This window comes from Streptomyces sp. NPDC058525, assembly GCF_042719495.1.
GTDB lineage: Bacteria > Actinomycetota > Actinomycetes > Streptomycetales > Streptomycetaceae > Streptomyces.
Genome location: NZ_JBHXNP010000019.1, coordinates 1 through 57,671 on the forward strand (window position 1 = coordinate 1; position 57,671 = coordinate 57,671).

Sequence of the window (57,671 nt, forward strand, 5' to 3'; positions counted from 1 at the left end):
GTCCTCGACCGCATGCTGTGTTTTTGGGGGGGGAGCCCCCCCCCCCCCCCACGGGTCGGTACTCAGCCCAGGAGCGTGCCCAGGTAGTTACGGTTCTTCTGCACCTTGATCTTCTTCATGACAGTCACCTCCTGTTTGAATCGGATTCTGTTGCATTCACCCCGAACGGTCCGATGGTCGAAAGCCGCTAATCCGCGGTGACGACCCTCTCCACCGTGGGGTGGTCCGGGTGGCCGATCAGCGCCAGTCCATTGCTCGTGAGGACGCGCGTGTCGGGCGAAATGATGTCCAGGTGGTATTGGGTGTACGGGGTGAGGCCGAGGCCGTAGTGCAGGCAGCCTTCCGTGCCGCCGTACACCTCGTTCATGGCGTGGTTGCCGGGGAGGATGTCGAGCGAGGTGTTCAGCGCGTGGCCGATCTCCCACACGATCCGGTAGCGGGAGTCCACCGCGAACATCTGCTCCAGCATCGCCACGGCCGGCGCGGCTCCCGGGTCCAGCGCCTCCAGGCGCGTGATCCTGCCGTCCTCGACCTTGGCCTTGATGGCGTTGTCGCGCATCGACCAGAGCTGGGAGTGGATGCGGGCCTGGTCGGTCCGGGAGAAGGACGGGGTGCCGTTGTGGAGGATCGGGTAGCCGCGCAGCGTGATCTCGCCCTCCAGCGGCAGTTTCAGGGCCTCGTCGAACTCCCTGATCTCCACCGGCAGCACGCTGATCTCGCCCGACGGCACGATCTGCTGGTCACCCCACTCGAGCGGGCCGGCCTGCTGGTTCCACACCAGGCCGTCGCGCAGGTGGTCGAGTACGGCCCGGGTGCCGTGCACGGGGTCGGCGTACACCAGGTGGTCGGCCTCTTCGGCGAGCTCGAAGAACGTGTCGCAGAACGCCGCCTGGTCGGCCGACGAGGTCCGCTCCATGATCCCGAGGAAGTGCCGGATCTCCTCGAGGGTGGTGGGCGTCGAGTTGCACGCCATGCCCATGATCTTCCGCTGCCCCACCAGATCGGGGTCCGGGGACTCGAAGAACCGGTGCGGTGAGACCACCAGAATGTGGGCGGGTTCCGGGATCCGCTTTTCGAGGATGTCCTCGAAACGGTCGCCCGTGCCCATCGGGATCGTGAGATAGCCCTTGTAGGCGGCGGATTCGACGATCTCGAACTGATCGATCAATTCGGGGTTCGTGACCAGGCAGAAAGTGCTTCCGGTGGCCTCGCCGAACTGGCTGAAGCGTCCGGGATCTATCGATATCCGAGTCATCATCACTCCCTCGTGGCCTGTGCCGCTCGCCCTCGCCGTGGTCACTACTGTGGCCGCCGCGGGCCACCGCTCGCTATAGGACCAATGTCCCGGGGGTCTTCCGTACCCGGTCAGGGCGGTGTGGCGCGGTGCGGGCGGGCGGGCTTTTATCCGACCTTTAGGGGCGTGTCAAGCCCCGACTTTCCGGAACATGACCCCGGTGTACCCGCCGGGGCTTACTTGTGGTGCGGGCCTCACCGGAAACGAAATGAGGCAACAGACAACCGCACCGCCCCGAATCACCGGGGAATTCGAATACTCACTTTGAATAGCTGGGAGAAAATCATGAACCGCAAGATGCGTATCGCCACGCTGGTCGCTTCCGCCGCTGTGATCGGTGGAGGGGTCCTCCTCCCCGCCTCTACGGCGATGGCGGCTCCGGTGCCCAACCACGTCGTCTCGTTCGTGGAGGACGGTGGGGCCGGAGGCAAGGGCGGCAAGGGCGGTGGCGGCGGCCTCGTCGGTGGCGGCGGCGGCTCCGGCGGCGCCGGTGGCGGCAGCGTCAACGGCACCGGCGGTGAGGGTGGCGACGGCGGCGCCGGCGGCGACGGGCTCCTGGTCGGCGGTGGCGGCGGTGGCGGCGGCGGTGGCGGCGAGGGCCGCATCGGCGGCGCCGGCGGTGACGGCGGCGACGGCGGCTTCGGAATCATCGAGGGCGGCGAAGGCGGCGGTGGCGGCGGCGGTGGCGACGGCCGGCTGGTCGGCGGCGCCGGCGGCGACGGCGGTGACGGCGGCTTCAGCTTCTTCAACGGCGGTGACGGCGGGGACGCGGGCGACGGCGGCTTCGGCGGCGTGATCGGCGGCATCGGCGGCGACGCCGGAAACGGAGGCGGCTCCCTCTTCTGACAGCCACTCCCGGCCCCACGGGTGGAGGCCTCCGGGCCTCCACCCCGCCCCGCCCCACCCCCGATTCCCCTCCTCCACCCCCTCTTCTTGCCTCTTCTTGACCACAGCTCTGGAGAACCCCATGTTCACGAATTCCTGGCAGCGCCCGCTCATCCTGGCCGCGACCACGTTCGCACTGGTCACCGGTACCGCCGTCGCCGCGCAGGCTTCGGTGCACCACACCCCGGCAGGCGTCACCACGGCTGTCGTGGCCGACCTGCCCACCACCTGCGTCGGGGGCGGCGAAGGCGGCAAGGGGGGCAAGGGCGGCGAGGGCGGCAAGGGCGGTCAGCCCGGTCAGCCGGGCGAGCCCGGCAAGCCCGGCAGCGTGGGCTGCCTCCTCGGGTTCGAGGACCTGCCCGACAAGAAGAAGTCGGATCTGACGGTGGTGGACAAGGTGCGCATCGTGCTGACCCTGCTGGCCGACGACTCGGACGAGACGAAGGAGAAGATCTCCAAGAAGTACGACATCCCGGAGGAGCAGCTCGACACCTGGAAGCGGCAGTACGTGGACGGCGACTGGTTCGCCCTGATGGGAGACAGCCTCGCCTGACCGAGGGCCGACGGGCCGGCGGACGAACCGCCGGCCCGTTTCTCGAAACCGATGTCCAGACAAGGAGAAGCTCATGCGCAAGCGACGTTCTTGGAAGTTCCGTCTCGGTCTCGTCGTCTCGGCGACCCTGCTCGGCGCCGGTGCCGTGACCCCCGCCGCCATGGCGGCCCCGGCAGCGCCCTCGGTCCAGCCCGTCCAGCAGGTCGAGGCCCTCGGCAGCCAGCAGTACGCCGCCACGTTCGGCAGCGGTGACAGCGGGTCCGGCGGCGGCCGCTTCGGCAGCGGCTCGTTCGGCGACGTCCAGGTGGGCAACGGCAGCGTCCGCGTCGGGGACAAGGTCTGCGCGGGCAAGTGCAGCGGATCGGTGAACGGCACCAACGGCAGCGCGGGCGGGGTCTGCGCCGGGGTGTGCGACGGCAGCGGCAACGGCGGATCCGGCGCCAACGGCGGGACGGGCGGCAACGGCCAGAACGGCGGCAGGGGCGGAGTCTGCGTCGGCGTCTGCAACGGCAGCGTCAACGGGGGCAACGGCGGCAACGGCGGGGCCGCGCGCCCCGGCGGCGACGGCGGTACCGGTGGCCTCGGCGGCGACGGCGGGTTCTGCGTCGGCGTCGGCTGCCAGACCAGCGGCCAGGGCGGCCGCGGCGGCGACGGTGGCGAAGGCTGACTCCCGCCGCGGCCGGCGGACCACCCGCCACCCTCCCCGTGCCCGTCACCCGCTCCGGCGGGTGGCGGGCACTCGTGTGGATCACTCGATAGACTTCTGGGTACGGCTGGTCACGGACGAGCGAGGACGGGGTCGGCATGACGGCACCGAACCTGAGCAGCTACACGGGCCGGCCCTCCGCCCTGATCGGGAAGCAGATCGCGGGCTACCGGGTCGAGCGCATGCTCGGCCGCGGCGGCATGGCCGTCGTCTACTGCGCCAAGGACCTGCGCCTGGACCGTACGGTCGCCCTCAAGCTGATCGCCCCGGAGCGGGCTCGCGACGACACCTTCCGGCGCCGCTTCACCCACGAATCACGGGTGGCCGCCTCGATCGACCACCCGCACATCGTGCCCATCTTCGAAGCCGGCGAGACCCACGGCGTCCTGTACATCGCCATGCGCTACGTCTCCGGCCTGGACCTGCGCGTCCTGCTGGACCGGGAGGGCCCGCTCCCCGTCCAGACCGCGCTGCGCATCGCCGCCCAGGTGGCCTCCGCCCTCGACGCGGCCCACGAGCACGATCTGGTGCACCGGGACGTCAAGCCCGGCAACATCCTGGTGGCCGCGGGAACCGACAGCGAGCACCCCGAACACATCTACCTGACGGACTTCGGCCTGACGAAGAAGGCGCTCTCGCTGACCGGGTTCACCACCACGGGCGAGTTCGTCGGCACGCTCGACTATATGGCGCCGGAACAGATCTCCGGGCGGCCGGTGGACGGCAGGTGCGACCTCTACAGCCTGGCGTGCGTCGTCTACGAGACCCTCGCCGGCGGGCCGCCCTTCGAGCGCGACGACGCCGCGGCCCTGCTCTGGGCGCACCAGTACGACCAGCCCCCTCTCCTGACGGAGAGGAGGCCGGACGTCGCACGCGCCGCCGATGAGGTCATGGCACGGGCCCTGGCGAAGGTGCCCGAGGACCGCTACGGGTCCTGCCTGGAGTTCGTGGCCGCGCTGCGGGCCGCCACCGGGAACGGGGCCGGACAGCGCAGCGGCACCCCGCCCCCCGGGAGTACGGAGGACGAGGTGCCGCTGCCGGAGCCTCCGGCCTGGGCCGGGCCGGTCTTCCGCGGCCCGGTGTGAGGGCCGCTGCGCCGAGGAACGGGGCCTTGAGTGCCGCGGCCTTCCGGGCCGTGGGCCGGGCGGCTCACATCCCCAGGGAGATCGCCAGCCGGGTCAGTTCCGCCGTGGTGTTGGCGCCCAGCTTGGCGCGGATCCGGCGGAGGTAGGCGTCGACCGTGTGCTTGGAGAGCCCCATGTTGCGGGCCGTCTGCAGATAGGTGCACCCTGCGGCGATGTGGCGCAGCGCCTCCTGCTCACGCGGGGCCAGCGCGGGTGCGGTGGCTTCGGTCTGCGGCGCGACGAGTGTGAGGCTCATGATTTCCTCCGGCGGAGCGGTTCGGTCATCACTGCTCACGTCCTCGGAAGCAGGGGACTTGTCAGCGAATGTCGCCGTATGTCCCTGATAAAGAGATTCCTCCCGCGAGTTCATGACGCTGTCCGCCGACTGTCACAGGCGCGTCACAGGCACTCCCGCACCCGGCGCGCCACCCGCGCCTAGTACCTAGTACCCGACGAGGGTCTGCTCGGCCCAGATGGTCTTGCCGATGGGCGCGTGCCGGGTGCCCCAGCGCTGGGCGAGCTGCGCGACCAGCAGCAGCCCCCGCCCGCCCTCGTCGAAGGTCCGGGCCCGCCGCAGGTGCGGGGCGGTGTTGCTGGAGTCGGACACCTCGCAGATCAAGGTGTCGTTCTCGTGGATCAGCCGCAGCTGGATCGGCGGCTGGCCGTAGCGGATGGCGTTGGTGACCAGCTCGCTGACCACGAGCTCGGCGACGAACGCGGCCTCGTCCAGCCCCCAGGCCGTCAGCTGCTCGGTGGTGTACCGGCGGGCGCCGGCGACCACGGAGGGGTCCGAGGGCAGGTCCCAGACGACCACCTTGTCGGCGTGCAGGGCCCGGGTACGGGCCACGAGCAGGGCGACGTCGTCCTCGGGAGGGTGGGTCAGCATCGCCGTCAGCACGCGGTCGCAGATCGTGTCCAGGGTGGCGGCGGGACGGGCGAGGGCCGCGAACATGCCGTCCAGGGCCTCGTCGATGTCGTGCTCGCGCGCCTGCAGCAGACCGTCCGTGTACAGGGCGATGACGCTGCCCTCGGGAAGCTCGACGTCGACGGGCTCGAAGGGCAGCCCGCCCAGGCCCAGCGGCGGTCCGGCCGGCACGTCGAGGAGGTACACCGAGCCCTCGGGGGAGACCACCACGGGCGGCGGGTGGCCGGCCCGGGCGACGGTGCAGTGCCGGGTGACCGGGTCGTAGACCACGTACAGACAGGTGGTCCCGATGCCCCCGGCGGCCTCCCCGGCCGCGTCCCGGTCGGCCTCGTCCGCGGCCAGGTGGATGATCAGGTCGTCGAGGTGGGTGAGCAGCTCGTCGGGCGGCAGGTCGACATCGGCCAGCGTGCGTACCGCCGTGCGCAGCCGGCCCATGGTGGCGGCGGCCCGCATGCCGTGGCCGACGACATCGCCCACGACCAGCGCCACCCGCGCGCCCGACAGCGGGATCACGTCGAACCAGTCGCCGCCCACGCCCGCGTCGGTGCCGGCGGGCAGGTAGCGGGAGGCGGTCTCCAGCGCCGCGTGCGCGGGCAGCGTCTGCGGGAGCAGGCTGCGCTGGAGGGTCATCGTGCTGGTGTGCTCCCGGCTGAACCGGCGCGCCTTGTGCATGCTGACGGCGGCCCGGCCCGCGAGCTCCTGGGCCAGCCACAGGTCCTCCGGCTGGAACGGCTCCCGGCGCCGGTGCCGGCCGAACAGCGCGAGGCCGACCGCGGTGCCGCCGGCCCGCAGCGGCACCACCATCATCGAGTGCGTCCCCGACTCCCCGATCCAGGCGGCCCCGGGATCCTCGGCGGCCCACCGGGCGACCGCCGCGTCGGCCGTCGCGTACACGGCGCCGCGGCCCGCCGCCAGGCACTCCACCGGGGGTGACAGCGGCGGGTAGACGGTCGTCCCGCCGACCGCGACCGGCGACTCGGGAGTTCCCTCCAGGACCGACCGCGCGGCGGTGCGCGACACCGTGACCGGCCCCGCGACCTGGCCGTCGGCGGGCTCCTCGCCGCGCGCGGGGGGCTCCAGCAGGTCTACCAGCGCGAAGTCCGCGAACCGGGGCACGGCGGCCTCGGCCAGTTCCTGCGCGGTGCGGGTGCTGTCCATGGTGGTGCCGATGCGCGCGCCGCCGTCGTCCGGCAGCAGCATCAGCTGCCGCTCACCCTCGATCCCGGTCCTGTCGTGCGCGGCCAGGAACACCCCCTGCACCCGCCCGTCCCGGTCCCGCAGGGGCGCCAGCGAGGTCGCCCAACCGTGTTCCGTACTCGCCCCCGCGGGACGGACGAAGGCGTGCACGTGCTGCGGCTCACCGGTCTCCAGCACCAGGCGCATCCTGCGCTCGGTCTCGTCGCCGACCGGATCCGGCGCGATCTCCGGCAGCCGCAGCCCGCGCATCTCGGCCTCGCTCAGCGCCAGCGTGCGCTCCATGCCGGCATTGGCCCGCACCAGCCGCAGGTCCGCGTCGAAGACCGCCAGGAAGCAGGGGGACTGGGTGAACGCCGACTCCTCGAGCCGGTCGCCCCACGACGCGCGGATCCCGCCCGGCACCGCGGAGACCACGAACCACTTGGCCGTCCCGCCGGTGGACGTCCAGCGGTGCGCGAGCAGCCCCGTCTCCAGCCGCCGACCGTCCCGGTGCCGCAGCGCCACCGTGCCGCTCCACCGCTCCTGCCCGGGCGGCATCCGCCACGCCGTGTCACCGGGGCCGTCGGCGAGCAGGCTGGCCGCGGACAGGCCCACCACCTCGGAGGCCGCGTAGCCCAGCAGCCGACCGGCCTCCTCGCTCCACTCGGTCACGACGCCCTGCTCGCTGAGGGTGGCCGTGGCGGTGTAGGCCGGCTCATGGGAGGCGTCGGTCATCTCACCCTCGCTATTCCTCTGCCGCTGATCCGCGGCAACCTGCACGGCCAGGGGCTCCACTGACAAGCATGATCCGGCCGGGCGAGGAGCACCAACGCAGTGCCGTCACGGCCGCGCGGCCCCGGGTGCGAGGACGAGGGCGAGGACCGCGCCGTCCGCCCGCCACACCATCGCGCGGCGCCGTCCGCCGAGTACGGGCGGGCACAGGCCCAGGATCGCGATGCGGCGCGGAGCGGCGCCGAAGACGCCGCTCCGGTCCGCCTTGACCGCGGCTTCCTTCAGGGCCCAGGCGCCGGCCAGGGCCTCGGGCCGGTCCGTGCCGATCAGGGAGAGCTCCCGGGGGGACAGGGCGTGGTCCGCGACCCGGAGTACCGCCTCGGCCGAGGAGGTCTCGCACAGGTCCACGCCGACCGGTTCCGGCGCGAGGGCCGCCGCGACGTGGTCGCGGGTGTGGCTGAGGGAGAGGTGCACGCCGGGCACCGGGCTGCCGCCCACCAGCACGTACGGGCTGCCGTCGGCGCGCGCCAGGACCTCCACGCCGTCCTGCGCCACCGCGAGCAGCTCGCCGGCCAGGCGCTTGGCGAGCAGCCGGCCGGCCACCCACTCGGCTCGTCGCCGCGGCGGCAGCGCGTCGGCCGCGCGCCGTTCGGCGGCCGACAGGGCCGACAGGGCCGACAGGGCCGGCATCCCGCGGAGGCCGCCGCGCCGGGCCACGGCGAGGAGGGCCCCGCCCCACCGGTGCGGGGCGCCCGGTGTGATCGGCCGGAAGAGGCCGGGCGCGGTGTCCATGACGGGGGTCAGGCCGTGGCGGGGGCGGGGGCGGTGGCGGTGGCCAGGCTCCGCAGCTCGCGCTCCAGCGCGGTCACGGCCTGCCGGATCTGGTCGGGCGTGTGGTCACGGGTGACGAAGAAGCGCAGTCGGGCCATCTCCTCGGGCACGGCCGGGTAGAGGATCGGATTGACGCTGATGCCGTGCTCGAACAGGGCCTCGGCGAGGCGCAGGGTCTTCAGCGAGTCCCCGACGATGCACGGGACGATCGCCGTGTCGTGGCTGTCCCCGATGTCGATGCCCGCGTCCCGCGCGAGGCGGACGAACAGCGCGGCGTTCTCCGCGAGGCGCGCGACGCGCTCCGGCTCGGCCCGCAGCACGCGCAGGGCCGTCAGGGAGGCGGCGGTGTCGGCCGGGGTCATCCCGGCGCTGAAGATGAAACCGGGGACGGTGTAGCGCAGGTACTCGACGACCGCGCGGCTGCCCGCCACGTAGCCGCCGCAGCTCGCCATGGCCTTGGACAGCGTGCCCGACCACAGCTCCACCGCCGAGCGGTCGATGCCGAAGTACTCGCCGATGCCGCGCCCCGTCGCACCGATCGTCCCGATGCTGTGCGCCTCGTCGATCATCAGCAGCGCACCGTGCCGGTCCTTGACCTCGACGAGGGCGGGCAGGTCGGCGATGTCGCCGTCCATGCTGTACACGCCCTCGATGACGACGAGCACCCGCCGGTACTGGTGGCGGACCTGCGTGAGGACGGCGTCGAGGGCGGCCGCGTCGTTGTGCGGGAACGGCCGCCGGGTCGCGCCGGAGAGCCGGCACCCCTGGAGGATGCTGTCGTGGGCCAGGGAGTCGTGGACGACCAGGTCTCCGGGCCCGACGAGGTGGCCGATCACGGTCACGTTGGTGGCGTGGCCGTTGGCGAGGGTGACCGCGGCCTCGCAGCCGAGCAGGCCGGCGAGTTCGGCGTCGAGTTCCAGGTGCAGCGGACGGCTGCCGGACAGCAGCCGGCTGGCGGACGCCGACGTGCCGTAGCGCTCGATGGCCTCCTTGGCCGCCTGGTTCACCCGGGGGTGCGTGGCCATGCCCAGGTAGTTGTAACCGGAGAACGAGAGGAGCTCCCGGCCGCCGACGACGGTCGTGTCCGTCATACCGCCCTCGTGGACGAGGAAGTACGGGTTCGCCAGCCCCAGGCCGGTGAGCGAGGCGATGCGCTCGCCGTGCGCGGCGACCTCCGGGAAGCACTCGATCCGCGTGTGCTCCTCGGGCAGCGCGGCGGGGGCGGGAGCCGGCTCGGGCTCCCGCGCGCGGACGTCCTCCGGCGCCTCGCCGGCGTGGTGGTCGGCGCGCTGTACGGGGACGGCCGCCGGGGCGGGGTCCTGGACGGCGCCCGCGATCAGGGCGGCGATCCTGCCGGGCGTCGGCCGGTCGGCGGTCGAGTCGTCGAACGTCCACGACGGCCACTGCCGCTTGAGCGCGGTGAACAGGTCGGTCAGCATCAGCGAGTCGAACCCGAGCTCGTCGACCAGGAGCTGGTCCGCGCGCAGCCGGTCCACCGGGAACGCACTGATCCGGGCCACGTGCCCGAGCACCGCGGCGGTCACCTCGCCGAGGTCCCCGGCCGGCGCCGGCCCGGGCGCCGTCGCCACGTGGGCGGCGGGCGGCACCAGGGCCACGGGGGTGACGGGAGCCGGAGTGACGGGGGCCGGAGTGGCGGGGGCCGGGGTGACGTGGGTCGGGGTGACGGGGGTCGGGGTGACGTGGGTCGGAGTGGCGGGGGCCGGGGTGGCGGGGGTCGGGGCGGTCGGGGTGGCCTCTGCGGCGGGGCCGGTCGGCGCCGGGGCGGCGGCCGGGGTCGGGAGCGCCGTGGTGAGGCGCGTCAGCAGGGTCACCTGCTGCCGGGCCAGTTCGAGCAGTTCGCCCACCGGAAGGTCCGCGGGCTGGTCCATCGGGTTCTCCTCGGACGGTGCGGGCCGGACCGGGACCGGGCCGGCGGGGGCGTCCTGTCGCGCGGGGCCCCGGGCGGACACCCAGTAGGACTGGTTGTCGAGTCGTGCCACCGGCAGGTCCAGCAGCAGGCGCTCCTCCCGGGGGACCAGGGCGCGCGGGTCGACCGGGGCGCCGAGGACCGCGAGCCGGGCGAGGGCCAGCACGAAGCCGCGTCCCCCGTCGGGGGCCGTGCCCGCGGCCGGGACGACGTGCACGTCGCCGTGGCCCGCGAGGTCGCGCCGGACCGAGGCGAGCAGCGAGCTGCCGCCGCTGACCTGGACGAACACGCGGGCTCCCTGGTCGTAGGCGGTGGCGACGGCGTCGCCGAAGCGGACCGGCGCGGACGCGTGCCCGGCCCACAGCTCGCGCAGCCGCTCGGGGTCGGCGCAGACCGCCGCGTCCACCGAGGACACGAACGGCAGGACGGGACCGCCGATCGGGCGGCCGGCGAGGCCCGCGCGCATCGTCTCGTCGGCCCCGGCCATCAGCGGCGAGTGGAAGGGGTGGGACACGTCGAGCGCGGCGGTGGCGATCCCCGCTTCGGCGCAGGCCCGCCGCATCGCGGCGAGCCCGGCCGGGGTGCCGCTGACCACGACCTGCCGCCGCTGGTTGAAGCAGGCGGGCCACACGCCGTCGATGCCGTGCAGCAGCCGGCGGCAGGTCTCCTCGTCGCTCTGCACGGCGAGCATTCCGCCCCCGAGGCCGGCCCCGGCGTCCCGCAGGGCCGCGCCCCGGTGCACCAGGAGCCGGACGGCGCCCTCGTCGGTGAGGGCCCCGGCCGCCGCGGCCGCCGCGAACTCGCCGACGCTGTGGCCGAGTACGAGATCGGGGCTGACGCCGCAGTCGGCGAGGAGGCGGGTGGCCGCGAGCTGGACGGTACCGAGCAGCGGCTGGCACACCTCGGTGGCGGCGAGCCGCCGCCCGAGCTCCTCGGGGTCGCCGTGGCCGCCGCCGTACAGCAGGTCGGCGAGGTCGAAGCCGCCGTCCCGGCGGGCCACGGCGGAGAGGGCGTCGACGGCCGAACGGAAGCCGGTGAAGCGCTCGTACAGGTCCCGCATCATGCCCGGCCGCTGACTGCCCTGGCCGGGGAAGAGGAAGGCGATGCGGCGCCGCTCGGCCGGCAGCGGGGCGTCGGCGGCGAAGGCGCCCTCGCCGAGGTCGCCCCCGGTTCCGTCGCCCCGGCCGCGGCCGGCCCCGTCGGCGAGCTGCCCGCGGGCCCGCCGCAGCCGCTCGGTGAACTCCTCCGTGCCGCGGGCCACGATCGCGAGCCGGGCCGTCAGCGGCCCGCGCCCGCCCAGGGTGTGCGCCACCGCCGGGAGCGGGGCGCGCGGGGAGCGGTCCAGGGCGTCGAGGACCTCGCCGATGTGCCGGTCCAGCAGCTCACGGCTGCCGGCCGACAGCAGCACGAGGTGCGGTACGGAGGCTTCGGTGCGCACCGAGAGGCGGCGCAGGGCCGGGGGCGGCTGCTCCTCCAGCACCACGTGCACGTTCGTGCCGCCGAATCCGAACGAGCTGACGGCCGCCCGCCGCGGGGCGCCCGCGCCCGGCCAGGGCCGTGCGCTGTCGGCGATGCGCAGGCCCGCGGCGGAGATGCCCAGGTCCGGGTGGGGCGTGGTGCGCGGCTGCGGCACGATCGTCCCGTGGTGCACGACCAGGGCCGTCTTGATCAGCCCGGCGATGCCCGCCGCGGACAGCCCGTGCCCGATCAGGGCCTTGCCCGAGGCGAGGTAGCACAGGGCGGGGTCGTCGTCGGGGTACTCGGTGCGCAGCCGGCGCAGCGCCTCGACCTCGGCGCGGTCGCCGACCGCGGTGCCGGTGCCGTGGGCCTCGATGAAACCGACCGAGGAGGGGGCGACCGCCGCGTCCTCGTAGGCCCGGCGCATGGCGCGCAGCTGCCCGTCGGACGTGGGCACCAGCGGCCCGGGGGAGGCGCCGTCGTTGGCCGAGCCGATGCCCTTGACCACGGCGTAGATCCGGTCGCCGGCGGCGAGCGCGTCGGCCAGCGGCCGTATGACGACGGCCCCGGCGCCCTCGCCGAGGACGAACCCGTCGGCCTCCTCGTCGAAGGGCCGGCACACCCCCGTGGCCGACAGGGCGCGGAGCCGGGAGAAGCCGACCAGGCTGTCGGGGGTGAGGTTGAGGTAGACGCCGCCGACGACGGCGATCCGGCAGGTGCCCTGGCGTACGTGGGCCATCGCCTGGTCCAGGGCGACCAGCGAGCCGGAGCAGGCGGCGTCCACGGCGAAGCTGGGGCCGCCGAGGTCGAACTGCCGGCTGATGGTGCCGGACGCCATGTTGAGCAGGCTGCCGGGCAGCGTGAAGCTCTGGATGGTGCCGAGCCGGCCCGCCCGCTCCCGGACGGCGTCGCGGCCGTCGCGGTCGTCCTCGGCGAGGGACTCCTCGGCCAGGCTGATGGCCCGGATCGGGGCCGACATCAGGTCCTTGTACTCGGACACCGACAGCCCGAGGAACACCCCGGTGTTCTCCCGGTCGAAGTCCCCGCGGCCCATCCCGGCGTCGTCGAGGGCCTCGCGGGCCACGTCGAGCATCAGCCGGTGCTGCGGGTCCATGGCCCGGGCGCGCGCGGGCGGCACCCCGTAGTGCAGGGCGTCGAAGCGGTCCACGTCCTCCAGGAAGGCGACCCGGTCGGTGTAGGCGGCGTTGGGCGCGGACCGGTTGCCGGGCTCGTGGAAGGTCTCGTGGTTCCAGCGCTCCTTCGGCACTCCGGCGAACTGCCGCTCCCCGCTCAGCAGGAGCTCCCAGTAGGCGCGGATGTCGGGGGCTCCGGGGAAGCGGCAGCCGAGTCCGGTGATGGCGATGTCAGACATGACGGTTCTTCCTTGTCGGGAGTGGCGGGAGAGTCGGGAGTGGCCTGAGTGGCGGGCAGGGCGAAAGTGGCAGGAGTGAGGGGTGAGGTGTTCTTCACGTGCGGCGAGCGGGCGGTCAGCGGCGCGCCGGGGCGCAGCGGCGCGGCGGTACGTGCGCGCAGAGGGGGGTGCGGACCGGGGTCCGGCCGAGCGCCGCGGGGCACCTCCCCTGGACGCCGGGCGGCGGACGGGGCGCGAGCGGCGCCTTGGGCCTCAGCAGCCGCGGCGCCCACCAGTTCAGGTCACCGGCCAGGCGCATGAGCGCCGGTACGAGGACGCCCCGCACGAGCGTGGCGTCGAGGAGCACGCCGAGGCCCGCGCCGATCCCGAAGAACTGCAGCAGGGAGACCCGGGAGGTGCCGAAGCTCAGCAGGGTGAACGCGAGCAGCGCGCCGGCGGTCGTGACGATCCCGCCCGTGTGGGCGATGCCCGAGACGATCGAGGCGGCGTTGTCCTGCCCGGCGTCGTGGGCCTCCTTGATGCGCGCGAGGACGAACACCTCGTAGTCCACCGACAGCCCGAAGACGATGCAGAACAGCAGCACCGGCATGGTCGTGCTGAGCGGTCCGGGCGTGAAGCCGAGCAGGTGGCTCAGATGGCCCGACTGGAAGATCCAGACCATGGCACCGAGGACGGCCGCGAGGCTCAGCGCGTTCAGCGCGATGGCCTTCAGCGGCAGCAGCAGACTGCGCGTGAAGCCGAGGAGCAGCAGGAACGTGGTGACGGTGATCACGGACAGGGCCAGCGGCAGCCGGTCGCCGACCGTCGCCTTCGCGTCGACCAGCACCGCGCTGGGCCCTCCGACCAGCACCTCGGTGCCTTCCGGGGCGGGAGCCTCGCGGATCTCGCGCACCAGCCGCTGCGCGGCGCTCGACTGGGGGTCGACCCGCGGCACCACGGAGAGCCGCACCGGGCCGCCGCCGGCCGGCGCCGTGACCGGCGAGACCTGTGCGACGTGCGGGAGCGCGGACAGCCGGCGGGCGTACTCCTCGCGAGCCGACGCGGAGGCCTCGCCCGTCATGAGGACCGTGAGCGCACTGGAGCCCTTCATGTCGAACGCGCCGCGCACCAGGTCCCCGGTCTGCCGGCTGGACGCGCTCACCGGCAGCGCCCGGTCGTCGGGAGTGGCGAAACCGGCGTGGGCGAACGGCGCGGCGAGCAGCACCAGCAGGCCGACCACCGGCAGCGCCGCGATCAGCGGGCGGCGTACGACGATCCGCGCCAGCCCCTCCCAGAAGCGGGACCCCGAGCCGTCGCGGGCCCGGCGGCGCCAGGGCACGGCCCAGGCGTTCACCCGCGGTCCCAGCAGCGCGAGCAGGGCGGGCAGCACGGTCACGGCGCTCACCGCCGCGATGGCCACCACGGCGATTCCCGCGTAGGCGAAGGAGCGCAGGAAGTACGGCGGGAACACCAGCAGCGTCGCGAGCGCGGCCGAGACCGTGGCGGCGCTGAAGCCGATGGTGTGGCCGGCCGTGCGCACGGTCCGGATCGCGGCGTTGCGCGGCCGGTATCCGGCGGCGAGCTCCTCGCGGAACCGCGAGACGACCAGCAGTCCGTAGTCGATGCCCAGCCCGAGGCCGAGGGCCGTGGTGAGGTTCAGCGCGAACACGGACACGTCGGTGACGGCGCCGAGCACGCTCAGCACCAGCAGCGTCCCGGCGATGGCCAGCACGCCGATCAGCAGCGGCAGCGCGGCGGCCACCACACTGCCGAAGACCAGGACCAGCAGGATCAGGGTTCCGGGCAGGACGACGGCCTCGGCCCGCTTCAGGTCGGACTCGGCGAGGTCCTGGAGCTCGGCGTCGACGAGCGCCGACCCGCCGACCCGCACCGTCAGGGGCGTCCGGGAGGCGGCGTCGGCCGGGGTGGCCAGCTCGTCGCGCAGCTGTTTGATCCGCGCCGAGAGCCGTTCGCCCTCTCCGTCGACGTGCGCGAGCAGCATGGCCGCCCCGCCGTCCCGGCTGCGCAGCTCCGCCGCGCGGCCGGTCCAGTACGAGCTCACGGAGCCCACCCCGGCCTGGGCGGTCAGGCGCCTGGTCAGCGCCTCGCCCTCGCTCCGGGCCGCCGGGTCGTCGACCGACCCGGCGCGGGTCTGGGCGACGAGGACCAGGTTGGGCGAGGCCCCCAGGTGCTCGGCCGCCGCCTGGGCGGCGCGGCTGGACTCGGAGCGCGGATCGTCGTACCCCTGGCTCTTCAGCCGGCCGGTCGCCCCGGCCCCGAACACGACGGACAGCACGAGGAACGCGAGCGCGGCCAGGAGGACGAGCCGGGGACGACGGGTCACGAAGACCCCTGCGCGACGGTCCATCGAGGCACTCCGTTCCAGGTGGCGGGGCCGTCCCGCCGTGGCGCGGGACGATCGGCTTCCACCGTGCCGGGCGCGGGGACGGAGCCGTAGCCCCGGCTGTTCGTCACTTGACAGGCGGTTGTCCACAGGTACGGGCGGACGGACCGGGGGTGTCGGCGGGAGCCGTTAGGCTTCGTGAATGGCCCTTCCGGACGCGTCCCCCGAGACCACCGACGCGCTGCAGGTACTGCACCGCGTCTTCGGTTACAGCTCCTTCCGCGGTGAGCAGCAGGAGATCATCGAGCAGGTGGTCGGCGGCGGTGACGCCCTCGTGCTGATGCCGACCGGCGGCGGCAAGTCGCTCTGCTACCAGATCCCGGCGCTCGTCAGAGAAGGCACCGGCGTCGTGATCTCCCCGCTGATCGCGCTGATGCAGGACCAGGTCAACGCGCTCACCGCCCTCGGGGTCCGGGCCGGATTCCTCAACTCCACGCAGGACCCGTACGAGCGGCAGGCCGTCGAGCAGGCCTTCCTCGCGGACGAGCTGGACCTGCTGTACCTGGCCCCCGAGCGGCTGCGCACCGAGAGCGCGCAGCGGCTGCTCGACCGGGGCAGGGTGTCGCTGTTCGCGATCGACGAGGCGCACTGCGTCGCCCAGTGGGGCCACGACTTCCGGCCCGACTACCTGGCGCTGTCGATGCTGCACGAGCGGTGGCCGAAGGTGCCGCGGATCGCGCTGACCGCCACGGCCACCGAGGCCACCCACGCCGAGATCGTGGCGCGGCTCGGTCTGGAGGACGCCCGGCACTTCGTCGCCAGTTTCGACCGGCCGAACATCCAGTACCGCATCGTCGGGAAGAACAACCCGCTCAAGCAGCTGCTGGAGCTGATCCGGACCGAGCACGAGGGGGACGCGGGAGTCGTCTACTGCCTCTCGCGGGCCTCGGTGGAGAAGACCGCGGCCTCCCTGGTGGAGAACGGCATCGATGCCGTGGCCTACCACGCCGGCATGGACGCCCGTACGCGCGCCGCGAACCAGGCGCGCTTCCTGCGGGAGGACGGGGTCGTGGTGGTGGCCACGATCGCCTTCGGCATGGGCATCGACAAGCCGGACGTGCGCTTCGTCGCGCACCTGGACCTGCCCAAGTCGGTCGAGGGCTACTACCAGGAGACCGGCCGCGCCGGGCGCGACGGCGAACCGGCCACGGCCTGGCTCGCGTACGGCCTGCAGGACGTGGTGCAGCAGCGCAAGCTCATCGACGGCTCCGAGGGAGACGACGCGCACCGCCGCTCCCTGGGCATGCACCTGGACGCGATGCTCGCGCTGTGCGAGACGGTCGACTGCCGCCGGACCCGGCTGCTGGAGTACTTCGGGCAGTCCGGCGAGCCGTGCGGCAACTGCGACACGTGTCTGACGCCGGCCGAGTCCTGGGACGGGACGGTGGCCGCGCAGAAGCTGCTGTCCACGGTGTGGCGGCTGGCGAAGGAACGGCGCCAGAAGTTCGGCGCCGGGCAGATTATCGACATCCTGCAGGGCAAGAAGACCGCGAAGGTCATCCAGTTCGACCACGACGCCCTGTCGGTGTTCGGCGTCGGTGCGGACCTGGGCACCGCGGAGTGGCGGAGCGTCGTGCGCCAGCTGCTGGCGCTGCGGCTGCTGGCGGTGGAGGGCGACTACGGCACGCTCGTGCTGACGGACGACAGCGGCGAGGTGCTGGGCGGACGCCGCAGCGTCCCGATGCGCAAGGAGAAGGCGGTCGCCGCCCCGGCCCGGAAGGACTCCGCGTCGGGCAAGGGGAAGGGCTCCCGCATCCCGGCCGACCTGCCCGCGGCCGCCGTACCGGTCTTCGAGGCGCTGCGCGCCTGGCGGGCCGCGACCGCGCGCGAGCAGGGCGTGCCCGCGTACGTGGTCTTCCACGACGCGACGCTGCGGGAGATCGCGACGCGGCTGCCCGGCAGCGTGGAGGAGCTGGGCACGATCGGCGGGGTCGGCGAGGCCAAGCTCGCCAAGTACGGCGAGGGCGTCCTCGACACCCTCGCCGAGTCCCACGCCGCGGTCCCGGCCCCCGCGGGCCCGCCCGCGGCGGAGTCCGTCCCGGCCGCAGCACCCGCAGCCGCGGAACGCGCAGCCGCAGAACCCGCACCCGCAGCACCCGCACCCGCAGCACCCGCGGCGCCGGCGTCCGGCCGGGCGGCCTCTTACGACGAGGAGCCGCCCTTCGACCTGGACGAGATGGACCCGCCGTGGGACGACTGGCAGTAGCGGCCCTGCCGGGTCGTGCCCGTAGCGGCCGCGGCGGGCACGACCCGGCAGGCGGGCTCATTTCGCCGGCTGCTCCGGGGCGAAGCGCACCGGTGCCTGGAAGCGGGCCTTGCGGGCCGCCCGCCGGAAGACGGTGAGGACGGCGGGCCCGGCCAGGGTGATGCAGATCAGGTTGGTGACCGCCCGGCCGGTGTCCCAGCCCAGCGAGGTGGCCAGGTCGAAGGCGAGGTAGCGCTGGAACTGCTCGGTGAAGGGCAGGCCGGGCAGGTAGGCGATGGAACTGTTCGGGTCCAGGGAGAACGGCCAGAAGGACAGGTTGAGCAGGAAGCCGAAGAGGTAGCCGGAGACCGAGCCGTAGACGGCCAGCATCGCGACCTCGCGGCGGCCGGTCGCCCTCGGGAGGAAGCCGGCGAGCATGCCGACGAAGGCGCAGCCGAACATCTGGTACGGCATCCACGGCCCGACCCCGCCCGTGATGAGCGCGGAGGCGAACAGCGAGGTGCAGCCCAGGGTGAAGCCGAAGCCCGGGCCGTAGACCCGCCCGGCCAGGACCAGGATGAAGAAGACCGTCTCGATCCCGGCGGTGCCCGCGCCGAGCGGGCGGATCGCCGCGTTGACGGCGGACAGCACCCCCAGCATGGCCAGGGCCTTGGAGTTGATCCCGCCCTCGGCGATCTCGGAGATCACCACGCAGAGCACGATCACGAGCAGGACGCCGAAGATCAGCGGCGGGGCGTAGTTCGAGCCGAACTTCCCCGGCGCGACGAGGAACGGCCAGAAGAACGCGACGACTCCGAGGAAGGCCGCCATCGCGATGACGATCCCGGCGCGGGCGCGGATGCGGATGGCCGCGGTGTACGTGCTCACGCCTGCGGGTCCGTTCCGTCGGCGGGCAGTACGAGGGCCAGCTGGTCCACGGTGAGGAAGGGCAGCGGGGCCAGGATCTTCGCGGTCTGGGGGGCGAAGACGGGGGAGGCGACGATGACCTCGGTGGTGGGGCCGTCGGCGACGACGTCCCCCTCGGCCATGACCACGACCCGGTCGGCGGCCCGGGCGACGAACTCCACGTCGTGGGTGGAGATCACGATCGCCCGCCCCTCCGCGGCCAGGTCGTCGACGATGCGGATCAGCTCGCTCTTGGCGCGGTAGTCCAGCCCGCGCGTGGGCTCGTCCAGCAGCAGCACCCGGGGCGCCGCGGCCAGCTGGATCGCGAGGACCAGGGCGAGCTTCTGGCCCTCGGACAGGTCGCGGGGGTGGGTGGTCCCGGGGATGCCGGGCGCCAGCCGGTCCAGGATGGCGCGGGCCCGTATCCCGTCCGGGGCGACCCCCGACTCCACGTCGGCCTGGTCGAGTTCCTGCTTGACCGATTCGAGGTAGAGGAGGTCGGTGGGGGTCTGGGGGACCAGGCCGACCAGCTGCCGGGCCTCCGCGGCGGAGAGCTTCTGCGGATCCCGCGGCTTCAGACCGTCCGGAGCCCCGACGGCCACCGATCCGGCCTTGCGGGGCCCGGAGCCCTGGAGGGCCCACAGCAGCGAGGACTTCCCGGAGCCGTTGCGGCCCATCAGTGCGGTGACCTCGCCGCCGTGCAGGGTGAGGTCGACCTCGCGGACGGCCGGTACACCGTGGTAGGCGACGGTGACGCCGCGCGCCGCGAGCAGCTCCGGCCGGTCCGCGGCGCCCGCGGGCCGGACCGGCGGGGGAGCCGTGTCGGCCAGCCGGGTGCGCAGCGGCGCCGCCGCGCGCCGGGCGTCGCGGATCGACAGGGCCAGCGGGGTCCAGCCCGCGCTGCGGCCGAGTTCCACGATCGGCGGGGCGATGGACGAGGTACGGAAGATCTCGGCGGGCGGCCCCGACACGACACGGCCGTTGCCGGGCAGGTGGATGACGCGGTCGGCGTACTGGACCACGCGCTCCAGGCGGTGTTCGGCGAGCAGCACGGTGACGCCGAGGTCGTGGACGAGGCGGGTGACCGCCGCGAGGACCTCCTCGGCGGCCGTGGGGTCGAGGGCCGAGGTGGGCTCGTCCAGGACGAGGATCCGCGGGTGCGCGGTCAGCACGGAGCCGATCGCGACGCGCTGCTGCTGGCCGCCGGAGAGCTCGTGGAGGGCGCGGTGGCGCAGGTCGGCGAGCCCGAGGAGGTCGAGGGTCTCCTCGACGCGCTTGCGCATGGTGGCCGGGGCGATGGCCAGCTGCTCCATGGCGTAGGCGAGTTCCTCCTCGACGGTGTCGGTGACGAACCCGTCGAGCGGGTCCTGCCCCACCACGCCCACGATGTCGGCGAGTTCGCGGGGCGGATGGTCCGCGGTGTCGCGGCCGTCGACCAGGACCCGGCCGTGGAGCGTGCCCCCGGTGAAATGCGGGACGAGGCCGTTGACGGCGCCGAGGAGCGTGGACTTGCCGACGCCGGTGTGGCCGACGACGAGGCAGAGCTCGCCCTCCTCGACGGTCAGGTCCACGTCCCGCAGGACCGGTTCGGCCGTGTCCTCGTACTGGACGGTGACCTGGTCGAAGGTGATCACTTGGATTCCTCGGTGCGCTGTGCGGGGACGGCCGGCCGGGCGGGCGGGCTCGGGGGCGGGGCCAGGAAGCCGGCGGCTCCGGCGAGCAGGATCGCGGCGGCCGGGACGAGGGGCAGGGTCGGCCAGCTGAGCGGATAGATGGACGGGTTGAGCTCGGCGGCGTTGAATCCGGCGTTCGAGAAGAGCAGCGCGGCGGACAGGACGCCGCAGCCGGCGACGGCCCATTCGGCGAAGCGCCACGGATCGGGCCGGTAGGTGGTGCGGGTGATCCGGCGGCCGCCCAGGCGCAGCCCGGCGAAGCAGAGCAGCGCGCCCGCGCCCATCGCGGGCAGCCCCAGCAGCCGCGGCGCGGTGGCGTCGAGGAGCCCGTAGGCGCCCGCGCACAGCCCGCACATGCCGAGCAGCATCAGCGCCCCGGTCAGCCGGCGCGAGCGGCGGGTGGCGGTGCCGGCACGCCCGTAGCCGCGCGAGTCCATGGCGGCGGCCAGCCGCAGCGAGCGTTCCAGGGCGTCTTCCAGCACCGGGACGACGATGCCGCGCAGCGCCCGCAGGCCCTTGGTGCGTCCGGCCCGCAGCCGGCGGGCCCGGTGCACCCGCTGGACGCTCTGGACCAGTTGGGGGGCGACGCTGATGGACACGGTGACGGCGACGCCGAGTTCGTACAGGGCGCCGGGCAGGACGCGCAGGGCCCGCTTGGGGTTGGCGAGGGTGTTGGCCGCGCCGATGCAGCACAGCATGCACGCCAGCCGCAGCCCGTCGGTGGCCGCGGACAGCAGGGCCTCCAGCGAGACCGGGCCGCCGAGCTGGATGCCCGCGTACCAGTCGGGGGTCGGGATGTGGGGGAGCGAGAAGAGGAAGTGGTCGCGGGGCGTGATGCCGGTGGCGAAGACGGCCCGGAACACCACCCGGATCGCGACGACGGTGAGCGCCAGGTACAGGTAGTACTTGAACCCCCGCGCCCAGGGGGCCTCGGTGCGCCGCATGGTGATGACGTAGCCGAGGACGGCGAGGACGAGGAAGAGCAGCAGCGGGTTGTTGGTGCGGCTGACGGCGGTGGCCAGGGCGAGTGCCCAGATCCACCAGGCGACGGGGTGCAGGATCCGGGGCAGGCGGCGCGGCCGGGGCCGCCGTGGTGGTGCGCGGCACGCGGCTACTCCGTACGACGGCGGCGTCGGGCCGCGAACACGGCGGCGGCGCCGATCAGCAGCACCAGCGCCCCGGTGGCCACGGCGGGCAGATACGAGCCCGCGTCATGGGCGGCGTCGGCGGCGGGCGCCGCCTCCACCACCTCGGGACCGGAAGCGGGCGCCGCCACCGCCGGAGCGGTGGCGGACGCCGACGCCGAGGGTGTCGGGGACGCGCTCGCGGAGGGGCTCGCCGACGGGCTGGGCGGCGGTGTCGTCGCGGGAGGCGCCTCGGCCGGGGGCGGGTTCTCCGGCTTGGGACCGGTGTTGACGTTCGGGGGCAGGGGAGCCGCCGTACGGGTGTCCTTGGGCGCCGGCTGGCCTCCGCCGGTCGGCTGGGCGTTCTTGGCGCGCAGCTGGTCGGGGGTGACGGTGGGCTTGCCCTCGGTGCCCTCGATGTTGGTGCCCCCGAAGATCCACAGGTCGACGCTGCCGGGCTTCGGCTTGTAGAGCATCGCCCCGAGCTGGCTGTACTCCCACGTGTTCTGGCCCGGGCCCGCGTGCCAGTACGACCAGTAGGCGGAGGCCGGCGGGGTCAGGACGCAGTCGTCCTGCTGCGGGGTCGGGTACTGCCTGCCGCCCTGGTGGCCGCTGTAGCCGATGCGGCAGATGAAGGCGGGGCCGTCGTGGCCGGTGCCGGTGGTGGCCCAGCCGCCCTGGTTGAGGAGTTCGTAGCCGGTGGTGGGCGTGGTCCCGCAGGAGCGGTACACCGGACCGCCCCAGTGGCTGAAGTCCACGGCGAGGACGACTCCGGACGAGGTGGTGCACTGGCCCATCGGCTGCGGGGCCGCCCCGGCCGGGGCCGCGGTGGCGGCGAGCGCCGCCACCGTCAGCCCGAGCGCGGCGGCCGAGCGGGTCAGGGCGCGCAGGAGGCGGCCGGTCATCGTTCGCCTCCTGCGGCGGTACGGCGCCTGCGCGCGGCCCGGGTGGCGCCCCAGCCGCCGAGGACCAGGGCCAGGGCCGCGGCGGCGAGGCCGCCGGCCTGGACGCCGGTGGCGGCGAGGCCGCCGCCCGAACCGGAGCCGGTCCCGCCGGTGTCCTCGCCCGGGGTCACGATGACGGGCGCGGAGGGCGAGCCGGAGGGCTGGACCGAACTGCTGGGGACGGGCTGCGGGGTGGTGCCGTCCAGGCTGCGCCGGAGGGTGCCGAAGGAGATCCCGGTGGCCCCGCCCACGGCCTGCGTGGAGGCGCGGACGTCGGAGCCGGGCTGGCCGCCCTTGGCGACGTTGAACCCGCCGTCGGTGTTCTGCTGCGCTGCGAGGAACGCGCGGGCCTTGGCGATGCGCTCCGTGTACTTCGCGCGGTCCAGGGACATGCCCTGTACGGCCAGCGCGGCCGAGTTGACCGAGTTGCCGGAGGCGCCGGGGAAGCCGCCGTCCTCCTTCTGCCGGCTCGCCAGCCAGGCGAGCGCCTTGTCCACCGCGGCCTGCGAGGCGGCGTCCGGCAGCAGGTCCAGGGCCATCGCGGCCATGGCGGTGGAGTCCACCTCGGCCTGGCTGGGCTCGCCGATCAGGCTGGGCCAGGCACCCGAGGGCTCCTGGAGGCTCTTCAGGTAGGCGATCGGCTCTCCCGCGGCGGCCGTCTCGCCCGCGCGGACCTGGGCGATGACGCCGAGGGACTGGGAGAAGACGGACGTGGCGTTGGTGTAGGCGCCCTTGTCGGCGCAGGAGCGGTCCGGCTTCGGGGACTTGGCCGGGCAGACGGCCTTGGCGAGTTCGGCGATCAGGTTCTGGCCGCCGAAGTTCCGGGGGTCGCGGCCCACGGCCTCCGCGAGGACGGCCGTCTTGCCGATGGAGCCGCCGCCCGCGTACTTCGTACCGATCCGGGTCCAGTCGTGGACGCCGCGGCCCTTGCCGTCCTTGCCGCCCTTGTCGAGGAAGTCGACGATGTTGCGCAGGGCGGTGTTGTCCTCGCCGGTGGCGGCGAGCGCGTAGGCGCCGTCGATGGTCAGGCCGTAGTCGGCGAAGCCGCTGCCGGGGCTGTTCTCGTAGTACCGGCCCAGGACCAGGCGGGTCCGGTCGGTGAGGTAGGCCGAGCCCTTCTTCAGGTCGGGCCCCTCACCGGGCACGGGCTGTGTGGGGTCCGGGGACGGCTGCGTCGGGTCCGGGGACGGCTTCGGCGGGACGGGCTTCTTCGTGGTGAGCGCCACGAGGTCCGTCTTGGCGCCGGCGATGGTGGCCGCGGTGGTGGCCATCAGCACCGGGTTGGTCTCCGGCTCCTCGAACGGGAAGGGGCCGTCGGGCATCAGCTGCTCCCTGGACAGCCAGGAGACGGCGGCGTCGGCGAACAGCGGGTCACCGAGCGCGCGCATGGCCTGGGCGCCCACGCCGGTGGCGAAGGCGCTGCCGACCGTGGTGTACGAGGCGGCCGGCAGGGACCCGGTCGGGAACTGGGCCGTCTTCAGGTACGCGCGGCCCTTGGCCACGGCCGCGTCGTGGCCGCCGGCCCGCTTGAGGGCCAGGGACATCAGCCCGGTGGAGGCCGCGTCGCTGTCGCACCATTCCCCGGCGCGCAGCAGCATGCCGCTGAAGCCGCCGTCCTCGCACTGGAAGGCGGTCAGCCGGTTCACGGCGTCCGCGGGCGGTGTCACCCCGCCGTTCAGCAGGGCGATCACGGCCAGGGCCTGGCCCTCGGCCTGGTACGGGGTGCGGAAGTCGCCCTTGGTGAGGCAGCCGGGGACCGGCTCGGGGGCGTCGGCTCCGCTGGTGCAGACGTACTTCACGAGGTCGCCGAGCAGGTCGCGTCCGCCGAAGGCGCGGGGGTCCTTGCCGGTGGCCTCGGCGACGAGCGCGAGGCGGGCCGCGGCGGTGGCGTCGGGGGCCTGGTCCTTGCCGGCCGGGTAGGCGTACGCCTCCGTGTGCGCGGGGGTGGCGAGGAAGGCGGCGGCCTTCTGGGCGGCGGGGCTCTTGGGGTCGGTCGCGGCCAGGGCGTAGACCACCTCGGTGGTCGCGAGGTAGTCCGGGTCGGTGGAGTCAGCCTTGAGGACGCGCTCGCCGTCGATCAGCCTGCCGGTCAGCCAGCGGGTGGCGGCGGGGAGGTCGACCGCGCCCGGCGGTACCTCCGGCGGCTTCGGGCCGGTGGGGTCGGGCGAGGGGCCCGCGCCGCCGGCCCGCACGTCGTCGGGGGAGAAGGTGGGCTTGCCGGAGGTGCCGCCGACATCGGTCCCGCCGAAGACCCAGGCGTCCACGTCGCCGGGCTTCGGGTTGCGGGCCTGGGCGCCGAACGAGCTGTAGGTCCACTTCTTCTCGCCCGGCGAGGCGTGCCAGTACGACCAGTAGGCGGTGGCCTGCGGGGTGAGGACGCAGTCCTCCTTGTCCGGAGTGGGGTACTTCACCCCGGAGTTGAAGGCGCCGAAGCCGATGCGGCACACGAAGGCGTCACCGTCGTGCTCGGTGCCGTCCAGGCCGAACCCGGCCGTCCGCAGCAGCTCGTAGCCCGTGGTGGGCGTGGTGTCGCAGCCCCGCTCGACCTTGCCGCCGAACGGGCCGAAGTCGACGGCGACGACCGCGCCGGTGGTGGCCGTGCACTGCTCGATGGGGTCGGCGTTGGCGGCGGTCGGCACCGTGAGGAACGCCACTCCCGCACCGAGCGTCAGGAAGGCCGCGGTCGCCAGGGACAGCAGCCGCCGTCTGGTGTGCGTATGCCGTTCATCCTGCTGTTCGGTCCCCACCGCGGCCCCTCGTCTCTGCCGGGCGGGTTCGCAGCGTGGCGACGCGCCCCCGCACGACTGCGCCGTGAGGAGGCGGTGACGACCACGCCGTAGTCCGCGACGGCGCTCTTCGTACTGTGATCCGCTCCAGGTGATCCGGCTCGCCCGGGACGGTGCCGGGCCTACGGTTGCGGGTCAGCGCCGGAATTCGACCGGCTTCCCCTGGTGCTGAGTGCTTATCAGCCGGAGTGCAACACGGATCCGTGCGGACCGTCAAGGTGGTGTCCGTCTCACTGCCCGGGGGTCTCCAGCGCCCCTCGATCCGGCTGCTGGCGGACCCTTGATCACTCGGGTAGCGTCCAGGGCTGCCACATGGGGGAACCTGGTGAGAATCCGGGGCTGACGCGCAGCGGTGTGGGACGGCGGGGGCCGTTCCCGAGCCCGAATGCCCATACGGCAACGCACACAGAGAAGCCGTACCACGCGCTGCGGACGGCGGCCTCAGCCATGCCCGCCCGCGTCCGAACAGGGCCGGTGGAGCCAAGGCCCGGCCGGCGTCCGCCGATTCCAGGAGCAGGCCATGTCCCGTCCCCGTACCTCCCGCCGCCTCGCGCTCGCCGTGCCCGCGGCGCTCGGCGCCTTCGCCCTCACCGCGCTGCCCGCGTTCGCGACCTCGACGCCCGCGCAGATCGCCACCTCCAAGACGAACGGCGTCGCCTACCTCAAGTCCCTCCAGGCGGCGGACGGTTCGTACGCCGGTGCCGGACTGTCCAACGAGTGGGCGTTCAGCGCCTTCGCCGCGGCCGGTACGGCCGTCGTCGACGTGGCCCCGGGCGGTGACACGACGAAGAACGCCCGGACCGTCTACCGCAACCTGCTCTCGACGCCCGGCTGGCCGTCCGCCACCCCCGTGGTCACCGACTACGAGCGCGGCACGCTGAACGCGTACGCGGCGGGCATCGACCCGGCGCGCGTCTCGGACTCGAGGAACCTCATAGCCAACGTCTACTCCTACTGGCAGACCGCCGAGGCGGGCTACTTCGGCCCGTCCGGCAACTTCAACGGCACCGTCTTCGCGGCGCTCTCGCTCGGCGGCGCCAAGACGCAGGCCGGCGGCACGCGGATCCCGCAGGCGCTGACCGACTCGATGGTCGCCCGGATCCGGGCCAACCAGCACAACGACGGCGGCTGGACCTTCAGCAAGGCCGAGGGCAACCCCACCGCGCTGGCCGCCCAGGGCGACGTGGACATGACCGGAGCGGCGATGGCCGCCCTGTGCGTCTCGGGCGTCCCCAACACCGACCCCGACGTGGTCCAGGGCAAGAACTTCCTCAAGGGCAGGCTCGCCACCACCGGCGCGTTCAACTCCCTCTACGGGGTCAACACCAGCTCCAACGGCTGGGGCGTCGCCGGGCTCAACGCCTGCGGCATCAACCCGCAGACCGGCGACTTCCTGACCCCCTCCGGCAAGACCCCGATCGACTTCCTGATCGCCAACCAGTTCAACCCGGCGGGCGGCTTCAAGTACAAGCCGGCCGACACCACCCCGACCGCCTACGCCTCCATCGACGCCCTGCGCGCCGTGGTCGGCGGCGGGTTCACGACGGCCCCGCCGGTCCCGGTCACCCCGGGCGCCCCGCAGTGGGTCTCCGCGGGCTCCTTCACCGCCGGCACCGCCACCAAGCTGGCCCTCACCGTCGACGACGGCGCCGGCGGCCTGAAGGTCTGCTCCGTCGCCTTCACCCCGACCGGTACGACGACCACGCTCGGCGACGTCCTGAACGCCGCGGCCGGCGGGGCCACTCCGGCCGGCTGCGTCACGAGCGTGACCCCCTCCTCGGGAACCGGCACCATCACCGCCGTCAACGGCAAGGCCAACAGCGGCTCGAACACCTGGAAGGTCAGCGTCGACGGCTCCGCCTTCGCCGGCGCCGCCCGCAACAAGGTGATCAACGTGGGCGACACCATCGCCCTGCGCTGGGGCGCCTGATCCGGCGGGGTGCGGGGCCCTTCCCTCCGGGGAGGGCCCCGCACCTGTCCGCACCGGCGACCGGACCCGCGGCCCCCGGACCCGCCCGCGGCCTCAGCCGTGCGTGAAGTGCGCCGGGCGCTTGTCCACGAAGGCGGTCATGCCCTCCTTCTGATCGGCGGTCGCGAACACCGCGTGGAACAGCCGCCGTTCGAAGCGGACGCCCTCGGTGAGGGTGGTCTCGAAGGCCCGGTTCACGGCCTCCTTGGCCATCATCGCGACCGGCTTCGACATCCCGGCGACGGTCTCGGCCACGGAGAGCGCCTCGGCGAGCAGCTCGTCGGCCGGAACGATCCGCGAGACCAGCCCGGCACGCTCGGCCTCCTCCGCCCCCATGGTGCGCCCGGTCAGGCAGAGCTCCATGGCCTTGGCCTTGCCGACGGCCCGGGTGAGCCGCTGGGAGCCGCCGATACCGGGAATGACACCGAGCTTGATCTCCGGCTGCCCGAACACGGCGGTGTCGGAGGCGAGCAGGATGTCGCAGAGCATCGCGAGTTCGCACCCGCCGCCGAGCGCGTAGCCGGAGACGGCCGCGAGCGTGGGCGTACGGACCTGCCCGAGCCGGTCCCAGGCGGTGAACCAGTCCGAGAGGTACATGTCCATGTAGCTCCGCGGCCGCATCTCCTTGATGTCCGCGCCCGCGGCGAAGGCCTTCGCCGATCCGGTCAGCACGATGCAGCCGACGTCCGGGTCCCGGTCCAGTTCCTCCGCGGCGGCCACGACCTCGGTCATGACCTGGAGGTTGAGGGCGTTGAGGGCCTGCGGCCGGTTGAGGGTGAGCAGGGCCACCCGGCCCTTGCGCTCCAGCAGGATGGTCTCGTAGCTCATGCGGGCGTTCCGTTCTGCGGTCGGAGGGTGCGGACGATCGCCGAGAAGTCCAGGGCGGCGCCCTCTCCCTGCGCGAACGCGGCGTACATCTCGGCGGCCTTGAGGCCGAGCGGCGCGTCCACGCCCCCGGCCCGCAGCGCGTTGGCGGCCAGGCCCAGGTCCTTGGCCATCAGGGGCGCGGCGAAGCCGGGGCGGTAGTCGCGGTTGGCGGGACTGGCCGGGACGGGGCCGGGGACCGGGCAGTTGACGGTCAGCGCCCAGCACTGGCCGGACGCCGTGGAGGCCACGTCGTAGAGGGCCTGGTGATCCAGCCCGAGGCTCTCGGCCAGCACGAACGCCTCGCTGACGCCGATCATCGACACGGCGAGGATCATGTTGTTGCAGATCTTCGCGGCCTGTCCGGCGCCCGCCGTCCCGCAGTGCACGGCCTTCCTGCCCATGGCGTCGAACAGCGGCTCGGCCAGGGCGAACTCGTCCGCCCCGCCCCCGGCCATGAAGGTGAGCGTGGCGGCCTCGGCGCCCATCACCCCGCCCGAGACCGGCGCGTCCAGCGCCCGGTGCCCGGCGGCGAGGGCCGCCTCGTGCGCCGTCCGGGCGTCGGCCACGTCGATGGTGGAGCAGTCGACGAACAGGGTTCCGGGCCGGGCGGCCGCGAGCAGCCCCTGCTCCCGGTACAGGGCGAGCACGTGGCGGCCGGCCGGCAGCATCGTGATCACCACATCGGCCGCGGCAGCCGCGCCCGCGGCCGAAGCGGCCGGCTCGACACCGGCCGCCGCGGCGGCCGCCGTCAGCTCCGGGACGAGGTCGAAGCCGAGGACGCGGTGCCCGGCCTTGGCCAGGTTGGCGGCCATCGGGCCGCCCATGTGGCCGAGTCCGATGAAAGCGACGGTACTGGTCACCAGGCGACCTCCTGAGACGATGCGGACGCGGCGAGGCGCAGTTCGTGCTCGCCGAGCGGGGCGAAGAACCGGTCCACGTCCGCCGGGCCCACCGCCTCGAGGGTGGCGGGGGACCAGTGCGGATCGCGGTCCTTGTCGATGACCTGGGCGCGGATCCCCTCGACGAGGTCGGCGCAGGACAGCGCGGCGCGGGAGACGCGGTACTCCTGCTCCAGGACGCGCTCCAGCGGGCCGAGCCGGCCGGCCCGGCGCAGCGAGGCCAGGGTGACCTTCACGGCGGTCGGGGACTTCGCCAGCAGGGTCGCGGCCGCGTCCCGCGCGGCGGGGATCCCCGTCGCCAGCAGCCTGCGGACGATCTCCTCGGCGGTGTCCGCGGCGTAGCAGGCGTCGATCCACTCCCGCGCGGCGGCGAGGTCACCCGGCGGGGGCTGTCGTACGTGGCGCTCCAGCGCCCCGTGCACGGAGCCGGTGGCCAGGTCGCGGGCCAGGTCCGGCAGCGCCGCCGACGGTACGAAGTGGTCGGCCAGGCCACACAGGAGGGCGTCGGCGGCGCCGACGGCGGCCCCGGTGAGGGCCAGGTGGGTGCCCAGCTCGCCCGGTGCGAGGGCCAGCAGGTAGGTGCCGCCCACGTCGGGCACGAAGCCGATGCCGGTCTCGGGCATGGCCACGCGGGTGCGTTCGGTGACGATCCGTACGGTGCCGTGGGCCGAGACCCCGACCCCGCCGCCCATCACGATCCCGTCCATGAGGGCCACGTACGGCTTGGGGTAGCGGGCGATGCGGGCGTTGAGGCGGTACTCGTCGCGCCAGAAGTCCGCCGAGGCGGTGCCGCCCGTGCGCGCGTCCTCGTGGATGGCGCGGATGTCACCGCCGGCGCACAGCCCGCGTTCCCCCGCGCCGTCGATCACGACGGTCTCCACGGACGGGTCGTCGCGCCAGGCGGCGAGCGCCTGGTCGATGCGCAGAACCATGGGGTGGGTGAGGGCGTTGAGGGCCTTGGGGCGGTTGAGGGTCACATACGCGGCGTGTCCCTCGGTGCGCAGCAGGACGTGGTCGTGGTCTTCGGGGGAGTCGTGGTTCATCGCAGGGTCTCCGTCAGTCCGCGCGCGACGATGACGCGCATGACCTCGTTGGTGCCTTCCAGGATCTGGTGGACCCGCAGGTCGCGGACGATCTTCTCGATGCCGTACTCGCTGAGGTAGCCGTAGCCGCCGTGCAGTTGGAGCGCGCGGTCGGCGACCGTGTAGCCGGTGTCGGTGGCGAACCGCTTGGCCATCGCGCACAGCCGCGGAGCCAGCGGATCGCCGGCGTCCAGGGCCTGCGCGGCCTGCCTGACCAGGGCGCGGGCCGCGGCCAGTTCCGTCGCCATGTCGGCGAGCCGGAACTGCAGCGCCTGGGCGTCCAGGAGCCGCCCGCCGAAGGCCTCGCGGTCGGCGAGGTACGACAGGCTGCGGTCCAGGGCGGTCTGGGCGCCGCCGAGCGAGCAGGCCGCGATGCCGAGGCGGCCGCCGTTCAGGCCGTTCATGGCGATGCGGAAACCGTCGCCCTCGGCGCCGAGCCGCCGGTCGGCGGGGACGCGCACCGCGTCCAGGACCACCTGCCGGGTGGGCTGCGCGTTCCAGCCCATCTTCCGTTCGTTGGCCCCGAAGGAGACCCCCGGGTCCTCGCGTTCCACGACGAACGCGGAGATCCCGCCGGGTCCCGCGGCGCCGGTGCGCGCCATGACGACGTACACCCCGGCGGCCCCGGCACCCGAGATGAACTGCTTCACGCCGGTCAGGACGTAGTGGTCGCCGTCCCGTTCGGCGCGGGTGCGCAGGGCGCCCGCGTCGGATCCGGCGCCGGGCTCGGTCAGGCAGTAGCTGCCCAGGGTCTCGGCCGAGCACAGCCCGGGCAGCCAGCGGCCGCGCTGGGCGGCGTTCCCGTACCGGTCGACCATCCAGGCGACCATGTTGTGGATGGACAGGTATCCGGCGATGGAGGGGCAGCCGGTCGCGAGGGTCTCGAAGACGAGGACCCCGTCGGCCCGGCCGAGCCCCGAACCGCCGTGCTCCTCGCGGACGTAGACCCCGCCCAGGCCGAGGGCGGCGGCCCGGCGGATGACGTCGACGGGGAAGTGCTTGTCCTGGTCCCAGGCCACGGCGTGCGGCGCCAGCTGCTCCTGCGCGAAGTCGAGGGTGACCTCGGCGAGGGCGAGCTGCTCCTCGGTGAGGGTGGTCACGGCGCTCATCCCATCGTGGGGATGGTGAAGCTCGCGCCCTCCTTGACCCCGGAGGGCCAGCGCGAGGTGACGGTCTTGGTACGGGTGTAGAAGCGGATCGAGTCCGGGCCGTGCTGGTTGAGGTCCCCGAAGCCGGAGCGCTTCCAGCCGCCGAAGGTGTGGTAGGCCACCGGGACGGGGATCGGCACGTTGACCCCGACCATCCCCGCGCCCACCCGGCGGGTGAAGTCCCTCGCGGTGTCGCCGTCGCGCGTGAAGATCGCCACGCCGTTGCCGTACGGGTGCTCGGTGGGCAGCCGGAGCGCTTCCTCGTAGTCGGCGGCCCGTACGACGCTCAGCACCGGGCCGAAGATCTCCTCGCGGTAGATCCGCATCTGCGGGGTGACGCGGTCGAAGAGGGAGGCGCCGGCGAAGTAGCCGTTCTCGTGTCCGGGCAGGGTGAACCCGCGCCCGTCCACGACGAGTTCGGCGCCCTCGGTGGCGCCGATGCCGACGTAGCGGTTGACCCGGTCGAGGGCGTCGCGGCTCACCAGCGGGCCGAAGTCCGCCTCGGGGTCGTCGGAGCGGCCGATGCGCAGGGCGGCGATCCGCTCCGTCAGCTTCGCGACCAGGGCGTCCGCGGTCTCCTCGCCGACCGGAACGGCCACGGCGATGGCCATGCAGCGTTCCCCGGCCGAGCCGTATCCGGCGCCGATCAGGGCGTCGACGGCCTGGTCGAGGTCGGCGTCCGGCATCACGATCATGTGGTTCTTGGCGCCGCCGAAGCACTGGGCCCGCTTGCCGTGGGCGGCGGCGGTGGCGTAGATGTGCGCGGCGATCGGGGTGGACCCGACGAAGCCCAGGGCATGGACGCGGGGGTCTTCCAGGAGGGTGTCGACGGCTTCCTTGCCGCCGTTGACCACGTTGAGCACGCCCGGCGGCAGCCCCGCCTCCAGGAAGAGCTCGGCGAGCCGCAGCGGGACCGAGGGGTCGCGCTCGGAGGGCTTGAGGATGAAGGAGTTCCCGCAGGCCAGCGCGGGCGCAGCCTGCCACAGCGGGATCATCGCGGGGAAGTTGAAGGGGGTGATCCCGGCGACCACGCCCAGCGGCGCGCGCAGGGAGTGCACATCGATGCCGGAGCCCGCGTTGTCGGTGAACTCGCCCTTGAGCAGGTGCGGGATACCGGCGGCGAACTCCACCACCTCCAGGCCGCGTTGCAGGTCGCCGTGGGCGTCGGCCACGGTCTTGCCGTGCTCGGCCGACAGCAGCCGGGCGATCGAGTCCCTTTCTCCCTCTACCAGCTGGAGGAAGCGGAGCAGGACGCGGGCGCGGCGCTGGGGGTTCCACGCGCCCCACTCGGCCTGGGCCCGCTCGGCGTCCGCGATGGCGGCCTCGGTGTCGGCGCGCCCGGCGAGCGGGACGCGGGCCTGGACGGCGCCGGTGTTGGGGTCGTAGACGTCGGCGAAGAGGCCGGACGCGCCGGTCGTGTGCTTTCCGCCGATGAAATGGGTGAGTTCACGGACCATGGGAGCCTGCTCTCGTCAGGTGGATCCGGGGATGGCACGGCAGACCGGCGCACGTGCCCGGTGGGGCACGCCGCTGCGGAAGGCCGTGGGAACTACGAGCGCGCGGAAAGGTGTGCGCGCTCCGCCGGATCACCAGGGTCGTGGGTACAAACCGGTGCCATGCGTGTCTGCTCCATCCTCGTGGACAACACGGAACGTTCCGCGGCCGGTATCCTGACTCCCGGATCCCCGCGTGCCGCCCGCCTTCCCGACAGCCCTCGTCAGTGGCGTGTGGATGGCAGCACACTCCCCGGTCACAGTGGCGGGACCGTGCCGGTTTCTCACCGGCTTCCCTGCACCGCGGACCTTGTGCCCACGAACATATAGTTGGACGTCCTAGTAAGTCCACCCCCCTCGCTCGACGCCCTTTGGACGGACCGGTTCCGTACATCCCGTTCCAGCCAGAATGAGGCGATACACCGGATCGGTGTGTTTGGATGACTTCTCAACTCGACTGCGAATGAGGGTGTTTGCGAAGGCGGGGAGGGAGCCGTGGCCGGTAAACCGGTTCCGCGCGCCGTGGAGGTCGACGGGTATCCGATGGTCGCCGTGACGGCACGCGAGTACGAGGGCCTGATCGCCGCGCGCCGCCAACTGGGCGCCCAGGTCGCCAGGCTGCGCACGACCAAGAGCGCTCTCGTCGACATCCTGGAGCTCGCCGAGGCGCTGGGCGCTGCCCTGGCCGACCGGATGCTCCCCGGGGAGGCGCCCGGCGCCGACGCGGCCGAGCCCGACGCGTCGGAGCTGCTGGGGGAGGCCCACCGGCGGATCGACCGGGCGCGGCGGATCACCGGAGTGGGCGGGGCGGACGCCCCGCGCACCGCGGCCCGGCCGGACGGCCGGCGCTAGAACGAGGTCCAGGTGAACGCCACCTGGTCGCCGGCCTTCAGCTTGAACTGGCAGCCGCCCACCGGAGTCGGGGTGCCGTTGACGGATATGCTCCAGTACGCCGAACCGCCGCCGCTGACCTCCTTGATGGTGTCGACCGAGAAGTCGTCGAAGGACGCGTACCAGGTGCCGTCCCAGCCGAAGTAGTTCAGGCGGGCGGCGTCGTCCAGCGCGGCGGTCGGGGTCGGCACGGGCGTCGGGTTCTGGCCGCCGTTGGTGCCGTCGCACTTGTGCGTGCCGCCGGTGGCCGTGGTGACGTCGTGCCCCTTGGACGTGATCTTGCCCTTGAACAGCAGCCCGTCCGGGCCCTGCACGGTCAGGCTCACCCTGACGGGCTTGTTCGTGTGGGGCGCCGGCGCGGCCTGGGCCGCCGCGGGCGCGGTGGCGAGGGCGAGCCCGAGAACGGCTGCGGTGACGAGGGCTCTGCGGGCGAGGGTCTGGCGCATCGAATGCCTTCCTGGCGTGGGTCACGGTCCCGCGCCGGTGGCCCGGCCGCACCGTCGGCGCCGTGACGCGTCCGGCCCGACCGGCGGGCAGGACCGCCGGGCGCGCCGGAGGCTCAGGGCTTCGTGCTGCAGACCATGACAGGGGGAAGCGGTACTCGCCGTGCGGTGGGCACTCCGGCTCGCGGCGCCACGCGCCGCACACGGTTGCAGGTCAGCGCCGGATTCCCACCGGCTTCCCCCAGTCACACAGCGATTCAGTTGTGACTCGGACGCGTGTCCGAGCAGACGCATCGTATGGCCCCGCGGACGCGGCTGCCAGCACCTTCTGCCGGGCCCCGACCGCGGCGGAGCGGAACGTCACGTTTCTGTTTCGGGCCGCACGGGGATGAACCCCGCCCGCGGGAGCCGCGTGGCTCGGGTGTCCGAGCTGTATGCCGATGCCGCGGCCGCCAGGGCCGGGCCGACCGCCGGGGGCCTCCGCCATGTTCCAGCACCGTGCCGCCAGGGCCGCTCTGACCGCCCTCGCCCTCACCCTCACCCTGGTCCTCGCCGCCACCGGCTGCGTCTCCCCGCGGCTGCCCGCGGACTTCGCCAACCCGGTCGTCCCGGGGCTCTGGACCCCCGACCGGATGGCGGGGGCGGCCCCCGCCGGCACCGCGGTGCCCGGCGATCTCGGTGCGGACGTGGACGTGACCGACCCCGAACCCGCCCCGGTCGCGGCGAAACCGGAGGCGACCTCCTACCACGACAACGCGGCCGTCGTCGGGAAGCTCTTCTTCGACACGGACGAAGGGCCGAGCGTGTGCTCCGCCACCGCCGTACGGGACCCCGCCCGCCCCGGCCGGTCCGGGCTGGTGTGGACGGCCGGGCACTGCGTACACGGCGGGGCGGGCGGCCGGTGGTTCCGCAACATCGTCTTCGTGCCCTCGTACAACAACGAGGGGCTGACCGGGGCGGCGCGGGCCCGGGCCGCCGAGCGGGCGGTGGCCCCCTTCGGAACCTGGTGGGCGGACCGGGCCGAAACCGCGCCCGAGTGGATCGCCCAGGGCGCCGCGAGCGGCGGTGGCGGCGCCCCGTTCGACTTCGCGGTCCTGCACGTCAGGCGCCCGGGTACCGGGGCCTCGCTGGAGGAGACCATCGGGGAGGCGGCGCCCGTCTGGTTCGGTGCGGCGTCGGCGACGACGATCCCGGCGATGGGGGCGTGGGGGTACCCGGCCGAGGCGCCCTTCGACGGGGAGCGGATGTTCTCCTGCACGGATCGCCCGGGCCGGCTGGCGGTCAGGCGCGGGCAGCCCGTCCTCTACCGCATCGGCTGCACCATGACCGGGGGGTCCTCGGGCGGCGGATGGTTCGCCCGCGACCCCTCCGGATCGGTTGCCCTGGTCAGCAACACCTCCATCGGCCCGGAGGGCAGCACCTGGCTGGCGGGCCCGAGGCTCGGAGAGCGGGCGCGGGAGGTCTACGCGGCGGCCGGCGACGCCTCCTGACCGGCGGTCAGCCCAGATCGTAGAGGCGGAACAGGCGCAGCCGGCCCGGGGCTTCGCCGTCGTCCGCCGTGGCCAGGGCGTCCCAGCAGCGTGCGGCCGCGGCGCGGGCGCGGGCGCCGGGCCAGGGCTGCGGGAGCAGCTCGGGGGGCAGCAGGGGGTCGGGTTCCATGGCGGTGGTGAAGGCCGCGGCCAGCTCGACGGCGTACGTCAGCCGCTCGGTCCCGGTGGGCGGTTCGGGGCCCGCCAGCCGGTCGAGGCGGGCCGCGGCGAGCGCGCCGAGCGCCTCGTGGCGCTCGGCGATCTGCCGGAGCGGCCAGAGCAGGGCGGCCAGCCGGGCCGGTTCGGTCTCCTCGCCGACCCGCAGGTCCCGGCTGGTCAGGCGGGTGAGCGAGGGCAGGACACCGAGGTGCCGGGCGTGTGCCTCGACGATGTCGCCGATCGCGTTGGCACTGACGTATAGCCCGCCCTGCAGGGGCGCCGCGCCGAGGTGGAGCAAAGCGTCGCGCAGGGCGTCGCGGGCCTGCCGCGCGGTCTCGGGGATGGCGAAGGCGAACAGGTGCCAGGTCCCGTCCCAGGGAGCGAGGCCCTGGTCCTGGCGGTAGGCGTGGCGGACGTACTCCGCGTCCGGGGCGATGGCGCCGGTGGGGTCCGCGGTGGCGTACAGCCGGGCCTTGCGGCCGCGGCCCTCCTGGGTGAACCGGCCCTCGGCGACGAGCCGTTTGACGCACAGCCTGACCTGCTGGTCCGTCATGCCGAGCGCCTCGGCGACGGCGTACAGCTCGCCGCCGTCGACGGTGCCGTCCTCGCGGACGAGGCCGAACACCAGGGTCCGTGTCCCGATCCCGGTCTGGGCGGGTGCGGGCTCCGCCCCGGCCGAACTGTCCATAATTGCTCCTCGCGCTCTGCGAATGAGCATAGTACGGTCGAATCAGAAACGAGCGTTCTTGGTTCGATAGTTTTCTGTTCCGCCGACGTCGACGCCGAAGGGGCGAACCGATGACCACCCGACCCACGCAAGCCGGCTTGCCGCCCGGGACGGCCGCACCACGGCGCCTCTCCCACGTCGACGCCCTGCGCGGCTTCGCCCTCTGGGGCATCCTCCTGGTCAACATCACCTTCCTGGCCTCGGCCTACCAGGGCTCCGGAGTGGAGGAACCGGCCTTCCGCTCCGCCCTCGACACCGCCGTCCGCCTGCTCACCGTGGTCTTCCTCGAGACCAAGTTCTACCTGCTCTTCTCCTTCCTCTTCGGCTACAGCTTCACCCTCCAGCTGGCCTCCGCCGACCGCGACGGCGCCGCCTTCCTGCCCCGCTTCCTGCGGCGCTGCGCGGGCCTGTTCGTCCTCGGCATCGGCCACGCGGTCCTGCTCTTCCCCGGCGACATCCTCACCACCTACGCCGTGCTCGGCCTCGTCCTGCTCGCCGTGCACCGGATCCGGCCGCGCACCGCCGTGGGCACCGCCGTCGTCCTGCTCGCCGTCATAGCCGCCGGCTACCTGCTGCTGGCCTGGGCGGTCACCGCCGCCGGGGGCGGCGGCCTCGACACCGAAGCCGTCACCGAGCAGGGCCGCCAGGCCACCGAAGCGCTGCGCGGCGACGCCGCGTCGGTGATCGGGGCACACCTGCGCCAGCTGCCCGACATGGTGTTCGTCCTGGCCTTCTTCCAGGCACCGGCCGCCTTCGCCGCCTTCCTGCTGGGCCTGGCGGCCGGCAAGCGCGGGGTGCTCACGGACCCCGCCCGCCACGAGCGGTTCCTGCGCCGCCTGCAGTGGGTCGGCTTCCCCGTCGGCCTGGCCGGCGCCCTGGTCTGGGCGCACGCGACCCACGCGCACCCCGGTACGGCGTACCAACTGGTGGCGGTTGCCGTGGACGTGCTGACCGCCCCGCTGCTCGCCGCCGCGTACGCGGCCACGGTGCTGCGGACACTGGCCGGACCCCGGGGCCGGCGTCTGGAGGCGGCGCTGGCCCCGGCGGGGCGGATGACGCTGACCAACTACCTCGCCCAGTCCCTGGTGCTGGCCCTCGTGTTCACCGGCTACGGCGCCGCCCTGGTGGGCCGCCTCGCCCCCGCGTACGTCACCCTGACCGCGCTGGCCCTCTTCGCCGCACAGCTGGCCTTCAGCCGCTGGTGGCTGGCCCACCACCCGTACGGGCCGGTGGAGTGGGCACTGCGCGCCGTGACCCTGGCCCGGAAGCCGCGCTGGAAGGGGCGGGCGGACTGACCGCGCGCCGTGCTCCGCGTCCGGACAAGAGCCCGGCGGCGGCCCGCGGTTCAGCCCGCGGCGTCCCCCAGGGCGCTGTCGGGGATCCAGGAGCCGTGCACTCCGGCCGGCACCCGGTGGCGTGGCGCGGGCGGCGGGCACGAAGACCGCCTCGCTCGGCAGCCGGGCGTCACCGGCCTGGTGGATGCGGCGGGCGCCGGTGGTGCGGTCGTACTTGACGATCCCGTACCCGCCGAACCCCTTCTCGTCGGGGAAGGAGACGGCGTACTGGTAGCGGTTCTCGGCGCCCAGGTAGTCCTCGTTGAGGGTCGGGAACTCCACCGGCAGGTCGTCGATGATCTGCTCGTCGACGCTGCCGGCGGCCAGATCGACGACCCAGCGGCGGGTGTACGAGCGGGCGGCGGGCTCGCTGCCGCGGCCGGGGGCCCCGACCCACCAGTTCCAGGAGAGCCGGAAGCCCTCGCGGTCGACGGTGGGGCCTTCCAGGACGATGCGGCCCTGACCGTCCTCGTACGCGTTGGCCACGTGCAGCAGGCTGCCGGGCTCGATGGAGAGCCAGCGGACCCCCAGGGCGCTGTCGCCGCCTCGCGGCATGACACCGATGCGGGCGGGCTGCCGCTCGCTCCACCCGTACGGGATGCCGGAGTGCTCGGCCGGGTCGAAGGTGACGTTGCCCTCGACGAAGACCACTTGGCGGCGGGTGATGGCGAAGTCGTGCTTGAGGGCGGCCGTCGCGCCCGGGATTTCGGCGCTGTGGGTGATCGCACCCTTGGCGTCGGCGACGTAGTAGGTGAGGAAGGGCGGGAAGGGGGAGGAGCCGAAGAAGTGGAGCTCGCCGGTGACCGGGTCTTCCGCTCCCGCAGGTGCGGGAAGCAGCGGTAGGGGTCGGCGGCGAAGTCCTCGGACAGGACGCTGACATCGGGACTGGCCACGGGCATGGGGGGAGACCTCTCGGCGTGCGCGGTGCGGACGGAGCCGGGTCCCGTCAGAACCCGCCCGGGGGCAGGACGAGCGAACCGCGGTCCAGCTTGCGTCCGTTGCGCACGCGGAGTGCGGGCTCCGGGCGGGCGGCGCCGGTCCCGGGCGTGGTCGCGCCGAGCAGGGCCGGCGCCGGCGGGCACCGCTCGCCGCGGCCTCCGGTGAATGCATTCACGAAAGCCGGTTATTGGCCAAGACCTGTCGAATTAAGCCAGAGAAGTGTCCGGATCCATGAAATCCATACCTCCTGGAGTTCTCCTAGAGCCGCTCTGGTGTTCGCATTCGGAGAGGTGCGTGAGGGGTGAAACCAGGCAACTCTCCTGCTAAATTGCCGGATTTATGAACTGACGTTCGTGATAGACATGAAGAAATACGCGAGGCAAAGGGACTGGGCTCCCACCCCGCCGCACCCACCTCTCCTCCGGGACACGGCCGGACACCCCGAGCCCTCCCGTCGGCGTGTGAACGCACGCGCACGCCGCGAACCCACCCACCGACATCATCGACAGTGAGGGAAACACCGTGCCCGCACACCAGAAGCTCTACCTCCGCCCGTCCGTGGTGGCTCAGCCCCTGCTGCACCGCTGGTACGCGTGGCCCTACCTCCTGGCCCCCCACACCGGCGCGCTCAACCTCCGGGACCGCCTGCTGCCGATCGTGGACAGCTACTTGAAGGCCCCCCACCTCCACGACGCGGTCACCTCGGACCCCCACCGCTACGGCGCCCCCTTCCTCGACCCCGACGGCGCCACCCACGACGAGGTCCAGGCGGCGCGCGAGGCCATGGTCAAGGAAGGCCAGGCCAAGCTCCAGCTCGCCGACGACATAGACGAACTCCGCGCCCTGCTGCGCGAGAAGGCGCTCGGCGGCCCGATGGAGCCGATCTACCCCCTGGTCCCGGACTCCCTGCGCGGCCGGGTCGAGCTGGTCTACGACACCGCCCACCGGCCCAACTTCCGCTTCTTCGAAGCGCTGATGTACGACTCGCCGGCGTACGAGCGCGAGGGCCAGTGCGTCTCCCTCACCGCCGCGCCCAGCCCCCAGCCCTTCGTGTACAGCAGCCCCGTCCTCCCGCGCCCCGACCGCCTGGACATCCAGCTGCCCTTCGACTCACCGCTGTGGAACGACCTGTTCGGAGCGCGCCTCGAGCCCGTCGACGTCCCGGAGCTCGCGCAGCGCCTCGGGGTCGCCGACGCCGACCTCCCGGCGTTCACCGCCCTGTTCCACGACGCGCCGCCCGCCGAGCACACCCCGCCCGCGCCGGGAGACGTCCGGGTCCGCTACCTCAACCACGCGTCCGTGCTGATCGAGACCGGCTCCACCTCCGTCCTCCTCGACCCGGTCATCGGCTACACCGGCGACGGCCACGAGCACTACACCCTCGAAGACCTCCCGCGGCACATCGACGCCGTCGTCATCAGCCACTTCCACTCCGACCACTTCTCGCTCGAGACCCTGCTCCAGCTCCGCACCCGCATCGGGACGATCCTCGTGCCCCGGGCCTCCGGCGGATCGCTGCCCGACCCCAGCCTCAAGGCGATGCTCCAGGCCCTCGGCTTCTCCAACGTCCAGGAGCTCGCCGAGCTCGAGACCCACCGCGTGGCCGACCAGGTCGAGGTCACCGCCCTCCCCTTCGTGGGCGAGCACGCCGACCTCGACATCCGCACCAAGATGGTGCCCCTCGTCCAGGCCGGCGGCCGCAGGTTCCTCTTCGCCACCGACATCACCCCGCTCGAGCCCGCCCTGTTCGGCAATATCCGCGGCCTCACCGAGACCCCCCTCGACGCGCTGTTCATCGGCCTCGAATGCGTCGGAGCCCCGCTGAACTGGCTGTACGGCCCGATGCTGGAAGGCAAGCTCTCCCGCGAGCACAACAACGGGCGCCGGCTGAAGGGCAGCAACGCCGCCCAGGCCGACCAGCTCGCCCGGCAGCTGGGCGCCCGACACGTCTACGCCTACGCCATGGGCCTCGAACCCTGGCTCAAGCACCTCACCGGCTCCGAGTACGACCCCGAGGCCGAACCGGTGCAGCAGGCCGGCGTCCTCACCGAACTGAGCGCCGAACGCGGCATCACCGCCGAGCTCCTGCGCGGCCAGGCCGAGCGCACCTGGCCCGTCGCCGACCCGGCGCGGCCGTAGCCCGAGCGGCGGTCCGCACGCGTCCGCTCACTCGAGTGTGAATAGAGGGCGCTTCTATCTGTGCGGGCTAGGCTCTGTGAATCGAGAAATCAACAATAATTCGGCAGGGGACGCTTGTTGATGAACCATCACGATCCGAAGACCCTGACTTTCCTTTTCGAGGAATGCGCCAGAAGATTTTCGGGTCATACTGCCCTGGAATTCGAAGGCGAATTCTTGAGCTACGGCGAGCTCAATCGCCGGGCAAACAGACTGGCACACCATCTGCGGGACACCGGCGGAGTCCGCCCCGACGACCGCGTGGCGATCCTCGTCCGGAACCCCCCGGACGTGATCATCGCCATGCTGGCCACCCTCAAGGCCGGCGGTGCCTACGTCCCGCTGGACCCCGACAACCCGCCCGCGGTGACCCAGCGGATCGTCGAGGACGTGGCACCCAGGGCGATGGTGATCGAGTCGTCGGCGGCCGCCGGCGCGATGTTCTTCGACGGCGAGCTCTTCGTCCTGGACGTCATGGGCGGCGCCCTCGACACGCCGGACTCCGATCCCGAGCCGGCGGCCACGTCCTCCGACCTCGCGTACGTGGTGTACACATCGGGATCGACCGGGCGCCCCAAGGGCGTGGCCGTCGAACACCGGGCGATCGTCAACACGCTGACGTGGCGCAATTCCTACTACGGGTTCGGTCCGGACGACGTGACGCTGGCCATCCCGCGGCCGTCCTTCGACAGTGCCGTGGCGGACACCTTCTGCGCCCTCACCTCCGGTGCGCGTCTGCTCCTGCCGCGCCGGGACCGCATCACCGACCGGCGGTACCTGACCGGTCTGATGGAGGACCGGGACGTCACCCATTTCCTGATCACCCCGATGCTGTACAAGCGCCTCCTCGAAGGCATGGAAGCCCGGCGGCTGAAGTCCCTGCGGTGCGTCACGATCGCCGGTGAGTGGTTCACCTCGGGTCTGACCCGGGAGCACTTCCTGCGCATCCCGGAGGTGGAGCTGTACAACGAGTACGGTCCCTCCGAGAACGCGGTCTGCTCCACGGTCCACCGCCTCTCGGCCTCCGACGAGCGCGTGCTCATCGGCAAGCCGATCGACCGCACCGAGGCCTTCGTCCTCGACGAGGACGGCGCGCCCGTGGCGGCCGACGGCATCGGAGAGCTCCACCTGGCCGGGGCGGGCCTGGCCCGCGGCTACCTGGGCGACCCGCGGCTGACCGCGGAGCGGTTCTTCACGCCGGACGCGCCGCCGGCCGCCGGGAAGCGCGTCTACCGCACCGGCGACATCGTCCGGCAGCACGCGAACGGCGACCTCGAGTTCATCGAGCGCCGGGACGGCCAGGTCAAGATCCGCGGCCGCCGCGTCGAGCTGGGCCACGTGGCCCGGGTCCTCTCGCAGGACGCCGCGATCGGCCACGTCCACGTGCTGCGCCACGCCACCGACTCCGAGACGCCGCTGCTGCTCGCCTTCGTGCAGGGCGCCACCGGCCGCGACGTCGAACGGCTGGCCGCCGTCGCGCAGGAGAACCTGCCGGAGTACATGGTCCCGTCGGCGATCATCCCGGTCGACGCCGTGCCGCTCACCCGCCACGGCAAGATCGACGACAAGGCCCTGGTGGCCCTGTACGCGAACACCGTCGGCCAGGGCGCGACGGGCCCGGAGGCGACCACGGAAGCCGAGGCGGCCCTCCTGGAGATCTGGCAGGAGCTGTTCGCGCCCCTGCCGATCGGCCTGGACGACGACTTCCTGGACCTCGGCGGCGACTCCCTCAGCGTGATGGACCTGCTCTCCCGGGTGGAGACGCGGATCGGGGTCCAGCTCGACGTCTCGGACCCCTACACGGACCGGACCGTCCGGAGCCTCGCCCTCAACATCGAGAACCGACAGAACGACAAGGTGGGTACAAAGTGAGCAGGCAAAGCGGTACTGACTCCGTGTTCGGCGGTGTCGACTACGACGTGGTCATCGCGGGCGGCGGCCTGGCCGGGCTCTGCCTCGCCAAGCAGCTCAAGGACGCGCAGCCCGAGCTCTCCGTCCTCGTCTGCGAGCGCGAGCGCTCGCCGATCCCGCTGTCCGCTCACAAGGTCGGCGAGTCCTCGGTCGAGGTGGGCGCGTACTACTTCCACCACGTCCTCGGCCTGTACGACTACCTGGAGGAGAGCCACCTCGAGAAGCTGGGGCTCCGGTACTTCTACGGCGGCGGCTCGGGCCTCCAGGAGGAAGCCGAGTTCGGCGTCAACCGCTTCCTCCCGGCGAAGTCCTACCAGCTCAACCGCGGCTCCTTCGAGGAGCACCTGCGCGAGGTGGCGACGGCCGCCGGGGCCGAGCTGACGCAGGGCGTCAAGGTGCTCGACATCGAGCTCGGCGAGCAGGACGCCCCGCACCGGGTCACGTACCAGGCCGTCGACGAGGACAGCGAGCAGACGACCACCGTCACCTGCCGCTGGGTCGTCGACGCCACGGGCCGGCACCGGCTGCTCCAGCGCAAGCTCGACCTCACCAAGCGCTACCCCAAGCCCCACAACTCGGTCTGGTTCCGGCTCGAGGGCAAGCTCGACACCGACCAGGCGGTCGGCGCCGAGCACACCGCCTGGCACGACCGCATCACCGAACCGCGCTGGCAGTCCACGAACCACTTCATGTTCGAGGGCGGCTGGGTGTGGGCCATCCCGCTCGCCCCCAACCACACCAGCGTCGGCATCGTCGTCTCCGACGACCTCCACCCGGTCACCAAGTTCAACCGCATCGAGAAGGCGATCGACTTCGTCGCCGAGCGCGTGCCGGGCTTCGAGCCCGCCATCCGCGAACTGCCGGTGCTCGACTTCCGCGTACTGAAGAACTACAGCCACTCCTCGCAGCAGGTCTTCTCGCAGGACCGCTGGGCGTGCGTCGGCGACGCCGCGGTCTTCGCCGACCCCTACTACTCCGTGGGCTCGAACCTGATCGGCTACGCCAACAGCTTCGTGACCGAGATGGTCGGCCGCGACGTGAAGGAGTCCTTCGACGAGGGCTTCGTACGGTACGCCAACCGCTGGTTCCTCTCGCTCGCCGAGGGGCTCACCCTGAACATCCAGGGTTCCTACGCCTTCCACGACAACGCCGTGATCATGTCGTTGAAGACGATCTGGGACTACTACGTCGGTTGGTCCTTCTCCGACCCGCAGTTCTACGGCAAGACCTTCCTGGACGAGTCGGCGAGCACCACGCTCAGCGCGCTCGGCGCGCACGCGGTGGCCACCCAGGGCACCATCATGAACCTCTTCCAGGCCTGGTCGCGCAATTACAGCGGCGTCTTCGCGTTCGACTACATCGACTACTACGACGACGTGCCCACCCTCGCCCGGCTCTTCGAGCAGAACCTGCCGGGTGACGCGATACCCGCCTTCGGCACGGTGCTCGCGAGCGTGCGCGACGGCCTGGAGCGCATCGAGGAGCTGGCCCACGTCATCTTCTACCTCGCCCTCGAAGACGCCCTTCCCGAGCGGCTCGAAGAGATCCGCTCGCGGGGCTGGCTCAACGTCTCGGCCCTGAGCCTGGACCCGGAACGCTGGGAGCAGGACGGGCTGTTCGCGCCCAAGAGCCGCCCCCGGCTCGACGAGGTCGAGGCCCTGGAGAAGGAGCTGCGGGCCCTGTACCGCAGCACCTCGGCGCCCGCCGGACAGTAGGAACCGCGGCGCCCGCCCACCCGGGGCGAACACCCGGGTGGGCGGGCGGGTACCGTCCCCGCGACGGACCTCTTTTCCGCATCTTGAGTTTCAATCCAGCGGTGCTTGAGCGGTGTTGCGGCCCCTCGGGCGCTGTCGTAGCGTCAAGTGCACTGCATGCCCCCGGCGTCGGAGCCGGCCCAGGTGGGCGACCCGCATGTCACCACCGTCGCGGCCGCACCCGAAGAGCAGCCCCGCTCCACCGCCCCTTGTTCAGCAGCCGGTGCGGCCCCACTCGCGTGCGCCGGCCGGAAACACCTCCCGAAGGGCTCATCGCGTTGCGTCACTCATCGACATCGGCTGATTCGATCTACCCGCGGCCGCTCGAGGCCTACGGATGGTCCCCCGAACTCGACGACCAATTCGCCTCCGCCGCCGACGGCTCGTGGGTGCCCGGCCGGGTCATCCGGGTCGACCGGGGCCGCTGCGACGTGGTCATCGCCGACGGCGACACCGAGGTGACCGTCGTCCACGCCGACACGGGCCCGGTCGCGGACCCCGACCCCATGAAGATGCCCTGCACGGGCGACTGGGTGGCGGTCCGGGTCAGCGCGGCCGGCACCTATGTCCAGGCGCTGCTGCCGCGGCGCACGGCGATGGTCCGCTCCAGCGCCTCGCAGCGCTCCGAGGGCCAGGTGCTGGCCGCCAACATCGACACCATCGGCGTCGTCGTGGCCCTGGACACCGAGCCCGACCTCGGCCGGATCGAGCGGTTCCTCGCCCTCGCGTGGGAGAGCGGAGCGCAGCCGGTGCTGGTCCTCACCAAGTCCGACCTCGCGGAGGACGCGGACGGCGTCCGGCAGACGGTCGAGCAGGCCGCGCCCGGGGTCGACGTCCTGGTCGTCAGCGCCACCACCGACGACGGCATGGACATCCTCGCGGCCGTCCTCACGGGCACGAGCGTCCTGGTCGGACAGTCGGGCGCGGGCAAGTCCACCATCGCCAACGTACTGCTGGGCCGCTCCGTGATGGAGACCCGGCAGACCAGGAGCGACGGCAAGGGCCGCCACACCACCACGACCCGCGAGTTGATGCCCCTGCCCGGCGGCGGCGTGCTGATCGACACGCCCGGTATCCGCGGCGTGGGCCTCTACGACGCGGCCGACGGCCTCCAGCAGACGTTCTCGGAGATCGAGCAGCTCGCCGAGGACTGCCGGTTCGGGGACTGCTCGCACGTCGCGGAACCCGGCTGCGCGGTACAGGAGGCCATCGAGGACGGCATGCTGCAGCAGCGCCGCCTGGACAGCTACCACAAGCTGATCCGAGAGAACCAGTGGATCGCCTCGCGGAGCGATGCCCGCCTGCGCCAGGACCGCCTCAAGGCACTGAAGAAGCAGGGCCAGGAAGGCATGGCCAACATGATCGCGAAGCGCGGCTGACGCGAGGCGACGGCCCGGCCGGACCACCGGGCGCCCGCATCGCGGGCCGCCCGGCGCTCCGGCCCGACAAGTGCATGGGCACCCTGTGGTGTCAGCGGTGACCCGCGTACCGGCCCGGCCACGGCCCGCCGGTGCGCGGTCCGTTCGCGTCCCACCTCGGTGACGGGTGTGCCCGCACGTGCCCGATGCGGTGTTCCAGATCCATGGCGGTCCCTGCGCCCTGGAGAACACCGCTTGGCCGACGGGCAGTTGTCTTCATTCGTCCTCGAGCAAGGAAATGTGTCCATGACGTCCGACTCTGTTGTGCCCGCCACCACGATCCGCCCCCGCCGCACGTCCGCCGAGCGCTCCGCGCCGACCCGCGCCAGACTCGCGCTGACCGCGTCGGCCGCCGACGGCCTGGCCAAGGTCTCCGGCGGGCGCCCCCTGGAGGAACTGGTCGCCCTCACCGCGGCGGCGGCAGTGGTGGTCGGTGCGGCGGAGCACACCGACGAACCGGTGGTGGCCGTGTCCGGCCCCGCCGGGCCGGTGCTGTCCGGGATCGGGCTCGCCGCCCGGTCCACCGTCGGCGACCTCATCCGGGCCGCCGACGCCTCCCTCCGCTCGGCGCCCGCGGTGGCCGACGCGCGGGCAGAGCTCGCCGGCGCCGTGCTGGTCCGCTCGGCCCGCGTCGGCGCCGCCCCCGCGGCCGGTGCCGCCCCGCAGGACACCGTCGAGCTGGTACTGACCGAGGCCGGTGCGGACGGCGTACGCGAACTCCTCGCCGAGGCCGGACCGGACCGCGCCGAGGCCTGGTTCCTCGACGTCCTGCTGCGGTCGCTGTCCCGTGTCCTGGCCGGGTTCAACGATCCGCACGGCCCCGCCGCCGCGCTGCCCACGGCCGCCGCGGACGACGTGGCGACGGCCACCGCGCTCGGCCGGCGCGGCTTCGCACCGCACAACACCCCCACGACGCTGACGGCGCCGATCGAGGCGGCGGCCCGCGCGAACCCGGACCGCACCGCCGTCGTCGCCGGCGCCCAGACCCTGACGTACCGCGAGTTCTGGCAGGCCGCGCAGGCCGTGGCCGCGCGCCTGCACACGGCGGGCATCGGGCGGGGACACCGGGTGGGCGTGCTCACCGGCAAGACGGTCCACGCCGTACCGGCGATCGTCGGCACCCTGCTCGCGGGCGCCGCCTACGTGCCGCTCGACCCCAGGTCACCCGCCGCCAGGCTGGCCGAGATCCTCGACGACGCGGACTGCGCCGCCGTCCTCGCCGCGTCCGACCTGCTCGCCGGGCTGCCCGCCGGCCTCACCGCCCCGGTCATCGACATCGAGGCCGCGGCCGCCGGCCCCGCCGCCGAGCCCGGGACGGTCCGGTCCGCTCCGCTCCCGGACGACCTCGCGTACGTCGTGTACACCTCGGGCTCGACCGGCAGGCCCAAGGGCGTCGAGGTCCGGCACCGCGCCATCGCGAGCTATGTGCACTGGAAACTGCGCAACCACGGGTTCGACCTCGACACCAGGCTCCTGCAACTGCCGTCGCTGGCCTTCGACAGCTCGGTCGCCGACCTGTTCCCGGTGCTGGCCTCCGGCGGGCGCCTCGTCCTCGCGGACACCCACCAGCTGCTGCCGCGCCGGCTGGCCGAGCTGGCGGAGGAGCACCGCGTCACCCACCTGACGACCGTACCCAGCCTCTACCGGGTCCTGCTGGGCGAACTCCCGCGCGCCGCGGCCTCACTGCGCGCGATCACGGTCGCCGGCGAGGCCACGACGCCCGATCTGGTGCGCCGCCACCACGAACTGCTGCCCGCGGTCAGGCTGATCAACGAGTACGGTCCGACGGAGTGCTCGGTGGGCGCGACCGCCTTCGACCACGGCACGGCCGCCGGACCCGGCTTCCCGATCGGGTGGCCCATCGCCAACACCGTCGCCACCGTGACCGGCGCCGACGGCCGGGTCCTGCCGGCCGGATTCGTCGGAGAGCTCAGGCTCGCGGGACACGGCCTCGCCGACGGCTACCGCAACCGGCCGGAGCTGACGGAGTCGGTGTTCGTGGCCGACGCCGAGGCGCCCGGCGGACGGAGCTACCGCACGGGCGACCTCGTCTGGTGGCGACCGGACGGCATGCTGGAGTTCACCGGGCGGGCCGACGACCAGGTGAAGATACGTGGCCACCGGGTGGAGCCCGGTGAAGTGGAGAGCGTGCTGGGCCTGCTGCCGGGCGTCCGCCAGGCCGCGGTCGCCGTGGTGAGCGGCCCCGACGGCGCTCCGGCGCTGGCGGCCTGGCTGGAAGCCGTGGACACCACGGCGGAGGAGATCAGGGCGCACGCCAATGCCGCACTGCCGCCCGCGATGGTGCCGACCTCCCTCACGCTGATCGACGCGCTGCCCCGGATGGTGAGCGGCAAGATCGACCGCGGCGCCCTGGTGCGCCTCGCCGAGACCGCCGCCGCCCCGGCCCCGGCTCCCTCCCCGTCGCCGGCGGCGGGAGGCGACGGACTGGAGGCGAAGGTCGGGGCGATCTTCGAGGACGTGCTCGCCGCCGGCCCGATCGGTCCCGACGCGGACTTCTTCGACGAGGGCGGGCACAGCCTGCTCGCGATCTCCGTGATCGACTCCATCGAGAAGCAGCTGGGCGTGAGCGTGGACATGGGCGACTTCTTCGCCACCCCCACGGTCCGCGAGGTGGCCGAACTGGTCCGCAAGGCCGAGCCGGCCCACGCGGCGTAACCGCACCGACCCGCCAAACACAGTGCCCCGGGGCTTTCGCCCCGGGGCACTGTGCGTGCTGTCGCGATGTGTGCTCGCCGGCTAGCCGATCAGGCGGGAGCCGACGGACCGGCGCATGGCACGGGACTTGCGCAGGTCGTGGGTGACGTTGACCCGCTTGAGCCAGCGGTCCGTGCCGTCGTAGCGGGCCTCGAACGCGCTACGGCTGTGCACCACCCGGTGGTTGTTCATGAAGACGCAGCTCCCGGCCTCGAGCGGGCAGTCGGTCAGGCCCGCGTCGAGCAGCTCCGCCGCCGCCGCGAAGGCCCGTACGGCCTCGGGGTCGTCCGAGGGCGCCGACATGTGCGTCGCGTCGAAGCACAGCAGCGGGTGCGACCGGGAACCGGTCAGCATGGGCACCGTGCCGAGCCCGTCGATGAGGCGCGCGATGTTCTCGAAGACCAGCCGGTCCTCGTCGGTGCGCACCGTGTTGTTCTCCGGCAGGTGCGACTTGTCGGGGACGATGTGGAACCGGCTCTGGAACAGGACGTCGAGGACGTCCTGCGGCAGCACCGAGAAGTCCGCCTCCGCGACGGTCACCGGCACGGCGTCCGGATTGCGCAGCGCCGACAGGATGATGTAGTCGGCGCGGTAGGGGTGGAAGGCGTCCTCGGTGTGCAGGGTCAGCGGTGTCTTGCTGCCCGTGCCGAGCAGCTCGTGCTCGTACTGGCGGATCGGGAACACGTCGTTGACCAGGTGCCCGTCCTGCTGGGTGGCCCAGCCGAACGGCTCCCCGAGCAGCGAACCGTAGAGCAGCACGAGGATCTCCTCGGGCAGTTCGCGGTGGATCCGCGTCTCGTCCTTCCAGTGCGCGGGCGTGGGCCCGATGCGCTCGTCGTCCACGAGATGGCCGTTGACCGCGCAGAAGCCGCGGGCCTGGTCGAGGGAGAAGGCCCGCAGGAAGCGCCGGACGCGGACGGGCAGCTCGTCGGTGAGCAACGGCAGCTCCTGGAGCAGCCGTTCGTCGTCGGCCGCACGGTACTGCCCGGCCAGGTGCAGGGTCAGCTCGGACACCTGCCGGGCCTCGGCCGCGGTCAGCCTCAGCTCCGTCACGGTCCGGGGCTCGATGGACGTGGTCATGGTTGATCTCCTCGGGTGCAGGGGCGACAGGTCGGGTCAGGCATCGAACCGGAAGCCGCCGAAGGCCCGGTGCTCCGGCGCCGCTTCGGGGCCGGGCTCGGCGGGGTCCCGCAGGAGGCGGGCCACCTCGTCCTCCAGCCGCCGGGCGATCCGCTCGGCGGTGTCCGCGGCGTAGCGCTCGGTGTCGTACTGGAGCCACAGCCGCATGCCGTCCGCGTGCTCCACGAACTGGAAGGACAGCTCGAACATGCCGACGCGCTGGGGTATCGGCCCGCCGCGCAGGGCGATGCCGTCCGGTGCGCACGGTCCGGTGTCGATACGGGGATACAGGGCGACCCACACGTCGAAGAACGGCGGCCGTCCGGGGGAGCGTGGCGGCGCGAGCGCCGCCACGAGCGTGTCGAAGGGCACCTCGCTGTGGTCCACCGCGTCCACCGTGCGCCGTGCGGCCTGCCGGACGAGCTCGTCCGCCGTCGCCCCGTCCCGGACCTCCAGGCGCAGCGGGACGGTCGCGACGTGGAAGCCGACCGCGTCGTTCGCGCCGAGCCGGGCCCGCCGGTCCACGGGGGTGCCCAGGCAGATGTCCGTGCCGCCCGTGATCCCCGCCAGGGTACGGGCGACTGCGGCGGCCAGCGGCACGAAGGAACCCGCGTGGTGCCGCCGGCCCAGGAGCGTCAACCGCCGCTGTACGTCCGGGCCGATCTCCCGCACGACGATGGCGGTGGCGCTGCCGGCCCGCCCGGTCCGCGGGCCGCTCACGGGGAGGGGCAGCGGCGCCGGAGGCGGCAGCAGGACGTCGCGCCAGTGGCCGAGCGCGGCCTCGTGACCGGCCGGGCGGTGGGCGGGCCGGTCCTCGGGCGGTGCGGCGGCGGCCGGGTCCGCGTAGGCCGCCACGAGCTGGGTGGCGAGGATCTCCAGGCTGCGTCCGTCGCACACGAGGTGGTCCGCGAGCAGCAGCAGCGACCACCGGGCGCCGACGCGCAGGAACAGGGTGGTCCGGGTGAGCGGGCCGGTCGACGGGTCGAACGGCACCGCGAGGCGCTCGTCCACCAGGGAGTCGAAGCGGGTGCCGCCCGGGTCGTCGTCCCCGCGCAGGTCGACGACCTCCAGCGGCGGCAGGTCGTCGGTGAGCAGCGCCCGCGGTTCGCCCTGGGCCTCGACGAAGACGGTCCGCAGGGCCGGGTGGCGCCGTGCCAGGACGGCCCACGCCGCCGTCAGCCTGCCGACGTCCACGGCGCCCTCGCCGTCGAGAAGGCAGGGCACGGTGTACGCCCCCGAGTCGCCCTCGCCGCGCTGCCGCTCCAGCCACAGCCAGCGCGTGGCTTCGGCGACCTCGGTGCCGGGCAGCGCGGTGGCGGCCTGCTGACGCGGGTCTGATGGAGCAGAGGGGGCTGACGGGACGGACGGGACGGACGGGACGGACGCGGGTTCGTCGGCTGCGGGGACGAGCTCGGCCAGCTGGGCCGCGAGCAGTGCGGGCGTGGCGGCGTCGAAGATGTCCCGTACGCGGACCCGTACGCCGAAGGCCACTTCCACGGCCACGGCGAGGTCCAGCGCGGACAGGCTGTGTCCTCCGGCGACGAAGAAGTCGGTGTCCGCGGTGACCCCGTCCACTTCGAGTGCCGTGGCGAACAGTTCGCACAGCCGCTGGGTCAGATCGGGTCCGGTCACGGTCGCCTCGTCCCGGAGCCCGAGGGCGGTGTCAGAAGTCATAGTGGGTGTCGCTCCAAGCAGAGCCGGGTGCGGACGGCTCGGGGGTCGGGGGCACGGTCGGTGAGGGGAGGCCGACGGGTACCGGGGGCAGGCCGGTGGCCAGGGCGCTCAGCACCGCGGCGACGTGGTCGGCGTAGGTGCCGGCCTCCGTCTCGTCGAGCAGGTTGTCGTCGTAGGTGAGGTCGAGGTGGAGGGTGTCGCCCTTGACCCGTGCGTACAGCCACAGGTCGCTGGTGGCGGGCAGATCGTCGACCAGCAGGTCCTCGACCACATGGCTGTCGGGGCGCAGGCCCGCGTTCTCCCAGCTCACGCCGAGGTCGAGGAGCAGGCTGCGGCCCGGCGCCGCGCGCAGCGCCAGCCGCTGGGCGAGCACGTCGAACGGCAGCCGGGAGTGCTCGTAGGATTCGGCGATCCCGATCTGGACCCGGGGCAGCAGCTCGCGTCCGGTCACCGCGTCGTCCAGCGTGATCCGCAGGGCCACAGCGTTGACCAGGTAGCCGATCAGCGCATCGGTTTCGGGCCGGTCGCGGAGTCCCGCGGCGAATCCGACGACTAGGTCGGTGGCCCGGGTGCGCTGGTGCACGGTGAGCGCGAACGCGGTGACCACCTGGGCGAACGGGGTCCCGGGGGCGCCCCGGAGCACGGCCGCGGGCAGGGACCGGTGGACGAGCCCGGTGCGGCCCCGGCGGCCCCGGCGGCGGGCTGGGTCCACGGGGTCGGGGCCCTCCGCGACACCGCGCAGCCGCTCCCGCCAGAACTCCACGTCGAGCTCCGCCTCGGGGCCGGCCAGCCACTCCTGCTCCTCGCGCACCCACTCCTGGTAGGTGTAGTCGAGCCGGGGCAGCCGGGCCGGTTCGCCCGCGAGGGCCCGCTCGTACGCGCCGAACAGGTCCTCCAGCAGCACGTCGACGCTCGCGCCGTCGTAGATCAGGTGGTGTGCGGTGACCGTGAGCAGGTCACCGCCGACGGGCCCCGAGAGCAGCCGCACTTCGAACAGCGGTGCCTTCTCCAGGTCGAAGCTGACCCGTCGGGCGTCCCGCAGCGCGGCCGTGACCTCCGGCCCCGACGGGTCCGCGCCGGGCAGGTCCACGACGACCAGCGGCGGGCCGTCCGGGAGCCGGTCCAGCACGGTCAGCTCCGCGTCCGTGCCGCGGGGCAGGACCTGGGCGCGCAGCATGTCCTGGCGTTCGACGACGGCGTCGAGGGCGGTGCGGAGCGCACCGGCGTCGATCCGGCGGCCCAGCCGTACCAGGTCGGAGATGATGAAGGTGTCCGAGCCCGCCCAGCGCGAGGTCAGCCAGACGCGGCGCTGGGCCCGCGACAGCGGCAGGAACCCGGGCTCGGCGGACTCCTCCGCGGACTTCTCGGCGTACTCCTCCGCGGACTCCTCCGTGGCCGCCCCCGGCTCTGCTTCGGCCTGCGCCGACTGCCCTTCCAGCGCCGCGGTCAGCGTGGCCACGGTCTGGAAGGTGAAGACGGCGCCCACCTTGACGTGCAGGGCGTGCGCGATGCGGGCCGCGGCCAGGCTGTGGCCGCCCATCTCGAACAGGTTGGCGTCCGGGTCCGTGACCGGACGCGCCAGGATCTGCGTCCACACGTCGGCCACGCGCTGCTCGGCCGGCGTGAACGGCCGGGCGGCGGCGGAGGATTCGGCGGCGGCCAGGGCCTCGTCGGGCGCGGGCAGCGCCCGGCGGTCGAGCTTGCCGCCCGCGGCCACCGGGAGGGCGGGCAGGCGTATGAAGGCGGCGGGCATCATGTAGGCGGGCAGCCGCGCGGCGAGGTGCCGGCGCAGCTCCGCCTGGTCCGTCTCGCCGACCACGTAGGCGACCAGGCGCGGTTCGGGCCCGGCCGTCGGGAGCACGGCGGCGTTGCGCAGCCCGGGGGCTTCGGCGAGGACCGCGGCCACCTCGTTCGGCTCGACCCGGTTGCCGCGGATCTTGAGCTGGTCGTCGGCGCGGCCCAGGTACTCCAGGCGCCCGTCGGGCAGCCGGCGGGCCAGGTCGCCGGTGCGGTACATGCGCTCGCCGGGCCGTACCCGGCTGGTCACGAAGCGGGCCGAGGTCAGCTCGGCGTCGCCGAGGTAGCCGCGGGCCAGGCCCGCTCCGCCGATGCACAGCTCGCCCGGGGCGCCCAGCGGCACCAGCCCGCCCCGCTCGTCGAGCAGGTCCACCCACTTGCCGGGCAGCGGACGGCCGATCGAGGCGTCGCCGGAGGCCGTCGCGGACCGTGTGTCCGGCCCGGCGGCGTCCGGCGCGTCCACCGGCTCCACCGTGGTCACCACACTGTCCTCGGCCGGGCCGTACTCGTTGAACAGCCGTACGTCGGGCAGGAGTTCGGCGTGCCGGGCGGCGAGCGCCCGGGTGACCCGCTCCCCGCCGAGCACGACCTCGCGCACCTCGCGGAACGCCGGGCCGACCTCGTCGAGCAGCATCTGGTAGAGGCTCGGCACGATCAGCACGTGGCGGATCGGGTGCTGCCGCATCACCGCGGCCACGTCCTCCGGCGTGAGCAGCTGCTCCCGGGTGACGATCACCATGGGCGCGCCCGAAGCGAGCGCGCTGAACACGTCGGCGATGCCCGCGTCGGCGTGGATCGGATCGACCTGGAGGACCGCACCGGCGGCGTCGAGGCCGTAGTAGTCGATGCGGAACCGGACGGAGTTGACGATGCCGCGGTGCTCCACCATGACGCCCTTGGGCGTTCCGGTGGAGCCGGAGGTGTACACCACGTACGCGAGGTCGGCGGGGCCCGCGGGGCGCAGGGCCGCCGGCGCGTCCCGGACCGCGGAGGCCTCGGGCGCCTCGCCGACGGTCACCGTGGGCACGCCCTCGGCGACCGTGGTCGGCGTGAACTCCGCCGAGGTGACGGCGGCGACCGCGCCGCTGTCGCGGAGCACCCGCGCCAGCCGGGCCGGCGACTGCTGCGGATCGAGGGGGAGGAACGCGGAGCCGGTCTTGAGGACCGCGAGCAGCGCGACCGGCATCCACGCGGAGCGCTCGCACAGCACCGCGACCACGCGGTCGGGTCCGGTCGGCGCCACCGCGGCGATCCGGGCGGCCAGGGCGTCGGCGAGGCCGTCCAGTTCGCGGTAGGTCAGGACGCGGTCGCCGCAGACGACGGCCCGGCCCTCGGGCGCGCGCCGCACCTGCTCGGCCACGAGGTCCAGCAGGGTGCCCTCGGTGTGCGCGGCGGTGGGGCTCTCCCCGGTACCGGCCGCGATCAGCTCGGCGTGCTGTGCGTCGGGCAGCAGCGCGGCCGTGCCGACGGGGGCCTCGGGGGCCTGGGCCAGAGCGGTCAGCAGGTGGTCCAGCCGGCCGGCGAGCCGCTGCGCGGTCCCCGCGTCGAACACGTCCTCGCGGTAGGTGATCGCCACCTCGATCGGCCGGCCCGGGCCGGGTTCGCCGAAGCTGAAGCAGAGGTCGAAGCCCTCCGCGCCGCTGTCCAGGCGGATGTGCTCGGCCGCCGGGCCCTCCTCGGTGCCCAGCGGGTCCGTACCGGAGACGGCGGCCTCGACGAGCACGTCGAACAGCGGATTGCGTCCGGTGATCCGTTCGCGCCCCAACGCCTCCACGAGGTTCTCGAAGGGGTACTCCTCGTGGGCGCGGACCTCCCGCGCGTGCGCCGCCACGGCCGCGACCACATCGGTGAAGCCGAGCTCCGGCCCGACCGGGGTGCGCAGCGCCACGGTGTTGACGAACAGACCCACGGAGTCGGCCAGTTCGGGACGGTCGCGGCCCGAGACGACCGTGCCGAGCACGATGTCCCCGGCCCCGCTCCAGCGCAGCAGGAGGACGCGGACGGCGGCCACCATCGCCGTGAACGAGGTGGTCCCGAGCCGCCGGCACAGGTCCTGCACGGACCGGGTCGTGCCCTCGCCGAGGGTCAGCCGGACCGTGCCCGCCGCCGAAGCGCGCTCCGTCGGCCGGTGGCGGTCGAGCGGCAGGTCGGTGCCGGGCGCGCCGTCCAGGGTGCGCCGCCAGAACGCGGCGCTCCGCGCGTCGTCCCCGCGGGCCTGCTCACCGAGCGCGTACGCCCCGTACTGCGTGGGCTCCGCCACCTGCTCCCTGCCGTGCAGGAACCGCTGGAGGTCGCGCAGGATCACCGCGAACGACCAGCCGTCGCAGATGCTGTGGTGGACGGACAGCAGGAGCGTGCCGCCGGGGCGCCCGTCCTCGACGAGCCAGTGCGCGCGCAGCAGGGGACCCTCGGCCGGGTCGAAGACGTGGCGCTGCTCCGCGTCGGCGATGCTCCGCAGCAGTGCGGCGGCGCCCGCGGCGTCCGTACGGTGGACCCGGAGCCCGGGCCGGGCCCGCTCGGGAGCGAGCACGACCTGGCTCAGGCCGTCGGGCTCGGTGCGGAACACGGTGCGCAGGGCCTGGTGCCTGCGCACCGTCCGCTCCAGCGCGTCCGCCACCTCCGCCGCCCCGTGGGAACCGGGCAGCCGGAAGGCCTCCACCATGTTGTACGGGCGCAGTTCCCCGCCCTCGTACTGTTCGAGGAACCACATGCGGCGCTGGGCGTTGCTCGCGGGGACGGGGTCCGGGGTCTCGGGCCACGGTGTCCGGACGGCGGGCTCCGTGCCGCCGTCGGCCACGGCGCGGCGCAGCAGCGCGCCGAGCCCTTCGGGAGTGCGGGCGGTGAACACGTCGCGGACGGTGATCGCGCCGGCGCCGGCGGCAGCGCCGAGCCGGCCCGCGAGGACGGCTGCGGTCAGGCTGTGGCCGCCCGCCGCGAAGAGGTCCTCGTCCCCGGCGCGCGGCGCGGTGCCGAGCACGTCGGCCCAGATCCGGGCCGCGGTGCGGTCGGCTTCGTCGTCGGGCTGCCAGACCTGCCCGTCCAGGCCCGCCACATGGGCCGTGATGGCCACGCGGTCGATCTTGCCGTGCAGGGTGACGGGCAGCTCGTCGAGCCGCAGGATGCGGCCCGGGACCATGTAGCCGGGCAGGCGCTGCTCCAACCGGCTTCGTACGTCGGCCGGCTCGAGATCCTGGTCCGAGGTGTAGACGGCCACGACCGTCGGCGGCCCGGAGGGGGCGGTGAAGGGCAGGACCGTGGCGGAGACGACGCCCGCGACGGAGCTGAGGGAGGCCTCGACCTCGCCGAGCTCGACCCGGTTGCCGTGGATCTGGATCTGGTTGTCCCGGCGGCCCAGGAAGACCAGCTCGCCCCGGTGGTTCCAGCGGCCGAAGTCGCCGGTGCGGAACACCCGGACGCCGGGGTGCGCGGGCAGCTCGCAGAACCGCCCCGGGCCGGTCGGCTCCTCATCGGCGTAGCCGCGGGCCACGCCGGGCCCCAGCACGTGGATCTCGCCGGGGATGCCGGGCGGCGCGTGGTCCCCGTGGGGGGTGAGCAGCAGCACGCCGAAGCCCTCGGAGGGCCTGCCGACGGGGACGGTGGTCAACTCGGGGAAGGCCGATCCGGGGCAGGCGAAGGTGGTGGCCTCGATGGTGGCCTCGGTGGGCCCGTACAGGTTGCCGAAGGTGCCCACGCGCAGTCGGTCCGCCAGCCGGGGCAGGAGGCCCGCCGGTATCTCGTCGCCGCCCAGCAGGCAGATGCGGATGTCCTCGGCGGCTCCCGCGGGCAGCCCTTCGGCCATCACGGCGAGCAGGGAGGGCACGCAGTTGACGACGTTGACGCGCAGGCGCCGCGTCGACGCCCAGAACTCCGCGGGCGAGAGGGTCTGGGGCGAGCCCATGACCGCCACGCAGCCGCCCGCGGCGAGGGTGGTGAAGATCTGGTAGGTGAGGGCGTCGGAGGTCACCGCCGACAGCAGGGCGCACCGGCTCTCCTCGTCGAAGCCGAGCAGCCGCCCCGAGGCGAGGGTCTTGTGGGCGAGCTGGCGGTGGGTGAGCGCCACCGGGCGGGGGAGTCCGGTCGATCCGGAGGTGAAGAACAGGATGGCCTCGTCGTCGGGACCCGGTCCGGCCGCCGTCCCGGGGCCCTCGGCGGTGGCCAGGGCCTGCGGGGACACCACCGGCAGGGCCACCTCACCGGGCAGTTCGTCCTCGGCGGAGATGACGCAGACGGCTCCGCTCAGGCGCAGCTGACGGGCGACCCGCGCCGGCGGGTGCGAGGGGTCGAGGGGGACCATCGAGGCGCCGGCCCGCAGGACCGCCAGTACGGCCAGCACGAGTTCGGGGCTCTTGGGCAGCAGCAGCGCGACCCGGTCGCCCGGCTTCACCCCGTGGTCGAGGGTGAGCGACCGCGCGGCGCGCGACGAGCGCAGCGCCAGCTCCCGGTGGCTCCACACGACCTCGCCGTCGGACACCGCCTCGCGGTCCGGGAAGCGGCCCGCGGCATCGTCGACGATGCCGGTGAGCGTCGCGTCCGCGAAGTCCGCCACGACCGGCAGGCCCGACCACCGCTCCAGTTCGGCGCGCTGTGCGGGACCGAGCACGTCCAGCTCCGCGACCGGCAGCCGGGGTGAGCGGCCGAGTT

Annotated in this window: 36 protein-coding genes, 1 pseudogene and 4 riboswitches (1 of these 41 running past the window's edge); of the genes and pseudogenes, 14 read left to right on the forward strand and 23 right to left on the reverse strand. The window is 73.5% G+C overall.

From position 1 onward, the window contains the following. Window positions 1-187: 187 nt before the first annotated feature. Window positions 188-1,255, reverse strand: a complete 1,068-nt coding sequence (locus tag ACFWP3_RS12300; RefSeq protein WP_384219308.1) for a hypothetical protein — start codon at window positions 1,253-1,255, stop codon at window positions 188-190. A gap of 324 nt (window positions 1,256-1,579) precedes the next feature. On the opposite strand from ACFWP3_RS12300, the gene ACFWP3_RS12305 reads away from it, so the two are divergent. From ACFWP3_RS12305 to ACFWP3_RS12320, 4 genes are all read left to right on the forward strand, one after another. After that, the gene (locus ACFWP3_RS12305) at window positions 1,580-2,140 is read left to right on the forward strand and encodes a hypothetical protein (RefSeq protein WP_384219310.1); all 561 of its coding nucleotides are present in this window, start codon (window positions 1,580-1,582) and stop codon (window positions 2,138-2,140) included. Window positions 2,141-2,261: 121 nt separating this feature from the next. Continuing rightward, window positions 2,262-2,732: a hypothetical protein gene (locus tag ACFWP3_RS12310; RefSeq protein ID WP_384219312.1), complete on the forward strand. Its 471-nt coding sequence runs from the start codon at window positions 2,262-2,264 to the stop codon at window positions 2,730-2,732. A gap of 73 nt (window positions 2,733-2,805) precedes the next feature. Continuing rightward, a complete protein-coding gene (locus ACFWP3_RS12315) occupies window positions 2,806-3,399 on the forward strand; it encodes a hypothetical protein (RefSeq protein WP_384219315.1) in 594 nt (197 codons plus the stop codon). A gap of 137 nt (window positions 3,400-3,536) precedes the next feature. Continuing rightward, complete coding sequence (locus tag ACFWP3_RS12320) at window positions 3,537-4,523, forward strand: serine/threonine-protein kinase (protein ID WP_384219318.1); 987 nt, start codon at window positions 3,537-3,539, stop codon at window positions 4,521-4,523. A 64-nt stretch (window positions 4,524-4,587) separates the two neighbouring features. Here ACFWP3_RS12320 and ACFWP3_RS12325 read toward each other — a convergent pair whose 3' ends face one another. From ACFWP3_RS12325 to ACFWP3_RS12345, 5 genes are all read right to left on the reverse strand, one after another. Continuing rightward, on the reverse strand, window positions 4,588-4,818 hold the full coding sequence (locus tag ACFWP3_RS12325; protein ID WP_384219320.1) for a response regulator transcription factor: 231 nt from the start codon (window positions 4,816-4,818) through the stop codon (window positions 4,588-4,590). 186 nt (window positions 4,819-5,004) lie between these two features. After that, window positions 5,005-7,398 carry a SpoIIE family protein phosphatase gene (locus ACFWP3_RS12330; RefSeq protein ID WP_384219322.1) on the reverse strand — a complete coding sequence of 798 codons (2,394 nt, stop codon included), beginning with the start codon at window positions 7,396-7,398 and terminating at the stop codon, window positions 5,005-5,007. Between the two features lie 105 nt (window positions 7,399-7,503). Further along, complete coding sequence (locus ACFWP3_RS12335) at window positions 7,504-8,187, reverse strand: 4'-phosphopantetheinyl transferase family protein (RefSeq protein ID WP_384219325.1); 684 nt, start codon at window positions 8,185-8,187, stop codon at window positions 7,504-7,506. Between the two features lie 8 nt (window positions 8,188-8,195). Further along, window positions 8,196-12,983, reverse strand: a complete 4,788-nt coding sequence (locus ACFWP3_RS12340) for an aminotransferase class I/II-fold pyridoxal phosphate-dependent enzyme (RefSeq protein ID WP_384219327.1) — start codon at window positions 12,981-12,983, stop codon at window positions 8,196-8,198. Window positions 12,984-13,098: 115 nt separating this feature from the next. Next, complete coding sequence (locus ACFWP3_RS12345; protein WP_384219329.1) at window positions 13,099-15,330, reverse strand: MMPL family transporter; 2,232 nt, start codon at window positions 15,328-15,330, stop codon at window positions 13,099-13,101. Window positions 15,331-15,508: 178 nt separating this feature from the next. Here ACFWP3_RS12345 and recQ point away from each other — a divergent pair, with 178 nt between their 5' ends. Next, window positions 15,509-17,572 carry a DNA helicase RecQ gene (gene recQ, locus ACFWP3_RS12350; protein ID WP_384219332.1) on the forward strand — a complete coding sequence of 688 codons (2,064 nt, stop codon included), beginning with the start codon at window positions 15,509-15,511 and terminating at the stop codon, window positions 17,570-17,572. Between the two features lie 57 nt (window positions 17,573-17,629). Here recQ and ACFWP3_RS12355 read toward each other — a convergent pair whose 3' ends face one another. From ACFWP3_RS12355 to ACFWP3_RS12375, 5 genes are read right to left on the reverse strand one after another with little or no spacing between them, the layout of a single operon-like run. Continuing rightward, a complete protein-coding gene (locus ACFWP3_RS12355; RefSeq protein WP_384219335.1) occupies window positions 17,630-18,439 on the reverse strand; it encodes an ECF transporter S component in 810 nt (269 codons plus the stop codon). Then, a complete protein-coding gene (locus ACFWP3_RS12360; protein ID WP_384219337.1) occupies window positions 18,436-20,091 on the reverse strand; it encodes an ABC transporter ATP-binding protein in 1,656 nt (551 codons plus the stop codon). The genes ACFWP3_RS12355 and ACFWP3_RS12360 overlap by 4 nt, the downstream gene beginning before the upstream one ends. Further along, window positions 20,088-21,200: an energy-coupling factor transporter transmembrane component T gene (locus ACFWP3_RS12365; RefSeq protein WP_384219467.1), complete on the reverse strand. Its 1,113-nt coding sequence runs from the start codon at window positions 21,198-21,200 to the stop codon at window positions 20,088-20,090. Before ACFWP3_RS12365 ends, ACFWP3_RS12360 begins: the two co-directional genes overlap by 4 nt. Before the next feature lie 41 nt (window positions 21,201-21,241). Further along, entirely contained in the window at window positions 21,242-22,159 is a 918-nt protein-coding gene (locus tag ACFWP3_RS12370; RefSeq protein WP_384219339.1) for a hypothetical protein, read from the reverse strand. Further along, complete coding sequence (locus tag ACFWP3_RS12375) at window positions 22,156-24,945, reverse strand: prenyltransferase/squalene oxidase repeat-containing protein (RefSeq protein ID WP_384219342.1); 2,790 nt, start codon at window positions 24,943-24,945, stop codon at window positions 22,156-22,158. The genes ACFWP3_RS12370 and ACFWP3_RS12375 overlap by 4 nt, the downstream gene beginning before the upstream one ends. A 107-nt stretch (window positions 24,946-25,052) precedes the next feature. Then, a riboswitch (cobalamin riboswitch) is annotated at window positions 25,053-25,192 on the reverse strand. A gap of 65 nt (window positions 25,193-25,257) precedes the next feature. Continuing rightward, a riboswitch (cobalamin riboswitch) is annotated at window positions 25,258-25,396 on the forward strand. A 108-nt stretch (window positions 25,397-25,504) separates the two neighbouring features. Between ACFWP3_RS12375 and ACFWP3_RS12380 the strand changes: the two genes are divergently transcribed. Then, window positions 25,505-26,914, forward strand: a complete 1,410-nt coding sequence (locus ACFWP3_RS12380) for a hypothetical protein (RefSeq protein WP_384219344.1) — start codon at window positions 25,505-25,507, stop codon at window positions 26,912-26,914. Window positions 26,915-27,007: 93 nt separating this feature from the next. Here ACFWP3_RS12380 and ACFWP3_RS12385 read toward each other — a convergent pair whose 3' ends face one another. The 5 genes from ACFWP3_RS12385 to ACFWP3_RS12405 are packed head-to-tail and all read right to left on the reverse strand — an operon-like array spanning window position 27,008 to window position 32,406. Beyond that, window positions 27,008-27,781 carry an enoyl-CoA hydratase gene (locus tag ACFWP3_RS12385; protein ID WP_384219346.1) on the reverse strand — a complete coding sequence of 258 codons (774 nt, stop codon included), beginning with the start codon at window positions 27,779-27,781 and terminating at the stop codon, window positions 27,008-27,010. Continuing rightward, window positions 27,778-28,680 carry a 3-hydroxyisobutyrate dehydrogenase gene (mmsB, locus tag ACFWP3_RS12390; RefSeq protein WP_384219349.1) on the reverse strand — a complete coding sequence of 301 codons (903 nt, stop codon included), beginning with the start codon at window positions 28,678-28,680 and terminating at the stop codon, window positions 27,778-27,780. The genes ACFWP3_RS12385 and mmsB overlap by 4 nt, the downstream gene beginning before the upstream one ends. Beyond that, a complete protein-coding gene (locus ACFWP3_RS12395) occupies window positions 28,677-29,762 on the reverse strand; it encodes an enoyl-CoA hydratase/isomerase family protein (protein ID WP_384219351.1) in 1,086 nt (361 codons plus the stop codon). Before ACFWP3_RS12395 ends, mmsB begins: the two co-directional genes overlap by 4 nt. Beyond that, window positions 29,759-30,910, reverse strand: coding sequence for an acyl-CoA dehydrogenase family protein (locus ACFWP3_RS12400; RefSeq protein ID WP_384219354.1), 1,152 nt, complete (start codon window positions 30,908-30,910; stop codon window positions 29,759-29,761). Before ACFWP3_RS12400 ends, ACFWP3_RS12395 begins: the two co-directional genes overlap by 4 nt. Next, a complete protein-coding gene (locus tag ACFWP3_RS12405; RefSeq protein ID WP_384219356.1) occupies window positions 30,907-32,406 on the reverse strand; it encodes a CoA-acylating methylmalonate-semialdehyde dehydrogenase in 1,500 nt (499 codons plus the stop codon). The genes ACFWP3_RS12400 and ACFWP3_RS12405 overlap by 4 nt, the downstream gene beginning before the upstream one ends. 185 nt (window positions 32,407-32,591) lie before the next feature. Continuing rightward, a riboswitch (cobalamin riboswitch) is annotated at window positions 32,592-32,778 on the reverse strand. Window positions 32,779-32,937: 159 nt separating this feature from the next. Between ACFWP3_RS12405 and ACFWP3_RS12410 the strand changes: the two genes are divergently transcribed. Further along, the gene (locus tag ACFWP3_RS12410) at window positions 32,938-33,294 is read left to right on the forward strand and encodes a hypothetical protein (protein ID WP_384219359.1); all 357 of its coding nucleotides are present in this window, start codon (window positions 32,938-32,940) and stop codon (window positions 33,292-33,294) included. On the opposite strand, the gene ACFWP3_RS12415 is transcribed toward ACFWP3_RS12410, so the two are convergent. After that, on the reverse strand, window positions 33,291-33,779 hold the full coding sequence (locus tag ACFWP3_RS12415; protein WP_384219361.1) for a DUF4430 domain-containing protein: 489 nt from the start codon (window positions 33,777-33,779) through the stop codon (window positions 33,291-33,293). The genes ACFWP3_RS12410 and ACFWP3_RS12415 overlap by 4 nt on opposite strands. 146 nt (window positions 33,780-33,925) lie before the next feature. Beyond that, a riboswitch (cobalamin riboswitch) is annotated at window positions 33,926-34,064 on the reverse strand. 197 nt (window positions 34,065-34,261) lie between these two features. Between ACFWP3_RS12415 and ACFWP3_RS12420 the strand changes: the two genes are divergently transcribed. After that, a complete protein-coding gene (locus ACFWP3_RS12420; RefSeq protein ID WP_384219363.1) occupies window positions 34,262-35,266 on the forward strand; it encodes a trypsin-like serine peptidase in 1,005 nt (334 codons plus the stop codon). Window positions 35,267-35,273: 7 nt separating this feature from the next. On the opposite strand, the gene ACFWP3_RS12425 is transcribed toward ACFWP3_RS12420, so the two are convergent. Further along, window positions 35,274-36,152, reverse strand: coding sequence for a PaaX family transcriptional regulator C-terminal domain-containing protein (locus ACFWP3_RS12425; protein ID WP_384219365.1), 879 nt, complete (start codon window positions 36,150-36,152; stop codon window positions 35,274-35,276). A 110-nt stretch (window positions 36,153-36,262) separates the two neighbouring features. On the opposite strand from ACFWP3_RS12425, the gene ACFWP3_RS12430 reads away from it, so the two are divergent. After that, window positions 36,263-37,486, forward strand: a complete 1,224-nt coding sequence (locus tag ACFWP3_RS12430) for a DUF418 domain-containing protein (RefSeq protein ID WP_384219368.1) — start codon at window positions 36,263-36,265, stop codon at window positions 37,484-37,486. Window positions 37,487-37,663: 177 nt separating this feature from the next. Here ACFWP3_RS12430 and ACFWP3_RS12435 read toward each other — a convergent pair. Beyond that, window positions 37,664-38,362, reverse strand: a pseudogene (locus ACFWP3_RS12435) (carotenoid oxygenase family protein); the annotation flags it as partial. Between the two features lie 109 nt (window positions 38,363-38,471). Then, window positions 38,472-38,639, reverse strand: coding sequence for a hypothetical protein (locus tag ACFWP3_RS12440; RefSeq protein ID WP_384219370.1), 168 nt, complete (start codon window positions 38,637-38,639; stop codon window positions 38,472-38,474). 347 nt (window positions 38,640-38,986) lie between these two features. On the opposite strand from ACFWP3_RS12440, the gene ACFWP3_RS12445 reads away from it, so the two are divergent. From ACFWP3_RS12445 to ACFWP3_RS12465, 5 genes are all read left to right on the forward strand, one after another. Beyond that, window positions 38,987-40,603, forward strand: coding sequence for an MBL fold metallo-hydrolase (locus ACFWP3_RS12445; RefSeq protein ID WP_384219373.1), 1,617 nt, complete (start codon window positions 38,987-38,989; stop codon window positions 40,601-40,603). A gap of 120 nt (window positions 40,604-40,723) precedes the next feature. After that, window positions 40,724-42,514 carry an amino acid adenylation domain-containing protein gene (locus ACFWP3_RS12450; protein WP_384219375.1) on the forward strand — a complete coding sequence of 597 codons (1,791 nt, stop codon included), beginning with the start codon at window positions 40,724-40,726 and terminating at the stop codon, window positions 42,512-42,514. Beyond that, window positions 42,511-44,268, forward strand: coding sequence for an NAD(P)/FAD-dependent oxidoreductase (locus tag ACFWP3_RS12455; RefSeq protein ID WP_384219377.1), 1,758 nt, complete (start codon window positions 42,511-42,513; stop codon window positions 44,266-44,268). Before ACFWP3_RS12450 ends, ACFWP3_RS12455 begins: the two co-directional genes overlap by 4 nt. A gap of 317 nt (window positions 44,269-44,585) precedes the next feature. Beyond that, on the forward strand, window positions 44,586-45,686 hold the full coding sequence (gene rsgA / locus ACFWP3_RS12460; protein ID WP_384219379.1) for a ribosome small subunit-dependent GTPase A: 1,101 nt from the start codon (window positions 44,586-44,588) through the stop codon (window positions 45,684-45,686). A gap of 285 nt (window positions 45,687-45,971) precedes the next feature. Then, window positions 45,972-48,401 carry an amino acid adenylation domain-containing protein gene (locus ACFWP3_RS12465; RefSeq protein ID WP_384219382.1) on the forward strand — a complete coding sequence of 810 codons (2,430 nt, stop codon included), beginning with the start codon at window positions 45,972-45,974 and terminating at the stop codon, window positions 48,399-48,401. Between the two features lie 81 nt (window positions 48,402-48,482). Here the strand turns inward: ACFWP3_RS12465 and gntD are convergent, their stop codons facing one another. The 3 genes in view from gntD to ACFWP3_RS12480 are tightly spaced (at most 36 nt apart) and all read right to left on the reverse strand, a layout consistent with a single transcriptional unit that may run on beyond the window. Continuing rightward, on the reverse strand, window positions 48,483-49,520 hold the full coding sequence (gene gntD, locus ACFWP3_RS12470) for a guanitoxin biosynthesis L-enduracididine beta-hydroxylase GntD (protein WP_384219385.1): 1,038 nt from the start codon (window positions 49,518-49,520) through the stop codon (window positions 48,483-48,485). 36 nt (window positions 49,521-49,556) lie between these two features. Then, the gene (locus ACFWP3_RS12475; protein ID WP_384219388.1) at window positions 49,557-51,233 is read right to left on the reverse strand and encodes a condensation domain-containing protein; all 1,677 of its coding nucleotides are present in this window, start codon (window positions 51,231-51,233) and stop codon (window positions 49,557-49,559) included. Then, window positions 51,223-57,671, reverse strand: the 3' portion of a protein-coding gene (locus ACFWP3_RS12480) for an amino acid adenylation domain-containing protein (protein ID WP_384219391.1). 640 nt of this gene lie beyond the right edge of the window; the window shows 6,449 of its 7,089 coding nt (coding positions 641-7,089); its start codon lies beyond the right edge, outside the window; its stop codon occupies window positions 51,223-51,225. The genes ACFWP3_RS12475 and ACFWP3_RS12480 overlap by 11 nt, the downstream gene beginning before the upstream one ends.

Bases quoted from the DNA above. Each gene is read 5' to 3' on its own strand.
- ACFWP3_RS12300 (WP_384219308.1), bottom strand. From the start codon at position 1,255: ATGACTCGGATATCGATAGATCCCGGACGCTTCAGCCAGTTCGGCGAG.
- ACFWP3_RS12305 (WP_384219310.1), top strand. From the start codon at position 1,580: ATGAACCGCAAGATGCGTATCGCCACGCTGGTCGCTTCCGCCGCTGTG.
- ACFWP3_RS12310 (WP_384219312.1), top strand. From the start codon at position 2,262: ATGTTCACGAATTCCTGGCAGCGCCCGCTCATCCTGGCCGCGACCACG.
- ACFWP3_RS12315 (WP_384219315.1), top strand. From the start codon at position 2,806: ATGCGCAAGCGACGTTCTTGGAAGTTCCGTCTCGGTCTCGTCGTCTCG.
- ACFWP3_RS12320 (WP_384219318.1), top strand. From the start codon at position 3,537: ATGACGGCACCGAACCTGAGCAGCTACACGGGCCGGCCCTCCGCCCTG.
- ACFWP3_RS12325 (WP_384219320.1), bottom strand. From the start codon at position 4,818: ATGAGCCTCACACTCGTCGCGCCGCAGACCGAAGCCACCGCACCCGCG.
- ACFWP3_RS12330 (WP_384219322.1), bottom strand. From the start codon at position 7,398: ATGACCGACGCCTCCCATGAGCCGGCCTACACCGCCACGGCCACCCTC.
- ACFWP3_RS12335 (WP_384219325.1), bottom strand. From the start codon at position 8,187: ATGGACACCGCGCCCGGCCTCTTCCGGCCGATCACACCGGGCGCCCCG.
- ACFWP3_RS12340 (WP_384219327.1), bottom strand. From the start codon at position 12,983: ATGTCTGACATCGCCATCACCGGACTCGGCTGCCGCTTCCCCGGAGCC.
- ACFWP3_RS12345 (WP_384219329.1), bottom strand. From the start codon at position 15,330: ATGGACCGTCGCGCAGGGGTCTTCGTGACCCGTCGTCCCCGGCTCGTC.
- recQ (WP_384219332.1), top strand. From the start codon at position 15,509: ATGGCCCTTCCGGACGCGTCCCCCGAGACCACCGACGCGCTGCAGGTA.
- ACFWP3_RS12370 (WP_384219339.1), bottom strand. From the start codon at position 22,159: ATGACCGGCCGCCTCCTGCGCGCCCTGACCCGCTCGGCCGCCGCGCTC.
- ACFWP3_RS12380 (WP_384219344.1), top strand. From the start codon at position 25,505: ATGTCCCGTCCCCGTACCTCCCGCCGCCTCGCGCTCGCCGTGCCCGCG.
- ACFWP3_RS12385 (WP_384219346.1), bottom strand. From the start codon at position 27,781: ATGAGCTACGAGACCATCCTGCTGGAGCGCAAGGGCCGGGTGGCCCTG.
- ACFWP3_RS12395 (WP_384219351.1), bottom strand. From the start codon at position 29,762: ATGAACCACGACTCCCCCGAAGACCACGACCACGTCCTGCTGCGCACC.
- ACFWP3_RS12400 (WP_384219354.1), bottom strand. From the start codon at position 30,910: ATGAGCGCCGTGACCACCCTCACCGAGGAGCAGCTCGCCCTCGCCGAG.
- ACFWP3_RS12405 (WP_384219356.1), bottom strand. From the start codon at position 32,406: ATGGTCCGTGAACTCACCCATTTCATCGGCGGAAAGCACACGACCGGC.
- ACFWP3_RS12415 (WP_384219361.1), bottom strand. From the start codon at position 33,779: ATGCGCCAGACCCTCGCCCGCAGAGCCCTCGTCACCGCAGCCGTTCTC.
- ACFWP3_RS12420 (WP_384219363.1), top strand. From the start codon at position 34,262: ATGTTCCAGCACCGTGCCGCCAGGGCCGCTCTGACCGCCCTCGCCCTC.
- ACFWP3_RS12425 (WP_384219365.1), bottom strand. From the start codon at position 36,152: ATGGACAGTTCGGCCGGGGCGGAGCCCGCACCCGCCCAGACCGGGATC.
- ACFWP3_RS12430 (WP_384219368.1), top strand. From the start codon at position 36,263: ATGACCACCCGACCCACGCAAGCCGGCTTGCCGCCCGGGACGGCCGCA.
- ACFWP3_RS12450 (WP_384219375.1), top strand. From the start codon at position 40,724: ATGAACCATCACGATCCGAAGACCCTGACTTTCCTTTTCGAGGAATGC.
- ACFWP3_RS12465 (WP_384219382.1), top strand. From the start codon at position 45,972: ATGACGTCCGACTCTGTTGTGCCCGCCACCACGATCCGCCCCCGCCGC.
- gntD (WP_384219385.1), bottom strand. From the start codon at position 49,520: ATGACCACGTCCATCGAGCCCCGGACCGTGACGGAGCTGAGGCTGACC.
- ACFWP3_RS12475 (WP_384219388.1), bottom strand. From the start codon at position 51,233: ATGACTTCTGACACCGCCCTCGGGCTCCGGGACGAGGCGACCGTGACC.